Origin of the sequence: Acanthopleuribacter pedis (assembly GCF_017377855.1) — a bacterium.
In the GTDB taxonomy this organism is placed as follows: domain Bacteria; phylum Acidobacteriota; class Holophagae; order Acanthopleuribacterales; family Acanthopleuribacteraceae; genus Acanthopleuribacter; species Acanthopleuribacter pedis.
In genome coordinates, this window is sequence record NZ_JAFREP010000001.1 from 461,369 (window position 1) to 519,039 (window position 57,671).

The 57,671-nt window shown below is 55.9% G+C and carries 40 protein-coding genes (1 of these 40 cut by a window edge); 31 read left to right on the forward strand and 9 right to left on the reverse strand.

From position 1 onward, the window contains the following. The 10 genes from J3U88_RS01605 to J3U88_RS01650 all read left to right on the forward strand — a co-directional run. A protein-coding gene (locus tag J3U88_RS01605) for an ABC transporter permease family protein (RefSeq protein ID WP_207856368.1) crosses the window boundary here: on the forward strand, positions 1-689 show its 3' portion. The gene continues 184 nt to the left of window position 1, outside the view; only the last 689 of its 873 coding nucleotides appear in the window; the start codon falls outside the window, past its left edge; it ends in the stop codon at positions 687-689. Further along, positions 686-1,978 (forward strand): hypothetical protein, encoded by a 1,293-nt coding sequence (locus tag J3U88_RS01610; protein WP_207856369.1) that lies wholly within the window; start codon positions 686-688, stop codon positions 1,976-1,978. The genes J3U88_RS01605 and J3U88_RS01610 overlap by 4 nt, the downstream gene beginning before the upstream one ends. Further along, positions 1,975-3,117 carry a hypothetical protein gene (locus J3U88_RS01615; RefSeq protein ID WP_207856370.1) on the forward strand — a complete coding sequence of 381 codons (1,143 nt, stop codon included), beginning with the start codon at positions 1,975-1,977 and terminating at the stop codon, positions 3,115-3,117. Before J3U88_RS01610 ends, J3U88_RS01615 begins: the two co-directional genes overlap by 4 nt. Next, complete coding sequence (locus J3U88_RS01620; protein WP_207856371.1) at positions 3,117-5,141, forward strand: hypothetical protein; 2,025 nt, start codon at positions 3,117-3,119, stop codon at positions 5,139-5,141. Before J3U88_RS01615 ends, J3U88_RS01620 begins: the two co-directional genes overlap by 1 nt. After that, positions 5,142-6,917, forward strand: a complete 1,776-nt coding sequence (locus J3U88_RS01625; protein WP_207856372.1) for an ABC transporter ATP-binding protein — start codon at positions 5,142-5,144, stop codon at positions 6,915-6,917. Between the two features lie 787 nt (positions 6,918-7,704). Continuing rightward, positions 7,705-8,754 carry a hypothetical protein gene (locus tag J3U88_RS01630; protein ID WP_207856373.1) on the forward strand — a complete coding sequence of 350 codons (1,050 nt, stop codon included), beginning with the start codon at positions 7,705-7,707 and terminating at the stop codon, positions 8,752-8,754. A gap of 44 nt (positions 8,755-8,798) precedes the next feature. Further along, a complete protein-coding gene (locus J3U88_RS01635) occupies positions 8,799-9,506 on the forward strand; it encodes a hypothetical protein (RefSeq protein WP_207856374.1) in 708 nt (235 codons plus the stop codon). Further along, on the forward strand, positions 9,493-10,329 hold the full coding sequence (locus J3U88_RS01640; RefSeq protein ID WP_207856375.1) for a hypothetical protein: 837 nt from the start codon (positions 9,493-9,495) through the stop codon (positions 10,327-10,329). Before J3U88_RS01635 ends, J3U88_RS01640 begins: the two co-directional genes overlap by 14 nt. A gap of 6 nt (positions 10,330-10,335) precedes the next feature. Continuing rightward, complete coding sequence (locus tag J3U88_RS01645; protein WP_207856376.1) at positions 10,336-15,267, forward strand: BACON domain-containing protein; 4,932 nt, start codon at positions 10,336-10,338, stop codon at positions 15,265-15,267. A 261-nt stretch (positions 15,268-15,528) separates the two neighbouring features. Then, on the forward strand, positions 15,529-16,920 hold the full coding sequence (locus tag J3U88_RS01650; RefSeq protein WP_207856377.1) for a TolC family protein: 1,392 nt from the start codon (positions 15,529-15,531) through the stop codon (positions 16,918-16,920). Positions 16,921-17,276: 356 nt separating this feature from the next. On the opposite strand, the gene J3U88_RS01655 is transcribed toward J3U88_RS01650, so the two are convergent. Further along, positions 17,277-18,632: a DUF1501 domain-containing protein gene (locus J3U88_RS01655; protein ID WP_207856378.1), complete on the reverse strand. Its 1,356-nt coding sequence runs from the start codon at positions 18,630-18,632 to the stop codon at positions 17,277-17,279. A gap of 10 nt (positions 18,633-18,642) precedes the next feature. Then, positions 18,643-20,478 carry a DUF1549 domain-containing protein gene (locus J3U88_RS01660; RefSeq protein ID WP_207856379.1) on the reverse strand — a complete coding sequence of 612 codons (1,836 nt, stop codon included), beginning with the start codon at positions 20,476-20,478 and terminating at the stop codon, positions 18,643-18,645. 366 nt (positions 20,479-20,844) lie between these two features. On the opposite strand from J3U88_RS01660, the gene J3U88_RS01665 reads away from it, so the two are divergent. The 3 genes from J3U88_RS01665 to J3U88_RS01675 all read left to right on the forward strand — a co-directional run bounded on the left by J3U88_RS01665 (position 20,845) and on the right by J3U88_RS01675 (position 26,121). Continuing rightward, entirely contained in the window at positions 20,845-21,579 is a 735-nt protein-coding gene (locus tag J3U88_RS01665; RefSeq protein WP_207856380.1) for a TerC family protein, read from the forward strand. A 384-nt stretch (positions 21,580-21,963) separates the two neighbouring features. Then, positions 21,964-22,224 (forward strand): hypothetical protein, encoded by a 261-nt coding sequence (locus J3U88_RS01670; RefSeq protein ID WP_207856381.1) that lies wholly within the window; start codon positions 21,964-21,966, stop codon positions 22,222-22,224. A gap of 90 nt (positions 22,225-22,314) precedes the next feature. Further along, positions 22,315-26,121 (forward strand): S8 family serine peptidase, encoded by a 3,807-nt coding sequence (locus J3U88_RS01675; protein ID WP_207856382.1) that lies wholly within the window; start codon positions 22,315-22,317, stop codon positions 26,119-26,121. Positions 26,122-26,136: 15 nt separating this feature from the next. On the opposite strand, the gene J3U88_RS01680 is transcribed toward J3U88_RS01675, so the two are convergent. From J3U88_RS01680 to J3U88_RS01690, 3 genes are all read right to left on the reverse strand, one after another. Then, positions 26,137-27,429, reverse strand: coding sequence for a TlpA disulfide reductase family protein (locus J3U88_RS01680; RefSeq protein ID WP_207856383.1), 1,293 nt, complete (start codon positions 27,427-27,429; stop codon positions 26,137-26,139). A gap of 90 nt (positions 27,430-27,519) precedes the next feature. Further along, complete coding sequence (locus J3U88_RS01685; protein ID WP_207856384.1) at positions 27,520-27,804, reverse strand: 4a-hydroxytetrahydrobiopterin dehydratase; 285 nt, start codon at positions 27,802-27,804, stop codon at positions 27,520-27,522. Positions 27,805-28,363: 559 nt separating this feature from the next. Beyond that, positions 28,364-29,197 carry a beta/alpha barrel domain-containing protein gene (locus tag J3U88_RS01690; protein WP_207856385.1) on the reverse strand — a complete coding sequence of 278 codons (834 nt, stop codon included), beginning with the start codon at positions 29,195-29,197 and terminating at the stop codon, positions 28,364-28,366. Positions 29,198-29,575: 378 nt separating this feature from the next. On the opposite strand from J3U88_RS01690, the gene J3U88_RS01695 reads away from it, so the two are divergent. The 3 genes from J3U88_RS01695 to J3U88_RS01705 all read left to right on the forward strand — a co-directional run bounded on the left by J3U88_RS01695 (position 29,576) and on the right by J3U88_RS01705 (position 35,682). Next, on the forward strand, positions 29,576-31,126 hold the full coding sequence (locus J3U88_RS01695) for an acyl-CoA carboxylase subunit beta (protein WP_207856386.1): 1,551 nt from the start codon (positions 29,576-29,578) through the stop codon (positions 31,124-31,126). A 358-nt stretch (positions 31,127-31,484) separates the two neighbouring features. Further along, complete coding sequence (locus tag J3U88_RS01700; RefSeq protein ID WP_207856387.1) at positions 31,485-34,247, forward strand: ATP-binding protein; 2,763 nt, start codon at positions 31,485-31,487, stop codon at positions 34,245-34,247. Positions 34,248-34,305: 58 nt separating this feature from the next. Continuing rightward, positions 34,306-35,682 (forward strand): sigma-54-dependent transcriptional regulator, encoded by a 1,377-nt coding sequence (locus tag J3U88_RS01705; protein ID WP_207856388.1) that lies wholly within the window; start codon positions 34,306-34,308, stop codon positions 35,680-35,682. Positions 35,683-35,742: 60 nt separating this feature from the next. Here the strand turns inward: J3U88_RS01705 and J3U88_RS01710 are convergent, their stop codons facing one another. Beyond that, complete coding sequence (locus tag J3U88_RS01710; protein WP_207856389.1) at positions 35,743-36,132, reverse strand: hypothetical protein; 390 nt, start codon at positions 36,130-36,132, stop codon at positions 35,743-35,745. 138 nt (positions 36,133-36,270) lie between these two features. Between J3U88_RS01710 and J3U88_RS01715 the strand changes: the two genes are divergently transcribed. The 10 genes from J3U88_RS01715 to J3U88_RS01760 all read left to right on the forward strand — a co-directional run bounded on the left by J3U88_RS01715 (position 36,271) and on the right by J3U88_RS01760 (position 45,394). Next, positions 36,271-36,966, forward strand: a complete 696-nt coding sequence (locus J3U88_RS01715; protein ID WP_341535169.1) for a metallophosphoesterase — start codon at positions 36,271-36,273, stop codon at positions 36,964-36,966. 289 nt (positions 36,967-37,255) lie between these two features. Further along, positions 37,256-37,714 (forward strand): F0F1 ATP synthase subunit B family protein, encoded by a 459-nt coding sequence (locus tag J3U88_RS01720; protein WP_207856391.1) that lies wholly within the window; start codon positions 37,256-37,258, stop codon positions 37,712-37,714. A 178-nt stretch (positions 37,715-37,892) separates the two neighbouring features. Next, entirely contained in the window at positions 37,893-38,354 is a 462-nt protein-coding gene (gene atpF / locus J3U88_RS01725) for a F0F1 ATP synthase subunit B (protein WP_207856392.1), read from the forward strand. Beyond that, complete coding sequence (gene atpH / locus J3U88_RS01730; protein WP_207856393.1) at positions 38,351-38,884, forward strand: ATP synthase F1 subunit delta; 534 nt, start codon at positions 38,351-38,353, stop codon at positions 38,882-38,884. The genes atpF and atpH overlap by 4 nt, the downstream gene beginning before the upstream one ends. Positions 38,885-38,892: 8 nt before the next feature. Further along, entirely contained in the window at positions 38,893-40,413 is a 1,521-nt protein-coding gene (gene atpA / locus J3U88_RS01735; RefSeq protein WP_207856394.1) for a F0F1 ATP synthase subunit alpha, read from the forward strand. A 2-nt stretch (positions 40,414-40,415) separates the two neighbouring features. Then, the gene (atpG, locus tag J3U88_RS01740) at positions 40,416-41,270 is read left to right on the forward strand and encodes an ATP synthase F1 subunit gamma (protein WP_207856395.1); all 855 of its coding nucleotides are present in this window, start codon (positions 40,416-40,418) and stop codon (positions 41,268-41,270) included. A gap of 44 nt (positions 41,271-41,314) precedes the next feature. Further along, a complete protein-coding gene (atpD, locus tag J3U88_RS01745) occupies positions 41,315-42,724 on the forward strand; it encodes a F0F1 ATP synthase subunit beta (protein WP_207856396.1) in 1,410 nt (469 codons plus the stop codon). Between the two features lie 23 nt (positions 42,725-42,747). After that, complete coding sequence (gene atpC / locus J3U88_RS01750) at positions 42,748-43,140, forward strand: ATP synthase F1 subunit epsilon (protein ID WP_207856397.1); 393 nt, start codon at positions 42,748-42,750, stop codon at positions 43,138-43,140. Positions 43,141-43,209: 69 nt separating this feature from the next. Further along, complete coding sequence (locus tag J3U88_RS01755) at positions 43,210-43,902, forward strand: tRNA1(Val) (adenine(37)-N6)-methyltransferase (RefSeq protein ID WP_207856398.1); 693 nt, start codon at positions 43,210-43,212, stop codon at positions 43,900-43,902. Positions 43,903-44,218: 316 nt separating this feature from the next. Beyond that, positions 44,219-45,394, forward strand: a complete 1,176-nt coding sequence (locus J3U88_RS01760) for an ABC transporter substrate-binding protein (protein WP_207856399.1) — start codon at positions 44,219-44,221, stop codon at positions 45,392-45,394. Between the two features lie 183 nt (positions 45,395-45,577). Here J3U88_RS01760 and J3U88_RS01765 read toward each other — a convergent pair whose 3' ends face one another. Next, a complete protein-coding gene (locus J3U88_RS01765; protein WP_207856400.1) occupies positions 45,578-45,916 on the reverse strand; it encodes an STAS domain-containing protein in 339 nt (112 codons plus the stop codon). Positions 45,917-46,135: 219 nt separating this feature from the next. Between J3U88_RS01765 and ruvA the strand changes: the two genes are divergently transcribed. The 4 genes from ruvA to J3U88_RS01785 all read left to right on the forward strand — a co-directional run bounded on the left by ruvA (position 46,136) and on the right by J3U88_RS01785 (position 51,371). Next, positions 46,136-46,741, forward strand: coding sequence for a Holliday junction branch migration protein RuvA (gene ruvA / locus J3U88_RS01770; RefSeq protein ID WP_207856401.1), 606 nt, complete (start codon positions 46,136-46,138; stop codon positions 46,739-46,741). Then, on the forward strand, positions 46,735-47,748 hold the full coding sequence (gene ruvB, locus J3U88_RS01775) for a Holliday junction branch migration DNA helicase RuvB (protein WP_207856402.1): 1,014 nt from the start codon (positions 46,735-46,737) through the stop codon (positions 47,746-47,748). Before ruvA ends, ruvB begins: the two co-directional genes overlap by 7 nt. Beyond that, positions 47,738-49,417, forward strand: a complete 1,680-nt coding sequence (locus J3U88_RS01780; protein WP_207856403.1) for a sigma-54 interaction domain-containing protein — start codon at positions 47,738-47,740, stop codon at positions 49,415-49,417. The genes ruvB and J3U88_RS01780 overlap by 11 nt, the downstream gene beginning before the upstream one ends. A gap of 376 nt (positions 49,418-49,793) precedes the next feature. Next, positions 49,794-51,371 (forward strand): hypothetical protein, encoded by a 1,578-nt coding sequence (locus tag J3U88_RS01785; protein ID WP_207856404.1) that lies wholly within the window; start codon positions 49,794-49,796, stop codon positions 51,369-51,371. Here J3U88_RS01785 and J3U88_RS01790 read toward each other — a convergent pair whose 3' ends face one another. Continuing rightward, positions 51,372-52,784: an AAA family ATPase gene (locus tag J3U88_RS01790; protein ID WP_207856405.1), complete on the reverse strand. Its 1,413-nt coding sequence runs from the start codon at positions 52,782-52,784 to the stop codon at positions 51,372-51,374. Further along, positions 52,781-54,916, reverse strand: coding sequence for an ATP-binding protein (locus J3U88_RS01795; protein WP_207856406.1), 2,136 nt, complete (start codon positions 54,914-54,916; stop codon positions 52,781-52,783). Before J3U88_RS01795 ends, J3U88_RS01790 begins: the two co-directional genes overlap by 4 nt. Before the next feature lie 422 nt (positions 54,917-55,338). Here J3U88_RS01795 and J3U88_RS01800 point away from each other — a divergent pair, with 422 nt between their 5' ends. Further along, positions 55,339-57,519, forward strand: a complete 2,181-nt coding sequence (locus tag J3U88_RS01800; RefSeq protein ID WP_207856407.1) for a hypothetical protein — start codon at positions 55,339-55,341, stop codon at positions 57,517-57,519. Positions 57,520-57,671: the final 152 nt, after the last annotated feature.

Consider the following 57,671-nt stretch of genomic DNA (forward strand, 5'->3'; position numbering starts at 1 on the left):
ACGATCTTTCGCGAGACCTGTGGATCGCGAGTTTGAACAGCCTTAAGATTGTGGCCTTCATCTACAGTGGGACCTTGCTCCTGTGCTGTAGCATGGGGATCTGGTTGCATGCCCAAAAGTTAGCGCCGCGGTCCATGTTGCGGCTGGTTACGGTGTTGAGCACCTTAACCCTGTTGCCTTCGTTTGCGGTTTATTACCTGGCCTTGAAGTGGGACTTGATGTCCTTCACCATGTTGGGGAGCGGTGGTCACGTTGCGTTGGTGTTTTGGGATTGGTGGGCTCCGGTGTTGATCTTTGCGGTGTTCAACAGTTATTTCATCGCCAACTCGGTGGCCGTCAAAGACGCCTTGGACGAGGTGTTCTCTCAGCTTTTCATCCGCTTCTACCAAGCGAAAGGCGCGCGCTTCAGCGAAACCTTGGTCATGATCAAGGTCAATTGGTTGCTGCCGATGTTGCGTGTCTTCCTGTACTTCCTCCCCTTCGTGGTGGCCGAATCAATCATCTTCGAATTCGTTTTTCGTATTACCGGGTTGGGCAGCCTGCTGTGGTATGCCTCGACCTACGATTTCAGCCTTGAAGCGGTTCGCGTGTTCACGCCCAAGCTCATGGCGCTCACGCTGATCTTTTCACTTATCGTGCATGTGACCAATGGTCTCTCCGCACTCCTGGCGAGGATGATGTCCCGATGAAAGCGTTTTCCGCGGTGTTACTCGCGTTGCTTTGCTGCCTTACGCCCGTGTTCGGCCAGAAAGACAACCCTTTCCACGCGTTGCAGGAAAGCCAAGAGCTGGATAATGCGCGTCGGTTTTGGTTCGTTTTTTACCAAGTGAATCAAAGTGGCGGCCGGACCTGGTCAGAGCGCATGACCGAATCCTTCACCGCCGAGGATGTGCCGCAAACCATGGCTTACCTTGCCGACCAACCGACGAGCGAGGTTTTGCGCCTTTACCGTTTCCTTGAAGGGATGGCGGATGAAGCCGACGAATTATTGCTCAGCGGCGAGGAGATGGCCTTTGAGTTAAGCGAAACCTTTGAATGGGAGCCGGATCCCTTGTTGGTTGACTGGCTGGAGCGCTTCGGCCCGCTGACCGTGGGCGTGTTCGTCAAGTTGATTTCGCCCGGCCAATACTCGCCCTCGTTTAAAAACGCGGTGATCCTGTCCTATCGCTTGCCGTTCCACAGTTTGTCACCTGTATGGATCTTGGGCTCGGTCCCCCCGTCGGTCACCCTTGACCAGGGTGGGATGGTGCCGTTCGCCCCGTACTTGCTGCGTTCGGTCGTGCCGTACCTTTCTTCCTTTCTGTGGTACATCCTGCCCGCGATTTTCATCGGCGTGCTGTTGGGGATTTGCCAGGGATACGGCGTCGGCTGGTGGGGTAGGGGCAAGCCCACCGGTTTGTGGATGGGCATGCTGTTTCGCATTCTGCAGGGAAGCATCAACGCCTTGCCTCGCTTCCTACTGATCATTCTGTTCATTTTGCTGTTCCGCGAATTCCGCAAGCCGATCGCCTTCTGGATGATCGCTTTACCGCTGGGCATCAGCTGTGTGCCCCTGGTGATGACGCGGGTTTCCGATCAAATCAAGGCCGCGATTGGATCCGACGCGATTCCTTTGCGACGCAGTCAGGGTTTTTCTCATTGGCAGATCTTAAAGGAGTTATGGCGTTTTCGCTTGTTTGTAATTCCCTTGCAAGAAGTGTTTAGTCAGATGGTAGCCTTTATTTATGCCGAAACCCTGATACAGTTTATGGTGAAGATGAGCGAAGGCGCGATGGCCGGCATTGGCAATCAGAATTCATTGGGTTACATTTTGGTTCAGGTCAGTTACGGCATATCGATGGCGCGGCACCAGGCTTTGTCGCCGGCTTTCGAGCGTTTCGACTTATGGTATCCCTTATTAATGGTACTCACCCTTTTTACCTTGCTCACCTTGGGAGCACTGGTACTCAGACAACGGATTGAAAGAGGCTTCTCATGAACATGTCTTTGTCTCAACCGACACGTATTTTATGTTACTTCCTGGCAATGTGCGCTTGGCTACCGGCGCAAACGCTGATCAACGTCCGGCCCTGTCCCGAGGGCGACGCCCAGCAGGCCATGACCGCGCTGCAATATTATCTTGCGGCGGAGGTGAGTTTGGCAGGCGCGAAGGCCTGGGTCAAAGAGAACCCGACCAAACACGACGATTATTACACCGGCGCGGTCAACCCCGCGGCGGCCAAAGGACTGGGGGCGCACGCCGCCAAAGCCTTCCGCGGCGAGGCCCAGCACGGCTCACTGAACAATTACCTGTTGCATGCCAAATGGTCCGGCGGTTCCACCGCCGATGAAAAGAATTGGCGTCGTTTTTTGAGTGAATCCTCGGTTGGCGCCAAGTTGGACGCCCTGAGCAAGGTGGATGTCGGTAAGTTGCGTCTCCACAAAAAAGAAAAAACGCCCTTGGAGCCTTGGTTGTACGCGGTGCTGAAACGCGAAGCCGCCGCCATGATCCAAGCCTCGGCCAAAAAGGTTGCAGCCGACGCACCTTACGGCCGCAGCGTCAAAGTCGCCGACATGTTCGTACGCGGCACCCTCAAAACGGAGGGACCGGCCTTGGTCAAAGGGCAGCAAGCGCTGAAAGGCCTGGCGGGACAACCCGGGATGGTCGAGGTGGTCCTTAAGCTGTTGAGCTTGGACAGGCTGCCCGAGGAACCGCTGAGCCTGTTCCTCGTTAAACAAGGACAGGTTGACTACAACTTGCTCAAAGGTGAGGCGCCCAAAGCACAGCGTCCCAGTGGTTTATCCCGCGATCAGATGGTTGCCTGGCGCAAGAACGAGGCCCATCCCCACCGGATGATGGTGGACTTTCTGGTGGAAACCGCGGCGCTGAAGATGATCAGCCTCGGTGAGTTTGCGACGGCCAAACGTTTGGTCCTACACAACGAGATGGCCAACCCCCGCGCCCGTTGCTCCTACGATCCCGGTACCACCCTGGCGCTCCTCCGCTACGGTGCCGACGTGTTGCGTCCCCAAGGCCACTTCGAAGAACGCAATTACCTGAACGATAAGAAGTTCAGCGCGTACCAATTCTTGTTCCAGCTGGAGATTGAACCCACCTCGGGAGGCGTTAAATTCTAATGTTTATCCTCAACCTACTTTTTATATGTTCCGCCGCCCAAACGGGCGGCACCGTCCCTACCGTATATCCCAGTGAATTGATTCGCTGGTCTCCCGACTTGCCCGTGTTCGCCTACTCCGGTTTTCAGCGTGATCGCAAAGCCGCGTGTAAAGTGCGCAGCCTCTTCATCTACCCCGATCAGAACAATCCCGCGGTGCTTTCGGTTCACGAACCCTTTGAGGTGATTCGCGATCCCGACGGTCTGCTCGACGACGAGTACATCTGCTACGACATCATGGCCTTTGGCTGGGGTGAGAACGGCCTGTTTTACTACGTCTTGCGCGAGCTTGAGAGCAACAGGGCCCACTTCATTCTCAACCGCTACGAAAACAACCAACTTAAAGAACTGAAACGTTTTGAGGTGCCCGTTTTCCGTTGGCAAAATCTCTACGCCGTGCGCGTCATGTTTGGTGGTTCCCATCTCCTATTTTGTCTCAACACCGATGATCGCAATACCATCGGTTATGTCGACCTGACCGGAAGTTCTTTCGAAATCGAAACGCTTCGGCTAAACCAAGAGTTCTACAACATCCGCAGCATGACCACCCGGCTGATTCCCGGTTCCACGCGGGTGGTGTTTTCCGCCAAAACCCACGAGCAATCACGCTACAAGCTCTACGGTTTCAACATTACCAGTCCGTTTGAATTGAAACGGGTTCTGTCACCGGGCCGTTTGACCCGCGGTGAAGAAGCGGTGAACGAGCATTTCCCCAAGCTGGATGTGTCCGGGCAGCGTTTGATCTACTATGGGATTGAAGGCACCAACAATTACTCCGCGCTCTACACCTCCGCTTATCCCATGGGTGAGCCGCGTCGCGTTGACCAACTCAAGTCCGGCCAACAGCAGGGGTTGGTTGACACCAATGCCGAGGCGACTTATACCTGGTCGGCCGACGGCACGCGCATCTTTTACATCGTGCGCAATGATGAGAAAAACGATCCCATCATGTCGCGCCAATTCGACCTCGGTAAAGCTGAGACCCAACTGGACAGCAAGACCATCCACCGCTTGGTCGACATTTCGCCCGTGACCGGTCGCATGGCGGCCATGGTGTACGAGGTGATCGACGGCAAGGCGCAGGAGCGGCCCCTGGTTCGGGATCCCGGCATTCCCGCCAAACCCTATCCCACCTTCACCTTCAAAATCCCTGAAAACGTGATGCCTTTTGATATTAGTGTCGATGGAGCTGATGCGCGCCACTACGCCACTTTTGTCGAGAAAACCGAGGTCCAGTTGCGCCCCTCCACCAAGGAGACCATCAAAAACGGTCGCCCGCTGGACTTGAAGCTGCAGATCGGCGGTCATCGTTTCTGGATTTACAACACCGAAAAAACCCAATGGGATCTCAGCGAGGACTTGGCCGGTTATGTCAGCGTCAAATTGGACCTGACCAAGTTTGCCGATCTCGGTTATGACGCGCGCTCCGGGCGCATGATTGTCTCGCGCCGCAAGATGACCCGCGATCAGGTTTTCCAAGTTTTGGGCAACCCCGACCGCGCGCTTTCTTCCCTGGAAGCCACCGACGACGGCTTTTTGCTCAAGGCGGAAAACGACCTGCGTTTCCTCAACATCACCGCCGAGCGGCCTGCTTACGATTTGCGCGTGACGCTTGCCGGTCAAATCACACCCGCGCCTTCACCGTTGCCGCTCAAAAGCAAAAGCGTGCATCTCGAGTTCAAACCACTGGCGAGGCTTTTGAAAATCAATGCCGTGCCGGACGACAATCTGGACCCCGAAACCAAGGACATGATCCCGCAAATCTTGCGCAAGACGCGGGGCGATTTTGAAGGGATCGTCAGCCGTATCCGCACCTACAACAACGATTCCAGTATGGAGTTCCCCATTTTAGAAAACCTCTCCACCTCGCAGGACATCGTTGCCGCGATTGTGAAAGGTTTTCAAGATCGCGGGCGCCGCATTAGCGTTAACTGGAGCCTTGTCAAAAACGTGTACGTCATGAAGATTACCGTTAAGGGCGGCTAGATGAGCAAGACTCCGCTGATCGAGGTTCTCAATTGGAGCGTCTCCTTCGGCCGAAAACGTGAGGCGGCGACGCCCTGCATCCGACATATCGGCTTCTCGCTCACCGAGGGTGAAGTGCTGGGGATCGTCGGTGCCTCCGGGACCGGCAAGTCGGTGACGATTCAAAGCTTAATTGGTTTGTACGACTACCGTACCACCCATCTCGAAGGCGAACCCGCGGTCAAGATCCTCGGTGAATCGCCCTTTGCTGAGGGTGGTAATTACCGGAGCTACCAAAAGCGCTTAAAACCCCTGCTGCGCGGCCGCATCGGGATGGTGTTTCAAGATCACCGCGCTTTGATGAACCCCTTGAAGACCGTGGGCCAGCATTTCCGTGACGCCTCGCGTTTGGCCGGCATACGCTACAGCTCTGATCGCGTGCAGGAAGTGCTCGACCTTGCCGGTTGCGCGGTTCCCGATAAACGCGCCCTGGCCGGTTGGCTGGCGCGTTACCCGCGCAGCTTGAGCGGTGGTGAAGCGCAGCGGATTCAAATCGCCGTGAGTTTGATCAGTCCCGATCTGAAACTTTTGATTTGCGACGAGGTGACCAGCAACCTCGATACCCACAACCAATGGCGGGTCATCCGCCTGCTCCAGCGTTTGCACCGCGAGCAGGGGATTGCGATGCTGTTTGTCAGCCACCACTGGGATCAGATCCAAGAGCTAAGCCACCGAATTTTGGTATTGAAAAAAGACGAAATTAGCAACGTCGGCACACCCTACCGAATCCTCAGCCGCGAGGAGGCCCAGGATGAATTTACCTTGCGCAATGATGAGACCCTTGCCGGTTTGATCCCCGCCGCGGTGGAACACAACCGCCGCAAAACACGGGAAGAGGGCCGTCCCGTCATTCAAGCCAGGGGTTTGCGCAAATCCTTTGACGGTCGCGAGGTGCTGCACGGCGTTAACCTGACCGTGCAACCGGGTGAGCGCTATGCCTTGATCGGCGAATCCGGCAGCGGGAAATCAACCTTGGCGCGCCTGATCCTCGGTGTGGAACGCATGACGGAAACCGAGGGTGATTTGATGGTGATGGGCCGCTCACGCAAAAGTTGGGACGGTTACGACCCCCACATGCAGATGGTTTTTCAAAACTTTGCCGAGGCCGTTAACCCCCACATGACCTCCGACCAGCATCTTGACGCGGTTCTTACGGTCAACGCAAGGGCGGATCGCAGTCTGGCCAAGGCCTGGCTGCGGGATCTGGAAATTCAGCATTGTTTGCCGAAAACCACCCGTCAAATGAGCGGTGGTGAAAAACGGCGCCTTGGTTTGGTGGAAGCTTTTGCGGTACGACCGCGCCTGATCTTGGCCGATGAACCCACCGCCGGGTTGGATCGTGCCCGACAGACCTACTACCTCAAGCAGTTGGAGCGTTACCGCGAGGAAATGGGTGCCGAGACCGTTTCCGAGTTTATGATCAGCCACGATCTGCATTTGGTCGGGAGCTACGCCGAACGCATCGGCGTTTTGTATTCAGGTTGGTTGGTGCAGGAAGCTCAGACCGATGTGCTGTTGGCGGATGAGGCGCAATACCTTCACCCTTACACCGAACTGCTGCTGCGCGCCAAAGATCTCGAATTAGATGAACAGGATACGGAAGAAACCGGCGGGGAGGGCTGTGTTTATTACAGCGTTTGCCATCGCCGGAACCGGGTTGCCTGTGATTTTAAGGATAAGAAACCCGAGATCACCCATTACCCCGGTGGCTGGAGCTTGTGTCCCTACCCCGTATAAAGGCAATTTCGGCTGAGATGCGCGAAATCGTCTGAGCGGCTGTAACCTGGTACCTAAGAAGCGCGATAAGGTGTTTCAATCGACAACTCAGGTGGGTTAACCCTAAGTTGTCAGCCGGCGGGCGCCGGGTACCCCATGTCCGTCAATAAAGCAGTGCCTTGAAACATGCCGCTCTCTGACGTGTTCCTGAGGCTAAATGCCGACATGATAAGAGTTTGCGTTGGCTGAAATGTTGAATCGTGCGGTAAATTTGTTTTGTTTGCGCTAGATTTGATGTCGATCTTAATTGGTCCATACACCTCACATGCCCACTGTGTTATGGTGGAGGCGTCTTCGCCGCTCCGAACCCCTCACTATGAACCCGCATTTCTCACAAGGATTCGTCGCGAGAAGCAGAAAGTCTTGTGAGTACGAAGATTACGACCGAGAGACGGCACTGGCGTAGCAGCGCTACGGCGAAGGCGGCTCGACCAAGTAAGGCGGATGGCCGCCCCGCGGAAGGCCGCTCCCTCGTAATCGCATGGGTTTCGGCTTCGTAGCAGAATTCCTTGTGAGAAATGCGGGTTAAAGACCTAGCTTGCGGGCGATGGCGGGGCACCAAGAAGACCGACGGGCCGGTCGCGCCGTTTTATCTAGGAGCGAACGGCGGCGCTTGCCATTATCGTTATGACGTTTCCCGCGGCACATCCGCGCACAGCATCGCTCGTCTACGCCGTGTCGCGCTTAAGGGACAAGGAATAAGGTATACCAAGACACACGGCTTTGTATTTAATCGATGGAGGATCCATTGTTCAAAAAGTTAGCACTGATTGGGTTGTTGATGGGTTGTTTGGTGACGGCGCAAGACCCTTCCATTCGTATCATTGAACAGGACTGTACCTCAGGTACCGAGTTCGTGTTGCTTCAGGCACGTATTTACAACAGCGGCGGTAAACAGGTTCGAGTTGACTATCGCTATTCGTCCCAGCCGGATAAAGAAAATGTGCCCTTGACGCTGTTTGCCGACGAAGAAGACGACACCTTATTTTGGGCCTTTTTGCCCGAAACCCCCGAGATGAAGGGTGTTTCCAGCGGCATCCTGGAATACACCATTTCGGTTGAAAGTGGCTTTGGTGAGGTTTTTTCTGAATCAGGTGTGATGGAAGTTACGCCGCGCTGTTCCTTTAACCCCGAGTACAACAGCGGACAAGCCGGTGAAATGGCGAACCTCAAAAACCTTTTGGGCAAAGAAGAGCAAATTCGCTTACAAAAGCTGGCCTTACAGCGTACCCGTCGCAGCCGCAACGTGTGGGTCGGCGGCTCCCTGTTGGCCGGTGTCGGTGCGGCTTTGGTTCTGGGCAGTGATGACGGCGACGGCGACGCGCAAGTGGTTGTTTCAGTTGACCTTCAGCCGGTTGCAGGCGATGACTTAACCCTCAGTGTCAACGGGATTCAAGGGAATGGTTTTAACGATCAAATTCCCGCGAGCATCGGTGAAGCGGCGGTAACCCAAACCGGCGCCTTTGATATGTGTATCCGTGTGAGTGATACCTTTGATGTGACCCGTCGTGAGTCGCGTACCTTGGTACTGAATGGCAATATTACCGTCGATAATCAGGAGTTTGTCGCGGATCTTGTGTCTGTCTCTTCCACCAATCTGCCCTCTGAGTTAACATTGACGCAGGACGGAAATAACATTCAGGTTGTCATGAACCTGAGTAGCGTGTTGCAGTTGATTCAGGATCGCGCCCGTTTTGGGACCGGCCCCGACGTCAACTTCACCGACAACTTTGTTTGTGACAGCAACGTGGTTAGCGTCCGTGTCCAATTTACGCTTGAGATCAGAAAGAGAGGGTAACTCATTCATGCTTTTACCAGTGGTTGTAGGTCAGGGGAGTTGTTATGTCGCTTGTTAGTGTGATTCCTCTTATGCTTATGGCTTTTGAAAAACCGGCGATTGTTTTGCCACCCGACCCCATGGTTGTGGAAGACAGTGCCTTGGTTGTGAAGACCTTTAACCAATATCGCCAATTCCTTGCCGATTGGCAGTGTCTTCTGAACTATGAAGACATCCTCAAAACGGTTTCCGACTTAGAATGCGGCACCGTTGAAACCCCGCTCGAAGACATCAAAACCTGCTTGGAATCCAAGGGTTATCAGGTCACGCTCGTGAAAGCAGAATTTCGGCCGGAACGGCCTTACTTCTACACCGCGGATCGGCGTACCTTCGGGAAAACCGAAAGTTTCTTTGAGTTTCTGATTTCTTTGTACTGCAACGACGAGGCCCACGTTCAGGTTCCTGTGCCCAATCCGCAAGCACCGACGGTCTCCGCCACGCAAGCCGCGGACGTTAATTTCGATGCCTACCTCCTCGGCGGCCGCAACGGTCGTGCGGAAGACGGTTATCGCGTTCGTCTTGTTTTCAAACGGGACTCCTTTGATTTACTTGATGTCGATACCGAGGAACCCATTGAAATCTACATTGACGACGTCATTAAGGCGTCCGGTGAAAACCCATTTGAGTTGGTGACCCGTTCCGAGGTTTTGTACCTCAAGTTCCTGGACGGCAAAAACCAGGTGAAGAAGAGGCTCGAAAATGCAGTACGTTAAATCCCTACTTTGCGGTGGATTGTTGCTCGGCGGCTGCCTGTTCGGGCAGTCCTGGTACCTTCAGGAAGCGTCCAAGGTTAATTACAAAATCGAAGCCGATATTAGCGGCATTGATTTTTCCAAATCCAAACGGGACGAGTTTCGTACCGGGACCTGGCTGCAGAATTCGGCCGTGTCCGATCTCAAGCTCCGATTGCGCGATCAGTTCCGACGCCGGGTTCCCTTCGAGTTCGACCCGGAAAAGGCCGATATTTCGTTCAATGTTGTGGTGACCTGTGACCTTGTTGAAAAAGGCGTCGGGCTTAAATACGACAACCTCACCGTTTCCCTTCAAGTTGACTTTACCAATCCGCTTTTCCGTACCTTCAAAGCCCAGGAAGAAGCCAGACGGGTTGCCGCTTTGAACGAGGTCAGCAACGGAGAAGGCGCCACGCTTGACCAATTCAAATTCATGATCGTTTCCCAGGCGCAAAAATTGATCACCAAGGTCAACCATTTCGCCCTGGCCGCTTCCAAAGACAAAATTACCGTGCCGGGCCTCGCCTATAGCGAAACCTATCAGCCCGGCCAAATCGGCACCAGTGAACTCTATCTCGGCAATGATCAACTATTGATCTACCTAAACGGCAAAAAGATTCTCGACCACGAGAATACGGAAGTCCTTTTGGAGCCTTTGAAAGTGCCCCTTTTGGGTCCCAGTCCGCTGGTGAAACTCAAAAGTGGTGCGGCACCGACCTTTTACTTCAAGTTCATTGATCAGGTCGACATGGAAGAGGCGCGAAAGCGATGTGACTTGATTCGTACTTTTATTAAAACCAGGTGATCGACCATGAGACAACTTTGGTGTTTCCTCATCGCGGCAACTTTCGCGGTTGGTGGTGTTTATGCCCAAAACTGTGACGACAATGATTGTACAGACTCGGAGATTGTGCTCACCTCCTCGGAACTTTTGGTTTCCCACGAGGCCGGTGACGCCCAATTCACGGTGACCTTTTCCAACCCCGAGTGTCGTTTTATCGTTCGGAATTTGGTGTCGTGGATTGAGGCAGTCGACGGCAATCCCGGCGAAAGTTTCTTCACCTGTACACCCGCTTCTGGAAACACCATCACCTTTACGGTCTCCGTCGCCGAGAACCCGAACCTTGCCGAACGCGTAGGTTTGTTGCGCGTCGGCGGTCGTTCGCTGACGGTCCGTCAGGCCGCGCGTCCTTGCGAGTACGAATTCACCACGCCGCCGTTGGTGACCGATATTTCCGATGAAGGCGATATCGGTGTGTTAGATGCAACCGCCAGTGCCGGCTGTACCGCGGATTTCGACATCGTCTACCTCGAGCCGGACAACACCGGCTGGCTGACCTTGGATCGGTTGAGCACCAACGAGCCCGGGGATGCACCCGCGGCGTACCAGTTACAGTATACGGTTGCGCTCAGTGAAGATGCTTTTGAACGCAACGCGCAGATCCGCATTTTGGACGGACCGGACGGCAACCCGACCGGCGTGTTTTATGCCATCAGCCAAGAGGCGGCGATTTGTAAGTACACCTTCAATACCAACGATTTCACCTATGATGCCGAGGGTGGTAGCGGTGCCGTCACCATCGATACGGAAACCGGCTGTCGCTGGAACTTGGTGGGGGTTCCCGATTGGTTGACCCTGAGCCAAACGACCGGCAGTGAGGTTGCCAACCTGACCTTCGAAGTTGCGCCGGCCACCGACAACCAAGCCGAATCCGCGACCATTTCGGTGGTGGGCCCGGATGATACCGAGTTCGAAGGCGACAGTTTCACCATTTCCCGCGGCGGCTGTACCTTTTCGCTGAGCCAAACCGACATTACTTTTGACAGCGGCCCCGGTCAGGGCGCATTTGAGGTCATCACCGAAAGTGCCTGTGGTTATGAGATCGCCGGTTTGACGCCTTGGATTGAAATTAACGCGGGTCCCTTCGCCGGTCCCCGTGAAATTACCTATTCCATCCAGCCCAACACCTCCACTGAATCGCGCATTGCCAAGCTTGAAATAAACGGTGCCTTCCACAACATTACCCAAGAGGGCTGTACCTACGAAGTGTCACCCACCCAAATGAGTTTTAACGGTGAAGGCCAGGGTGAGGTCAATCAGATCGAGGTCGAGACCGGGGATTCTTGTAACTGGTCGTTTCGATCCGATGTGGATTGGATTACCGCCAACGTGCAACAGGAACAATCGGGGTCCGGTTCCTTTCGAATTAACGTGGCGCCCAACCGCGGCAACACGGTGCGCACCGGTTTCATTTTTATCGGTAACGCCAGTGTGCAAGTCACCCAGGATACGGGTTCCGTATTTGTGTTTGAAAGCGCGCAATACAACGCTTGGGAACGCGAGGAATCCATTTCCGTGGCCATGTTGCGCACCGGCCTGAACAACGAGGCGGTGAGTGTTTCCCTGCGCGTCGAAGCGGGTAGCGCTGAAGAAGGTGCGGATTTTCCGGCCTTTACCACCCGCGTCACCTTTCCACCGGGATCGATCCGCGAAATCGTCGAGATCCCGATTATTGAAGATGCTCTGCCCGAGGATAACGAAACCTTCCGCGCGATTTTGTTTAATCCCGACGACAACGCCACGCTCGGCAGTCTCATTGAAACCGAGTTGGAAATTCTTGACTTACAAGCGCCCACGATCAATCGCGTCACCTTCGAGCACGCCTTTTACGGTGAGCGGGGTGAAGGGGCCCACTTTGCGCAAGGCGACGAAACCGCGATTGTGGTGGATGCGCAAGACAGCGACAGCGATGGCACCACCATCGTGGACCGTTTCGTGAACGGTGCCCAATTGGGCGACGGTCCGCTGTTGATTCCCACCCAAAACCTGGGTGAACGGACCTTGGAAGTGTTGGTCCGCGATATTGAAAACAATACGACCGAGACGACCGTGTCTTACCAGGTCGTGCCAAGACCGGAACGGCCTGAACTGGCGGATACCGCTTGGACGGCACGTCGCGGCGAACCTTTTACCCTAGATCTCGACGACGCCTTTTTCTACGATTTCAACGCCTTTGGTCACCGCGGCCAATTCGGCGATGCGCCGGTGCCTTTGGTTTTCAACCAGGGTCGTTTTCCAGTGGATGTGTACCGTGTGGGCGGCGACGCCGCCCGACCCGAAACCCTGGTTGTATCGGCACCGCGGGTCGTAGAGCTGACGGTTAGCGACAACCCGGAAGATCCCTTGCGGTTCAAGTCCATGGTGCCCTGGTTTTCCCATCGCTTGAGCGGTGGCTCGCTTCTAGCCGGCGACTACGCCTTTACCTCGGTGTTGGCGCTCAACAATACCGGTCCCCGTCGTGCCCGGATTCGCATCAGTGTGCGGCGCGCCGGGGTTGGTGAGGGGGATCGTTCGGCGATGCGTCGCGCCACCCTTTTCGAACTGGATCCGGGTGAGCAACGGGTGCTTGATGCTGAAAGCGAAGCCTTTATCAGCGATTTGGTCAACGACCATTTTAACCAGCAAGCCGTGTGGTCGGCGGACGGTGAGGGGATCGCCCTGCTGATCGAAAGCGACAGTTCCTACGTAACCGCCGGCTATGCTACTTATTCGGGTGCCAACGGGGACAAAGCGTCGACGGCTTCGCCCGCGCGTGCCGAACTGTTTAATCTTTCCGCTGCATCCAACACGCTCATTTTTAATAACTTGTCAGGCGGTTCCGGTGAGAATGCGGCCTTGGTTGTGGTGAATACGAGCGCGACACCGACCTCCCTGCAACTTCGCTTTTACGACGATAACGGTTTTGTTTCCAGCCGCCAAACCGAGGCCGTTGCGCCTTGGTCGCCGCTGGCCCTGCCGTTGGGTGGCGGCGACTTGGCTCGTTCCGGTTTTGCGGTGGTGACCGCGGACGCCGAAGCCGCGACTTTGGTCGGCGGTGCCTTTTTCTTTAACGCCCAGCGCGAGCCCGCCATGGCGTTGGCGACGCCGCTGCCGGAAGCGGAGGGACCGAGGCAGTTTTTTATGCCGTGGGTGTCTTACAACCTCAACGGTGGAAGTGGGTTGGATGGTGATTATGCCTTCCGTTCGCAAATCGTCGTCAACAATTTAAGCGAAACCGATGCGGCGACCTTAACCTTCTCCGCGCGCCGCGGCGGTGGTGAGACCTTTTCCGCCGCGAGGACCTTGGCGCCGTTGCGACAAGGTGTTTACGACGTGGCCGAGTTATTTGGTTTGGCCTCCGGTTCCGGTTTGGCGGTAACCCTGGTGTCCAACCATGCTTTGGTGGGTGTGAACCAGGCAACCCTGGGTGGCCGTCGCAATTTACCCGACAAAGGTGTGGTTTCTTCTCCCGCGCAGGTTAACGCCGCGACCTTCTTGGATGCCGGCCGTGACCTGGTATTTGGGTTGGTGAACGATGCGCGTCGGCCCGAGATTCAACCGGCCGCCATTATCATGAACCTGGGTTCCGAACCGGTGACCCCGCTGCTGCGGGTATTTAACGAAAACGGTGTTTTGGACGAACGGCAACTCGCGTCCGAGATTCCGCCGGGTGCGCCCTTTGTGTTGTTGTTCAATGAGGCCGGTGGAGAACCGATTCCGGGCCAACTCGCTTACGTGCCGGTATCCCGTGATCAGGATTTCTCTTTGTCGGTGGAAGGCGACCAGTTCATGACCGGCGCCCTCTTTTTGAACGCCCCGCAATACTTGGAGACCGCCATGGCTTTGGCGCCCTCGACGACCAAGGTGAAACGGGCTGTTTTTAGCAAAGAGCCGCGCCTGATCCAAGGCGACTCTTTTGACGTCCATGTCGATTGCTCCCCTTGTGACGCGCTCCAGTTCTCGGTGGCGGGGCAAGTGTTGGCGCCGGAGGATTTGGGAGGCGGTAATTTCCGTTTCGATTCCAACGCCGCCGGTTTACTTGATCGTCAGCGGGACCAACGCGGCACCGGCAGTCCCGGCCTTTACGATATTGAGGTGCGGCCCGTGTTGGACGGCCAGGCTTTGAACGAGGTTACCCTGATCTCGCTCCAAGTGGATATTCGCCTCTTCTTCCCCGACGAGAATTTCTACCAGGCCTTGGGTACGCCGATTACCCGTGAGGACTTGGTTTCGAAGTTTATTGTTGAAATTGCGGACCAACCGGTTGACCTTACTGGAATCAGCGAGTTACCCAACTTGTTCTCGCTGAAGCTGGAGAACGTGGAACGGGTGGGTGATCAATCACTGGATTTGGACTTTTCCCAGCTCGAGATTTTGCAAGAAGTCACTCTCAGGGTCGACGACAACGCCGTCAATCGCAATGCCGGCATTCGCTCCATCATTTTGCCCCAGCAGCCTTTGCTGCGGACCGTGAACGTGGAGGGTGCCGACGACTTGGAGTCGATTCGTTTCGGGCCTCGCATTGGTGAGGATCGTTTGATTACCGATTTCGAGGCGATTTTTATCAAAAACTGCGCCGCCTTCCACACTCTGGACCTGCGCCACGCCGAATTCGCGGCAACCCCCTTGATTCAGGGCGAGAGCTGCCCGGCATTTAAATGTTTGGCGATGCCGAACCTGCGTACGGCTATGGTGGACGGGGTGGCTGAGCCGGTGGCCTTGTTCCTCGATCTTAGTGATTCGGGTTTTACCCGCTTTGACAATGCCGGTTGCGAATTGCCGAACTCCCTGATGGAGGGCGGGATCGCCAACGATTTTGTCATTATCAATACCCTAAACGGCGAGGGCTGCGATCAAATCGACGTCCTTGAAGACCGCGATATTTTTATTCTGCAAAACGACGATAGCGCTTGCCCGGAATAATGGTTTCAACCTAAGAAGCGCTGAAGCGAGGGATTTTGGCTAAAGATCTGGAGCGAAATGGTTTGGAAAAAGCGAGCCGGGGTCGCGTCCGACCGCACCCATTGGCCCTGAGCATTTTGCAGGCCGTTGCAGCCCAGAGGTTTAGCCAAAATCGCCGCGAGTTATCGGGTTTCTTAGGTTTCACCGCGCGCGGGGTTTCCGCCCACGGGCGGGCGACCGCCGCGTGATTGTTTTTCGAGGCCGCGTACACGAGGAGTGACCGTGTTGTCCTTAACTTCTTGGTGTCTGCTCGGCTGTTTGTGGCTGCAAACGCCCGAGCCTGAAATGACCCTGCAGCATGCCATTGAAACCGCCCTGCAACAAAACCGCGATCTACAGCGGGCCCATCTCGATTTGCAGAATGCACAATCGCGGGTTCTGTTGGCCAAGGACAGCTTTCGCTGGCAATTCAGTAGCGGTGTTTCCTATTCAAAAACCGATGAAACCGACGCCGGCGGCGTTTTTTCCGTCGATGCTTCCAAAAAGTTGCGGACCGGCACCGAGCTCGACATCGCCACCGACATCGACCTGAGCGAAGCATCCGAGGACCGTTTCGATACAGATTATTCGGTGACCCTGACCCAGCCGTTGCTGCAACGTGGGGGGCGGGCGTTCCACGAACGCGATCTGCGTTTTGCCGAGCGGGGCTTGGCGACCAGCGAAGATTCGTTGCGGCGTCGTGCGCAGAACACGGTTTTGGCCGTGGTCCGTGCCTACTTTGACGTACGGTTTCAGGAACAGACCATAATCCACACCCGCAAGAGTTTGGAGCGGTTGGAGAAGATTTTGGACGCCACCGAAATCAAACTCAACATTGGTCGCGTGTCCCAGGTCGACCTGTACCGCGTGCGACTTTCCAAAAACCGTACCGAACTGAACTTAAACCGCAACGCCACCGATTTGGAATTTCAGTACCGCCGTTTTAGCGATTTACTCGGGTTGTCGACCTCGGCCCGCTTCCAGCTAGCCCCCGTCGATTTGCCCATGCCCGAGGTGGTTTCTGTCGACCCGCTGCCCCTGTTGGAACGGCGCCGTGTGCAAATCACCCATCGCCGTTTGGAACGGGATTACCACCAAGCACGGCTCGACCTCAAACTGTCGAAACAAGCGACCCTCCCCGATCTCAACCTGGTAGGTCGTTACTTCGTTTCCGATATTCAGGACGTGGCCGCGTTCGACGGGGAAACCGACCACGGCTCCACGATTTCCCTCAGCAACCGCTATTCTTTTAATCAGCGCCGCAATCGTGTCAATGTCCGCCTGGCTAAAAACCGCCTGCGCCAAATCGAGCTGGACCTAACCGACTTCCAAATGCAGTACGAACGCGAGGTGTTGGATCGCCTGCGCAGTCTCGCATTTTTAGAAAAAGAAGTGGACCTTAGCGAGCAGAACCTGCTTTTCTCCCGGCAACAACTGGAAGTGGCCGAGATCCGCTTCGAACGCGGCATCATCGACAGCTTCGACGTCATTGAGGCGGAGGAAAACGTGCTGAACGCGGCCAACACGGTTGACCGCGCCAAACGCGACCTCATCCTGGCCTGGCTTAGCCTGAAAATTTTCACCAACCAACTCGACCCCGACAGCGTCAACGTGGATCAACTGTTGGCGATGTAGTTGTCCGGTCTGGTTTTGGTGCCTGCCAAACACGCCCTTGGCTTGTGTCGCTTGCTTTGCTCGCGGTTACCGCGAGGCATTGGCCCGCATTGCTCACAAGGATTCGTAGCGAGAAGCTGAAGGCCTTGTGCGTGCGAAAATGACGACCAAGCCACGGGGCAGGGGTCCGACCTTCCGTGGGGCCGACCATTCGGCGTAGCAGCTGAGGCGAAGGCGGTTCGACCGGGTAAGTCGGAAGGCAAACCCGCGTAATCGCATGGGTTGCCCCGCGGCAGATTGCCTTCTGAGAAATGCGGGTTAGCTGAAGAAGGGGCACGCGCGAACGGCGGTGGTGACCACCGCCGCCAAAGCCGTCGCTACCCGAACATTTCCACAATGTCCTTGTAATATGCCGCGTCGCCGTCGACCTTGGGCAGGTACTCAAAGGCGCGACCCGAGGGGGTGTCCGTGATTTCCTTGGTCCAATCGATCCCCATCGAGGAATAGATCGTCGCGATCAGGTCGTGGATGCTGATATCGCGGTTCTGCGACCAAAAACGGTCGGTAACGTACCAGCCCTCGCTGTCCGTTGCGCCGAAGGCTTGGTTGGGCACGATGCCGCCGCCCGCAACCAATGCCGCGTAAGCGTAGGGATAATGATCGCGGCCCGCGTTGCGGGTTAACGCGCCCGGTGTCCGGCCAAATTCGCCGGTGACCACCACCATGGTTTCGTCCAATAAGCTGCCACCGCGTTTGCCCGGCGTGGCCGCCAAATCCTCGAACATCGCCGCCAGCGCTTGATCCAAGGGATTGCACAAATCGTAAATGCTTGCCTGACCTTGGCCGCCGGTGTAAATGTCGTAGTGGGAATCCCAACCGTTAGAGGTGATATTGACCACCCGGGTGCCGCGATCCTTGGCCAGGAGTTTCACCGCCACCCCGCAGCCGATACCCAGATTGTTTTCGCCGTAACGGGCCAGTTCCGCCTCACTCATGGTGAACGCATCTTCCACGTCGGCTTGGTACATCATGCCTTCGCCCAGTTGGTAGAAGTTGTGGTAATCGTTGATCGCGTGCCCGCTTGCCGCCGCCGTCCGGTTGGCGCCGTCCGTGCGCATCAGGCTCTCGTAACGTTGGCGGAACAGGGCTTCGCCGTCGGGATGTTCTAAGCCGGGCACGCCGATTTCCGCCGAATAACCAAAGGCCGCGTAGGTGCTGGGCAACATGCCGGGGCCCTGGACCAGGCTGTTGACCGCCACAAAAGGTGGCAGAATATCGCTCTCTCGACGGGATCCTGCCAATTCGTAACCGATCAAGCTGCCGATGTGTGGTTGCTCCTTGGAAAAGACCGGGTTAAAAGTATGGGCTGTCTCGGTCAGGTAGGAAGCGCGGGCGTGGACCGCCTCGTTGTGGCTCAAACAGCGCAGCAGCGAGAATTTGTCGGTTTGTTGGCTGAGGTTGGGGAACAGGCCCGCCGGCAGGAAGAGGTTGCCAAAGGTGCCCGCGCCGAAATCGCTCGGCGTCCAGGAGCCGGTTTTGAGGTCGAAGGTGTCGACGTGGCTGGGGCCGCCTTGCAGGAACACCATGATCAGGTTTTCGGCCGAGCCACGTGGGGTGACCGTGTTTTTTCGGGAAGCCGGCGGGGTTTTGGTTTGCAGGCGACCCGCCATGGCCAAACCGGCCAGACCCAAACCGCCGCCGCTAAGGCACTTCAAAAAGTTTCTGCGTTGCATGATCGCCCTCCTAGTAGATAAAGGTAAATTCGACGCGGTTGATGAGTAACCACATCAGGGTCGCGGCTTGATCGCGGGTGTTGGTGTAGGTTGCCAGTTCTTGTTTGAGCGCGGTGCGCTCGCTTTCCGTCGCGGGTCGTGCGTAGATGTCGAGGAACAAATCGTTGATCAAGGTGTCCACGTCCGAAACACCGCGGTTGAGGTAGTTCATCAACCGTCCTTCCGGTGCCAAAAGGCGGTCGTGGATCACCGGCGAGTTCATCAGCAGCATGGCCTGGGAGATGTTGCCGCTGTTCACCCGCGGCTGGTCGACGCGGTTGCCGCGGCCGAAGGCGTTCAGGAAAATGGTGTCGTTGAGGCCGCGGTTGGCGCGTGGTTGACTGGGATCGGGGAGTTGGTGGGCCCATTCGAGGACCGAACGGGTGTCCGTGTTGCGGTCAAAGACAATCAATCCCGTGTGGACCCCGGTGGCAACTTGCAGCGCGTCGTAGGCCTGTTCGGCGGTCATCCGGTGGGTGGGGTAGCGGGTGTAATAAGGCGTGTACTGGTCTTGCCAGGAGCCTACTTCGAAGGTTGAGGCCATTTGGAAGGTTGCCGAGTTGAGCACGTAGCGCAGGTAGTCGCGCAGGTCGAAATCGCGCTCGATCAAAGCGTCGGTAATGTGTTCCAACAGGTTCAAATCGTTGGCTTGGTAGTCCCAACCCTCGGGCAACGGCCGATTGGGATCGATGCGATACATGTCGAAGCTGTCCATCGGTTCGACCGGGGCCAGTCCGAACACGTGACCCCACAGGCGGTTGGCCCAATGGCGTGCGAATTGACGATCTTCCACGACCTGGTCGGCGAAGGCCTGGCGCCAGTTGTTACCTTGGGGAACCGCGCCCGTGGTCAAAAAGGCGGGGGTGATGATGCCGCCGGTTCGCTCGGGTCGGTCGCCCTCCTCGGTGTCGGCGTTGTAGCCCGCGCCGTTAAAGTCGCTAATATCAAAGGACTCGATCATCATGCGATCACGATCAACGTTGGCCCGGAAGCGGGTGGCAGAGAAGTAAGCCGCCATTTTCCACAGATCCTCGCGCTTGCGTTCCGCCAGATACAAATTGACTGTTTCCAGGTGGTAGGCGCCGTCGTGGCAGGAGATACACTCGGCTGGAATGCCCATAAACTTGGTGGTTGCCGCGATGGCGATGTTGTCCAATTGGTCTTGGGGAAGGCGGGCGCGGTTGGTGGAGCGAATCAGGAAATTGAGTTGGCCGCTTTCCAGGTTGTTGCCCGTGGCCGCGATCATCTCCCGTGCCATGGTGTCGAGTGTTTTGTTGGTGCTGACCGCCTCACTGAAATAGGTGTTGTAGGGCAGCAGGCCGCCGAAGAGAACTTGGCCCGCGGATTCGAAAAACTCCTGGAAATAAAAGGCCCAGTGAATGTTGAAGGCTTCACTTTGCAGGAGTTCGTCGATGTATTCGGCACGTTTGTCCGGGTTGGTGTCGCTCAAAAAAGAACGGGTCCGTGCCGGGTCGGGCAAACGCCCCGTCAAAATCAATGCGGTGCGGCGGATAAAGGTCGAATCGTCGCAGAGGTCGTTGATGGGCACGCCGTCCGCCTGCATTTTGGCAAAGGTGTGGTTGTCGATTTCGTTGAGGGCCGCCGGGTTGGTTTCCTTATCTTGGTCAGCCAAGCAATTGCCGTCTTTGTGGCGGGTCGCCGTCGTTTGGAAATGCTGATTGAGGCGGGTCAGTTTCTCGGCGCGGGCGTCGTCGCCCATCGCCCGGTCCGGCCATGGGAATGACGGCATGCTGCATACCAGCAGCACCGCGAGGGTTTTGATGGACATAGAGACAGAGGCGTTCATCAGGTCACCATCCAAAGCGTAATTGCTATAGCTGGTTGGGCTGACAGGGCGGGGTTGGATTTGGTTTAAAATTGAGGGGAAAAAGTTGCGTTACTTGGTAAAAAAGTGGTCTGTGTCACAGGTTGCCCAGGGGCGGGCAGGGTGCGGAGGGCGCCGGGTTTTCGGGGTAAATTACGGTAAAAAGGCCGGTTGTGTTAAGAAATCGTGAGTTTCGCTTGTCCATGACCCCGTTTAACTTGAATTCACGCCCACGGACATGGTTTTTTTGAAGCCAAGGTGTTTTCCAGATCGGACATGGGTTGTCGACCTTGGGTCGGATGGCTGAATTTTTTATGTGTACATTCAAATGTAAGGGAGGTTCCCTCAATGGATTTTTCGTTTGCATGGTTGGCTGATCCACAGGCGTGGATTGCTCTGGGGACCTTGACGGTTCTTGAAATCGTTTTAGGTATTGACAACATTATCTTCATTTCGATCTTGGCGGGTAAGTTGCCGGCCGAGCAGCAGGCCAAGGCGCGCCAGATCGGTTTGGTGCTCGCGTTGGTGACCCGCATCCTGTTGTTGTTTTCACTGAGTATCCTGGCCCAGTTAACCGATCCGCTGTTTACCATCATGGAACACGGTGTTTCCGGTCGCGACCTGATCCTGGGACTCGGGGGTTTGTTCCTGCTGGGCAAAGCGACCGTCGAGATTCACGAAAAAATTGAGGGTGGTGGGCACAAACCCGGCGAGGGCGGCAAAGCCGGCGTCAGCTTTAACAGCGTGCTCGTTCAAATTATGCTGCTCGATATTGTGTTCTCCATCGATTCGGTGATTACCGCCGTGGGTATGGTGAAACAACTGGAAATTATGGTGATTGCCGTTGTGATCGCGGTGATTGTGATGTTGGTGTTTGTGAACGCCATCAGTGAATTCGTCGACCGTCACCCCACCGTCAAAGTTCTGGCGCTGAGTTTCTTGTTGATGATCGGTTTGACCTTGATTGGTGAATCGCTGCACTTCCACATTCCCAAGGGTTACATCTACTTCGCGATGGCCTTCTCAGTCATGGTTGAAATGATCAACCTGCGCGTGAAAGCCAACGCCAAAAAATCGGCGTAAGTCCGGTTTTAACTCAGACCGAAGCGGCACGACTCATCGCGCTTCTTCGGTTGAACCGAAGAGGTGCGATAAGAGTGAGGGTTTTTTGCTAAAAATCTGGAGCGAAAGGGTTTGGAAAAAGCGGGCCGGGGTCGCGCACCACATGCACCCGCTGGGTGCGGTGAGCATTTTTACGGGCCGTTGCAGCTCAGAGGTTTAGCTAAAATCACCGCGAGTTATCGCGCTTCTTCGGTTGAAGCCAACCCGGCCGTGACCTATTTTATGTTGCGGCCGGTGTGTGCTTTTTTCCCCGTCACCAGGCATGACGACAGGCGTTGCTTTTGTCGATGCCGTGCATCGGGTATACTGAGGTGTTACATAGAGCACCCAAACAAGGAGGCGGCCGTGGCCGACGCGACTCCCCCCGAACCCAAAATCAACAAAGAAGAAGCACTGAGAATTGCCTCGGAAGAGCCGATTGTGCAGACCTTTATGGGTGATATCGATAATTTGCGCCAGGTCGTTTTAGAGAACCTCCATTTTTGGTCCGTGATTTATCGGGCACGCGATGTGGAGGCCCAGCACGGTTTCCAACTCGAGGTGAAGGTTTGCAAAAAAACCGGGCGGGTCACCGAAACCCACGCGCACCCCGTTAACCTGCGTTAGTCTCCCTTTTTTCGCGTATCTCCCAACGGGTGTGCCCGGGGCCTTCGGTTTGGCCGTGAATGTGCAACGGATCTCCTTGGGAGGCGTTTTATGCTGTTGTGCCGCGTCATCTTGCTAGCTGGGTTTTGGCTCGTGCTCGGCTCGTGCTTGAGCCTTTGGGCGCGTTTCCCCTGGGGGGACGGCGTTTCGCGGGCGCCTTATGCTTATCCCGACACCCTCTATTGGGCGGCCGGTCAGCCCGCCCCCGCCAACTATTCCCCGGATCGCGATTGGTGGCTGAGTGGTCGACGCGACCCGCGCCCGGAATTGGCCTTTTCGCCCCAAGAACTTTACGGTGTGCGCGGCATGTCCTTGCCGGCGGCTTGGCGGGTCAGTACCGGCCGACCCGATGTGGTGATCGCCGTGATGGATTCCGGCATCCGTTGGGCGCAACGCCGTTACTGTGAACTGGTGCGCAAGATTTACCTCAACGCGGGCGAGTTGCCTTTGCCGGCCGATACCGCCAACCCCGCCGATACCCGATTCGGCGGCTACGACGCCAACGGCGACGGCGTGTTTAATGTGGTCGACTATTGGGAGGATCCCCGCGTGGTCGATATCAACGGCAACGGCTGGGTCGATCCCGAGGATTTGATTCTGACCTTTAGTGACGGTCGCGACGACGATCAAAACGGGTTCACCGACGATATTTCCGGTTGGGACTTTTTCGAAAACGACAACAACGCCCGCGACGATGTCGACTTTGGGCACGGCACCAACCAGGCGCGATATGCCGCTGCTGAGGCGTTTGAGCCCGGTGAAAGCTGTGCGCTTGAGGCGGGTTTGCCCAATGACGCAACCCCCGGTACCTGCCCCAACTGCATGGTTCTTCCGTTGCGCGTCGGCGATTCCTTTGTGGTGGATGTGAACCACTACGCTCAGGCGGTGGTGTATGCCGTCGATCTCGGCGTTGCGGTGATTGAGAGCGCACTCGGCAGCCTGAACCAAACCTCTTATGCCGCGGCCGCCGACGCCTATGCTTATCACGCCGGGGTGGTGATTAACGCCTCCGCCGCGGATGAGGCGTCCGATCACCATAACTGGCCCGGTGCTTACGAACACACCCTGGTTCACAATTCACTGAAGCCGCCGGAAGAGCCCGGAACCTTTCCCGAAAGTTATTTGTTTCTCAATGGATGCACCAACTTTGGCGGCAACATCCATGTGGCCGTTCCCTCCGAGCGCTGTTCTTCGCAAGCCGCGGGTCTGGCCGCGGGTCTGTCCGGCCTGCTGATTTCCGCCGCCGCCAACGCGGTCGAGCGCGGCACCATGACCCCTTACCGAGACGACGCGGGTCGGCTTCAGAGCTACCCGCTATCCCCCGCCGAGGTGCGCCAGTTATGGCGGCTCGCCGCTGATGACATCGATTTCGCCACCCCTTATCCTGATCACGCCTTTTCCGACGCCGCGCCCTTTCCCTGGTCCTGGCGCTGGTTCCTGCAGCAGCGCGGCTTGTGGGAAAACTACGCCGTGGTTGCCGCGACAGCAACGGAACGCTATCACACCGGGCCCGGCTGGGATTACTACACCGGCTACGGGCGTATCAACGCCGGCCGTTTGTTGGCGTTCATTGGCCGTGAGGAGGGGTCGGATCGCGAGCCGTGGCTGCTCCACGCCGAGGACCGCATTCCCCCCGAGGCCGAAATCAAGGATCCCACCTGGTTCCGCGATTTCAACATCGCCGACGGCCGCGCCCAGGCACCCGCGGACCCAAGCGATCCCGAGATGCTGGTGATCAACGGGCGTGCCGCCGCCAACCGGGTGACTGCCGCCGGCGGACGTTTTGGCTATGTGCTCGAATGGGCGCCCGGCGTGCAGGGACGGGGGCGCACCGCGTTGCCGGCCGGTTTTCGCGGGGTTCGATCCCCGGGGCCTTGGCACGACATCAGCCGGGTCGAGGGCCTCACCGCGGCCTTTCGCGGCGAGCTGGGTCGCGTCCCATTCCGGGAAATCTTGGCCGTTTTGCAAGATCCCGCCTATACCCAGGTTGATCCCCGCTACGGTTCGCCTTATGCCGTGCGCCTGCGCTTAACCGTCACCGCCGACCCCGCCAATCCCTATGATCGCGTCAACAACCAGGCCGTGTTCCAGAAACAGATTTTTGTTCGTCCCGCCGAAACCCTAACCGTGCTGTCCGGGCTGGGTTTCGCGGGGGGCGAAAGCGGGGGGTGTGCCTCGCCCGTGTTCGCTGATCTCGACGGCGACGGGGGCGACGAACTTTTGGTGGCGACCGACGACGGCTTGCTCCATGCCTTGACAGGGTTGCAACCCGCGCAAAATTTGCCCGGCTGGCCCGTGCGCACGCGGCCGCTGTCCAGCTGGTCCGCGCCGGGTCTGCCCGAGCAGATTTTGGGTGGTTTTTTATTTGGCGCCCCGGCCGTGGCCGATTTGGACGGGGACGGCATGCTTTATGTGTTGCTGGGCGACCAGGAGGGGCGGCTGTATGCGTGGGATCGCAACGGTCGCTTGAAGGACGGATTCCCCGTCGGCGTAGACCCTAATTTGTCCCGCGAAACACCCTGTACGGCACCCTTGTTGCCGGATTGCGATGATTTGGGGCCTGTCGACCTGCGCAATGAACAGAACCAGCGCGATCACGCCTTTTTTGCCGCGCCCGCCGTGGGTGACTTGGATCCCCTTTATCCCGGTCTTGAAATCGTCATCGGCGCGGCCGACAGCCACGTCTACGCCTTCCACGCCGATGGAAGCCCGGTTCCCGGTTGGCCCGTCCTGCTGCGGGATCCCGCCAAGGTCGCGGCCGTGGACGCGGCGACCCGGATCTACACCATCCGCGAGGACGGTGATTTTCGGCCGGGTAGCAAAATCATCACCACTCCCAGCTTGGCTGATTTGGACAACGATGGTGATTTAGAAGTCATCACTCTGGTCAATGAGCAGTACCAAGAGTTCCCACGCGCCGCTTTTGGCGGATCCTTCATCGAACTGTTGTTGCTCGCGGCCGAGCAGGTTGGCAACACGCGCGTCTACGTCCTTGAACATTCCGGCTCGCTCACGCCGCCCTCGGTGGGGGCCCTGCTCAGTGTTCATCCCCACGATCAGGCCTACCGCGACGGTTGGCCGGTGGCGATTACCCTGGCCGGGGTCGATTTGGTACCGGTCGCGGGCCAAGGTGGGACGGCCCAAGTCGCGGTCGCGGACTTGGACGGGGACGGCCGCGGCGAAATCGTCACCGCCGGCCATTGGGGACCTGCCACCGTGCTCAACGACGACGGCTCTAGTTTCTACGGGCGCTCCGGTCTGGGAATGCGCACCCTGGCGCGCGACGGTTTTGGCGACAACAGCCCGGTTCGCGACGATCCAAGTTTTGCCGCCCTTGGCGGGATGGCCGTGGGCTCCTTGGACGGCGGTGCCTCCTTGTCCCTGATCGCACCCGCCGCTTCGGTGCGGCGTTTGCTCGATATCGCCCTGGTCGGCCGGCAGTTGGAAGGGGAAGACCAGCTCGCGGTTTGGCGGGCCTCAACCGGTGAATTTGAACCTTTTGCGCCAACCCTTGCCGGGGATTTGGCGTTTTTTAACGCGCCGACCGTCGTTGATTGTGACGGGGACAACCGCGCCGAAATTTTGGCCGCCACCTCGGGGGGTGATTTGCAAATCATCGGTTTAACCGACGCCGGCGCGCGCACCATTCGTCGTCGGGTGATTCACAGCGGTGGTTGGTTAATGAATGCCGCGGCGGTGGGTCGCCTCCGTGTGGGTGAGGATTTTCGCGCTGTTCTGGTGACCTATTCCCGCGAGGGTCGTCTGCGGGTGTACCCTCTGCCGGATTACGACCCGGGCAGCGCCGTTCAGTGGCCGCGACCGGGTCGCGACCACCACAACAGCGGTTGGTACCGGTAAACCCTCGAAATCTGGTTACAGCAGCTTTTCGATTTCGCGGCGCAGGTCTTTGACCAGCTTTTCGTGGTGTACCCCGGTGCCGGGTCCGTTGAAGCCGGTGTGAATGCGCACCACCTTGCCCTCGCGGTTGATCAGCAGACTGGTGGGGTACGCCAAAACGCTGTCGAGGTCGGGCAACATTTTGCCCGCGCCTGCTTTGTCCTTGGTGCCGGCCAGCAGGATCGGGTAATCGAGTTTGTGGCGTTTGGCAAAGCGCTTGAGCGCCCGTGTGTCGCGGGCCGTGTCGCCTGTTGCTTCAAAGGCCAAGCCGATCACCGCGAGACCCTTTTTGCTGTAGTCCTGCTTGAGTTGCTGCAGCAGGGGGGCTTCGTCGTTGCAGTTGGGACACCAGCTTCCGAAGATCGAAACCAAACGCACCTTGCCTTGCAGCGCGGCGTCGTCGTGGCTGACCGTCTCACCGTTCAGGTTGGGGAAGCTAAAGCGAAACAGGCCTTCGTCGTTGGTAATGCGGTTTTGGTTGGTGGCCTCGGGCAGGGTGGCGTCGGCGTCGCGTTTGGCCGTCCAGCGCTCGTACCATTTGTCCGAGGACCAAAATTCGCCGCTCAAGGTCCCGTCTTCGCCCAGTTCGGCGTGAAACAGAAAGGCGTGGCCGCCGTCGTAACAGCTTAGTTTCAGTTGGTTGCCGTCCATCAAACCTTCCAGGAAGCGGTAGTCCCCGGTGGGCGTGCGGAAGGTACCGGTCACTTTTTGATCGGTCTGGCGAAAGTCGGCGACCGCTTCGCCCGAGGGTTCGCCGTCTTGGGTAAAGGCGACGGCCCAGGTGCCGGCCACATTAGAGCCGGCCTTATTATTCGGGACAAACCGCATCGCATCGCCGTGGTTGGCGGTGAAGGGGAGCTTGGCGGTGCGGGTGTGGTCCACCAACTTGGTCCATTCTCCAGAGATCTCGGTTCCGGTTTCATCGAGCGTTCCGGTGAACTGCGATTCGTAATGGTCGATGGACAGGGTGACTTGGTTGCCGGAAACCGTGACCGTGTCGAAGGGGAGCACCTCGGTATCGTTGTGAGCGCCGGCTTTATAGCCGCCGTCGTGCTCGAGGATCGTGACCGTGAAGGGCAGTGGGCCGCCCGGTGAAGTCATCTCAAACCGCCAGGTACCGGTTTGCAAAGCCATGTTTTCCGTGGGGGTTGTTTCGGTGTTGGCGGGTGCCGGTTCGTTTGATTGGGGCTGGGAACATGCGCCGGCGAGCAAAAGCAGCGCGGCCATGAATGAACCGCGCGCAAGGGCGGTGGTGTGTTGCTTGATCATGATGGAGAAACCTTTCAGGGATGGGTGGCGCGGCCGACGAACAAAGTCGTTGCCGACCGCGGTAAAACGTCGGGTCAAAGAATCGGGGCGTTAAACGAGTTTGTTGACGGCCTCCGCCAGTTTCAGATCGCGTTTTGAGAGGCCGCCGGCGTCATGGGTGGTGAGTTCAATTTTGACGCGGTTGTAGACGTTGAACCATTCGGGGTGATGGTCCATTTTTTCCGCGATTAGGGCGACGTGGGTCATGAAGGCGAAAGCGGCCTGGAAGGTGTCAAAGGTCAGGTTGCGTTCCAGTTTTCCCGCGTCGTTGACGGTCCATCCTGGAATGGTGGTGAGTCCTTGTTGCAGTTCTTCGTTGGTCAGTTGCTTGATCAATGGAATGCCTCCGGGTTGGGTAAAGGGGACCGTGAACCATGGGTTCCGTAAAAGCGCCGAAGTTAAGAAGGATTTGGGCGCGGCGGTTCAGGCCGTGGGGATCCACCTAAGTCTAGCGTTCATTGTGCCTGCTTGGAATCCCGTCGAACCTTTCGGCTGGGATCGCCTGCCTGATTGCATTGCGCCGACCTGGCTGACGGCTTGTTGTTTGGGGCGGCGGTTGCTGAAAAGCGCGTGGTTGAACATACCGGGGCAATCGGCTGATGACGCACGGCGCATCAGCATCTGGTAAAAAGCCGGCTTTTGTTTTGTCATGAAAGCGGGAAGGATGCTGGTCTTTACTTGTGGGCGATTTCGACGACAGACGAGGTCCTCGTTTGCTGCCCGGCACGGTGAAAACGGAGGGCCGGCTCCCACGGAGCGATCCGGTGAAACGGGGTGGGCCACCGGTGGTGGGCATGAACGAAGCCGAAACCCGCCGGCCGTGGCTCCAAGCCTAATCCAGACCCTTGGAAGCGTGCGAAAAACCGCTGCCGCGCGGCCGTCGCGCCGGCGCGGCTTAGGGGTGAGAAGCCTGAACCGATTTCCCGGAGTGCATGCTTTGGGGTAAACCGATGAGCAGCGTTTTTTTGAGCAGTTTTACCGCGGTATCCGGCGGAACCGGTCCACCCAGCGAGAGCATGAGGGTCTGGGGTGAGCAGCCGAAGCGCGGGGTTTGTTCGGGATCGGGCGAGGAGGGATAGGCGATGAGATCGCCCCCGGCCTCAAGGAACAGCCGGCTGTATTTCTCGAGGTGCTGTCCCTCGTTCGGGAGACGCAAGGCGAGGGCCGCCCCTTCCGGGTTGTTCGCAACCACCGCCTCGAAGATTTCGGTGACCAGGCTTTCGTGGTCCTCGTGGATTAACTGGTGGAGCAGGAGGAACTGATCGGCGGCCAGTTCAATGTAGCGATAACCAACCTCGCCGGTTCGTTTACAGGCGTTGCTGTAGGCCGTCACCAGTTTTTCCGCTTCAAAGTCGGGGAGACGGTTTGGGAAGTCGCTAAGCCCTTGTTCCAATACGTTTGCGTCGGTTTCGCCGAGGTGCGCAAGTTGGATGCCCGGTGTTCCCCCGTTGGAACCAATGATTTTTGTGAGCGCGCGCAGGCCGTTCATGTACTTGGGTTGGTCGGCGCGGAGCAGGCTGTATTTGCGTGATTGGGGCGGCGTAATCGTGGCGGGCCCGGTGATGACCAGCGCGGCTTCGGTTTGCGTCAGCGACTTGTAATGCATCAGCAATTGCGGGGTCACGCGACCGGTGGGATACACGAGTTCGGTATGGGCGGGTAAAACGGCAAAAGGGTTTTTAAAAAAGACCGTTTTGACCTGTCGCACTGACTGGAGATGGGTGTTCATGCGCAGCCTTTTGCGTCGTTTGATTCTCATTGTTTCGGCATTCCTGCAAAAAGGTTGAGTGATAATGTGGGCCGCGCGATGGTCGCGACGCGGTTGAATCACCGGTTTTCGGGGGTTTTCGCAAGTGGGTGGTTGCGTGATGAAACCCTCTTCTTAAAGGAGGGGGTGAAATGGCGCAACCCGGGGACACCGCGATGGTTTTTTCTCCCGCCCCGGTGGGCGTGAATGTGGATGGAGGGTCGCACCCATGCTCGGATCAGGTTAAAATGGGCCGCTTATACGCATCGAAACAATGGGTTGCTGGTGCCATCCGAAGCGGTTTAAAGGCGGCGTCGCCGCCCCGGGACCGAGAAACATTCATCCTCAGGGGGAACATCCATGAAGTACGAGTCGCGTTTTAAAGAGTTGGTAGAGCGGGAACGCAAGGCGCTGCTTGGCGGTGGCGAGGCCCGCATCGCGCGTCAGCACCAGGTTGGCAAGCTGACGGCGCGTGAGCGGATCGATCTTTTGCTCGACCCGAACAGCTTTCAGGAGCTGGACAAATTGGTGGTTTCCAAGCGCAACGATTTCGGGGTGGAAACGGAACCCCCGGTAGGCGACGGGGTGGTATCCGGGTTCGGAACCGTGGACGGCCGGACCGTGTATGTTTTTGCCCAGGACTTCACCGTTTCCGGTGGTTCCTTGTCGGCGGCCAATGCGCGGAAAATTGTCAAAATCATGGATTTGGCCATGAAGGTCGGTGCACCGATCATCAGCCTCAACGATTCAGGCGGCGCCCGAATTCAGGAAGGTGTGCGTTCGCTCGGCGGCTACGCCGACATTTTCCTTCGCAACACCTTGGCTTCCGGGGTGGTTCCGCAGATTTCCGCGATCATGGGCCCCTGTGCCGGCGGCGCCGTGTATTCGCCCGCCTTGACCGACTTCATATTCATGGTCCAAGACACCGCTTACATGTTTGTTACCGGTCCCGACGTCATTAAAGCCGTCACCCACGAGGTGGTGTCCAAGGAAGAATTGGGTGGGGCGATGACCCACAATAAAACCTCGGGTGTGGCACACTTCGCCGCCCAGGACGACCGCGCCTGTATCGCCATGATTCGGCAGTTGTTGGGGTATATTCCCAGCAACAACTTAAGCGATGCACCCTACCAGGCATGTGACGATCCCGAGGATCGCGAAACGACCGGGATTCAAACCTTGTTGCCGGAGAACCCCAACCAGCCTTACGACGTGAAGAAGGTGATCGCCGAGGTCGCCGACAAGGGGCGTTTCTTTGAGGTTCAACCGCATTTCGGCAAATCCATCGTGGTGGGTTTCTGTCGTTTGGGTGGGCGTTCCGTGGGGGTTGTTGCCAACCAGCCGGCCCACCTCGCCGGTGCGCTGGACATTAACTCTTCCACCAAAGGTGCCCGCTTCGTGCGTTTCTGCGACGCCTTCAATATTCCGCTGATTACCTTTGAGGACGTGCCCGGTTTTCTCCCCGGCACGCAGCAAGAGTACGGCGGCATCATTCGCCACGGCGCCAAATTGTTGTACGCCTTCTCCGAGGCGACCGTTCCCAAAATCACCGTGATCCTGCGCAAAGCTTACGGCGGTGCCTACTGCGTCATGGCTTCCAAGCACCTGCGCACCGACATCAATTTTGCCTACCCCACCGCCGAGATCGCCGTCATGGGCAGCGAAGGTGCCGTCAACATCCTGTTCCGGCGCGAGTTGGCCGAGGCCGAGGATGCGGATAAACGGCGTCGCGAGCTGACCGACGATTACCAAGAGCGCTTTGCTTCGCCGTTTATCGCCGCCGAGGAAGGTTATATCGACGAGGTGATCGAACCCAAGGACACGCGCTTCAAGCTGATTCGCGCGTTAAAAATGCTCAACGAGAAACGCGAGGAGATGCCGCCCAAGAAACACGGCAACATTCCTTTATAAGATCATGCATGGCTCGGTGCGCGCTTCCGGGCGCGCCGGACCCTGCCCCCGCGCGCCATTCCCGCGCCACCATCCTCTTGCCCGCACTGCTTACCAGAACGCGTCGCGGGTCGATGAAGTTTCTGCGAGTAAAGAGGTTATGGTTAAAGAAGGAGGTGGCGGGGCCGACCATCGGGCACGGCGGCGCACCCTTGTGGCCGCCCCACCAATGAATTGCCACGGTATGACCAAGTAACCGAAGTAATCGCAGCGATTTCAACCTCGCTGCAGAACGTCTGGTAAACAATGCGGGCCGGCCTTGTCTCGCCCGCGCGACTTCCTTATGCTTGGATGAGACACCATCCACAATGAGGACCCCGTGCTGGAATCGCTGAAAAAACGATGGCTCGAGCAAGCCGACCGATTGGGTTATCTCGGCTTAACCTTGCTCATTGTGTTCGGCTTGATGAACGTCATCCACAACCTCACCTACCGACAACCCTCCGACGGGGCCTCCCTCACCATGGAGAACGGTGCCTTGGTGGTGGTCGACAGCGATTTTTCCGCCGATACCAGCCTTCAGATCGGCGACGTTCTGATCGGCATCGATGATCGCGATATCCTGACCGAGGATGACTATCAGGATTTTCTTCACGAGGTCACCGTGGGTTCCCGCCACCTTTATCAGGTGATGCGCGGCGGTACCCGTTACGAATATTGGGTTGAAATTAAAGGGCTTAAGAATCCCGAACTCTTGGTGTATACCGCCTATACCCTGTCTGGGTTTATCTATATTTTGTTCCTGTTTTTGGTGCTAAGCCAAAACCTCAGTCTCTACATTCACAGCCGCCTGATTATGTTTTGCCTCTGCGTCTACCTGGCTTTTGTGTTTCAGGATACGCCGAAACTGTCGCCCCTCGACTGGATCAGTTACCACCTCTCGCAATTGGGTACCCTGTTGTTGCCCTCCGCGCTTTTTTCCATGGCCCTCAAGCAAACCCTGCGCGACAACCGCTGGTTGGCGTTTCTGCAAGTGGTTCATTGGGTGCCGACCCTTGCCGGTGCGTTCTTAACGCTGATCCTGCCGCCTCTGCTCCTTTCCTTTAATGAAGAAGGCATGGGACCTCGTGTGTTTTCAGATATTTTGCGCATGCAGGGTTTCTGGGGCGGCGCGTTGGTGTTCCTCGCCGTTTTGTTGCCGACCCTGCTCGCGGAAATTCGCAGGTCGGAACGCAACCTCTCGCTCTTTTGGGCCGTGAGTTGGTTGCCCTACGGGTTGACACTCTGGAAGCTGGAATACCCTTTTTCTTCCGCTATTTCGGGGCTCGCGCCGATTTTTTTGCCGCTTGCGATGGTGTTTCGCTGGAGTCGCGAGGGCCGTTTGTACCTGGGTTCACTAGGGAAAAAAGGGTTTGTTTACCTCGTGGTGACCCTGTTCCTGATTTTGGGGTACTTTCTGTTTGTCGGCTCGTTCCAGGTTCTGCTGGGTTCCTCCATCGGCCCCGACGGCCTGTCGATTGTCTCCGGGCTCGGCATTATGTTCGCCGCGGTTTCCTACACCGCCCTGCGCCATTATGTGACCGACGCCTTGGATCGTTTGATTTACGGTGAGCGCTTCGAGCCCCTGAAGGAGTTGCTCGACTTTTCCGCCATCAACCGTGCCGATATGGAGATCGAAGCTTTTTTGACCACCATCTGTGCCCGCATCCGACACGCCTTCGGGGTCAATCAGGCGCTCGCCTATGTGCGTGGCTGGGATGGAAATAGTTTTTGGTTGGTGGGCGACGCCGATCAACCGCGTTTGGTGTTTGAAACCCTGCCGCCCGCGTTGCTTCAGGGCGGCTTGTTGCGTGGTGCCCAGGTTACCGCCGGTCCGAGTGCCGAGGATGAAGAACCGCTGTTTGCGGGGGATGATGTGTTGGCGCCGATTCGGGTGTCCGGGCAATTGGCGGCGTTAATCGTGTTTGTGCCGCGCGAGGGACGGGGTTTGCCGCCCGAGGAAGACCGCATGTTGAAATCCTTGTTGGAGCAGTGCGGCGTGTTGATGGAGAACATGGAGCTGTACGAGAACATCAACCAAAAAGCGCAAAGCATCATGCAGCTTAAGGAATACAATGAAAACATCATCGAGTCGTCGCGGATCGGTATCTTAACCACCGATGAAATGGAGCGTGCCGTTTCCTGTAATAGCGCCTTTGCCGACATTGTCGGCGCACCGCGCGATGCGCTCGCGGGCCAGAAATTTCCCGAATGGTTTATGGAATACGAGGAAACCGACCGATCCGCGATGAAGTTCGGCATGAATTACGAGGTGGCCGTGGTGAACCGGCGCGGGCGCGAGATGGCGCTGGACATTCGCAAAACCCCGCTAAAGACCAAGGACAATGTCGTCTACGGGACCTTGTATTTGGTTGAGGATATTAGTGAAAAGAAACGTATTAGCCAACAAATGATGCAACAGGAGAAGCTGGCGTCGATTGGGATGTTGGCCGCCGGGGTCGCCCACGAAATCAATACACCCTTAACCGGTATCGTCAGCTACGCTCAGTTTCTCATTCAGGACCCCGCCGTCGGCGAGGAGCAACGCGAGCTGTTGGACTTAATGCTCAACCAAAGCGAGCGGGCCACCCATATCGTGGCCTCTTTGTTGAACTTTAGCCGCAAGGAAAGTCAGCCCAAGGGGCCTGTCGATGTGATTGCCGTGTTGGAGCAAACCCTGAAATTTTTGCACCACCAGCTTCAAAAGAACGGCGTTAATGTGGTCTGCCTTTTTCCCGAGGAGGCGGCCTACCTCGAAGGGTTGAGCAACCAAATCCAGCAGGTTTTTGTGAACCTCATTGTGAATGCCAAAGACGCCATGCCCGAGGGTGGCGAACTTAAAATCGAAATTCGTATGCGTGACGCCTTCATTGATTTACGCTTTATTGATGCGGGGACAGGGATGGATTGGCAAACCCAGAAGCACATTTTCGACCCGTTTTTTACCACCAAGGAAGTGGGGAAGGGGACGGGATTGGGTTTGTCGGTCGTTTACAACATTGTGCAGGAGCACGGTGGTCACATTGAGGTCGAGAGTAAAGTAGGGCGCGGTTCCATTTTTTCCCTGCGCTTTCCACGCTTACGGCAGCCCGTTCCCGCTTAACCAAAGCGCGGTTGTTCGGTTATGATGGTTACGAACGCGTTTAAAAGGTGAAAGTTCCATGGATGGTAAGGTCAAGATCTTATTGGTTGAAGACGAGCCCGTTGTTCAAGATGTTTTGAAACGCTTGTTCCGGCCCCGGGGTTACAAGGTGAAAACCGCGGATCGCGGGGATACCGCCCTGGTCGAACTCGAAGCGCAATCGGATTTTGATCTGATCATTACCGACCTCAATTTGCCCGGCGTGTCGGGTATTGAAGTGATCACCAAGGCCAAAACCTTGTATCCCGAGGTTCCAGTGGTGTTGATTACCGCTTTTGCCACGATCGACTCCGCCGTGGCCGCCATGAAAGCCGGCGCTTTTGACTACCTTCCCAAGCCGTTTAACAACGAGCAGGTGTTAATGGTCGTGGATAAAGCATTGGCACAAAAACGGTTGCTCCAGGAGAACCGGCGTTTGCGCGAGGCGCTGGACGACCGCTATGGCTTTGAAAGTTTGGTGGGCCGCTCCGACGCCATGATCGAGGTGTTTGAGCTCATTCGTCAGGCCGCGCCCTCCACCGCAACCATTTTGATTCGCGGAGAAAGCGGTACCGGCAAGGAACTGATTGCCCGTGCCGTGCACCACAACAGCCCGCGCGCCGGTAAACCCTTTGTGGCGCTCAACGCCGGGTCGATTCCCACCGACCTGTTGGAATCCCAGCTTTTCGGCCATGTGAAGGGCGCTTTTACCGGGGCGCTTGCCGACAAAAAAGGTCTGTTTGAGCTTGCCCATCAGGGCACCTTTTTTCTCGACGAGGTGGGCAACATCAGTCTGGAAATTCAGGCCAAGCTGTTGCGCGTGCTGCAAGAAAAGGCGTTTATGCCGGTTGGCTCCACCGAAACCGTCGAGGTGGATGTCCGCTTGGTGTGCGCGACCAACGCCGATTTGGAAAAAATGATTGAAGACGGCTCCTTCCGTGAGGATTTGTATTACCGTCTCAATGTGATTGAGGTTCATATCCCCGCGTTGCGGGAGCGCGGTGGCGATTTGCCGCTGCTGATCGATTATTTTGTGGACAAATACGAAACCGCCAACAGCAAAAAAATCGTCAAAATCGAGCCTGATTTTATCGCGGCCTTGGAGAAGTATGCCTGGCCGGGAAATGTTCGCGAATTGGAGAACCTGATCGAACGGGCGGTGGTTTTGGCGCGCGACGGCATTGTCGACAGCAGCTTGCTCCCGCCCTCCTTTCGACAAAAGTCGGAACGTGGTCGGGACATCCTGCCCAGTTTGGATACCGGTGTGAACTTTCAGGAGCAAATCCAAGCTTACGAGCGCGCGCTGATCCTACAGGCCTTGGAAAAAAGCGGTAACGTCCAAAAAGCGGCGGCGGCCTTGCTGGGCCTGAAAACCACCACCTTTAGTGAAATGCTGAAACGCCATAAATTGCGCTAACCTGAGTTACACGACCGGGTTGCTTGAACGAAGCCCTTGAATGTCGCGGGTTAAGCCTGCTTACCAGGCGATAACGGTTACCTTCTCGGCAATCGGTAGCGAAACATCTTCCTGGGTGACCAGGAAATCGATGGTGAAGGGAATATCGATCCAATAGTCGACCACGATGTTGAAGTTTTCATCGCGGGTAATGGTGAGGTCGATGTTTTCTTCGGAAATATCCAGGTCCATAGCGCGGGCTTCGTCCAAGATCTTTTTGATGAGCTGGCCGGGTTCTTTTTCGTGCTGGACACGGGCCATGGCCTGGACGCGTTTTTCAAATTCGCTGCGTTTTTCCAATGCGTCGTAGTTGATGTAGAAGGTGTAGCAAAAGATGCCCAGCAGGAATAACCCGAAAGAGCAACCGAGGAGACCTTTTGTCTTGGATTCTTCTTGACCCCAACGTGTCATATTCGCCCTCTTTTGAACTTTTTAAAGACGCGACCGAGTCGCGGATCTGGTGTAAAGTGAATGGTCGTGTGTCTTATGTGTAGTATACCGATCGGCAATCAGTCGATTCAAGCGAATGGGGTTGGATTCTTGATTTTTGTGACTGATGCGCATGTCGCGCCGCAACTTGGGAATGTCGAACCTTTTTTCGCCATGTTGGATCATCTGGCCAAGAGTGATGAAGATCTTGTTTTTATGGGAGATATCTTCGATTTGTGGATTGGTCACGCCCGATACGAAGGTGCGGAACACCGTCGTTTCCTCGCTTGGTGCCGCGACCAGAAGCAACGGCGCCGCATTGGTTTTGTGGAGGGGAATCACGAGTTTTACGTCGTACGGCGTCACCGTGAATGCTTCACTTGGAGCGATGAGGCCGCCCTGGCGCGGCGCGACCTGGGTTTGTTGATTGTTCACGGCGATTTGATCAATCGCGCCGACACCCAGTACTTGCGCTGGCGTAAGTTGAGCAAAAGCTGGGGAATGCGTTGGTTTATTCGGTTACTTCCCTTCGGAGGAAGGCTGGTTCAGCGCCTCAAAAAGAACCTCAAAAACACCAATAAAGAATTCCGGCTGGGCTTGCCGAAAGAAGCCTTGGCCGCCTACGCGGACGAGCAGCTTGACGGCAAGGTGCGGCGCATTGTCGTGGGTCACTTTCACGCGGCCCATCGGGTGCAGGTCGGCGAGGGCGTGCTGGATGTGTTGCCGGACTGGTATGCAACCGGGCAAATCGCCGTTTTTCGACCGGAGGAACAGGTGCTGAAAACCATCCCCTGGTCCGAATATGCCGCGCCGTGACGTGGGGTGCGTGGACTTCAACACAAGCATTCGTCCCCAAAACTGGGAAAAAGCGCTATGATGTGGATCTTTTGTCACCTCGTCGAGGTGGCCTCGAGCGTTCCCCGGGGCGACGCCGAGTGGGCCTGTCGCCGTCTGGCGTGACACCGGGAAAATCCCCGCTTGTCTACCGGCCTTAATTGCCCTGATTCGTTTGACACCCAAGAGCCGGTGTGGTACTTTTCCAGCGTTTTTGGGTGTTTGAGCCGGTTCATGAAAAATCAAAGAAAAGTGAACGGGAAGTTTTTTTATGGAAGAGATTTTAAAGAGTTTGCCCGGTCCCATGCAGATCAACGAAACGCTATTCGTGATCGTGGTTCTCTTTCTGGTGTTGTTGGTCATTCTCAACAACCTGATCTTCAAGCCGATCGTTGCCAAGCTTGAAGAACGTGCTCGTCGCATTGATGAAGGTGCCGAGGCCGAAGCGCATTCTTTGAAAACCGTTGAAGAGAGCATGGCCACCTTGAAGAAGAAGCGGATTGAGGCGCGCGCCGATGCGCAGAATCAAACCCACGCCATCCTCAAGGCCTCCGAGACCGAAGGAAACCAAATCATTGCCGCGTCGCGCGAGAAGGCTCAGAACCTCGTGAAAGCGACCGCCAAAGAAGTGGAAGACCAGGTAGAAAAGGCCAAGGCTGCATTGCAGAAAGATACCAAAAGTCTGGCGGACCAAATTGTCGCCACGGTGCTTTCTCGCTCCGCGTCCTAACCCCCGACAGGCGCCGGGCCCACCGGCCGCCTTTCGAATAGCGTGAAACCCGTTTGGGAAAAATTGGGGACATACTTTAATGAAAACAAAAACCTTAAATCGAATAGTCTTTTTCTGTTTGGTTTCCTGTCTTCCGCTCCTCGCGGGAGAAGATGGGCTTACTTTCTGGGAAGAGTTCATGGCGCGGTCCTTCAACGTCGCCTTGTTCTTCGGCGTGTTGGGGTACCTGATCCACAAACCCGTCGGCGAGTTTTTTGTCAACCGGCGCAAGGGGATTCAAGAAGCCTTGGCCCTCGCGGAAGAGAGCAACAAAAAAGCCAAACAACGCTTGGACGAAATTAGCAAAACCATGGACGGCCTCGACGACGAAGTCGCGCGCATCCTTGAAGATGCACGCCGTCAAGCTGAAGAAGAAAAAGCCAACATTGCCAAAAAAGCCGAAGCCGAAGCCGAGCAAATCGTCGCCCAAGCCAAGGAAGATGTTGAGAGCATGCGCCGCGAGGCCGCCCACACGCTGAAAGTCTTCATCACCGATTTGGCCATGTCCGAGGCTGAGAAGGTTATCCAAACGAGCATGACCGACGCCGATCGCAACACATTGTTCGTTGAATTTTCCGAGCGATTGGAGGCCAAATCATGAGTCGCGTTTCCGTACGCTACGCCAAGGCTTTCGTCGAGGCGCTCTCCGAGAAAAAACGCCTGAGTGACGCCGATGCGTTCTTGGGTTTTTGTGATGTCGTTACCGCCAATCGAGGCCTCCGTCTTTTGTTGTCGAACTACGCCATCTCCCCTCGTATCAAATCCAACGTCATTAACGGCTTGGCACAACGCCTCGCCCTCCCTGAGTTGGTCGTTCGTTTCCTCTCCGTGCTCGTCAAGGCTCGTCGGATTGACTTGCTTGCGGAGCTTCGCGGCGCTGTTGTTGATCAAATGAACCTGGTGCTTAACATTAAGCCCGTTCAAGTAACGACCGCGAGCGCACCCAGCCGTGAAGAGCTCGATGCGATTTCTAATAGCATGGAAGCTCACCTTGGTTGCAAAGTTCAAGTTCACACCCAGATTGATGCGTCGATTTTGGGTGGTGTGGTCGCTCAGGTCGGCAGCATTGTTTATGACGGCAGCGTGCGCGGTCGTCTGGCCAGACTGCGTGAGGAATTAGTTAAGGAGTAGTTGTCGAAATGGATATCAGAGCGGAAGAGATCAGCAAGATTATTCGAGAGCAGATCACCGGCTACGAAGCTGACGTCGATACTGCCGAAATTGGTACCGTTGTCGCGGTAGGTGACGGTATTGCCCGCGTTTACGGGCTCGATAAAGCCATGTCCGGTGAGCTTCTGGACTTTCCCCACGACGTGGTCGGCATGGTACTGAACCTCGAAGAAGACAACGTGGGTGTTGTTTTGTTCGGCGGTGGTAGCAAAATTCGTGAAGGGGACACCGTTAAACGGACCGGTCGCCTGGCTTCAGTTCCCGTTGGGAAAGCCATGGTGGGTCGCGTTGTGAACCCCTTGGGTCTTCCCATCGATGGCAAAGGCCCCATCAAAAACGACGGTTTCAACCCTGTTGAGCGCATCGCGCCCGGCATCATTGCACGTAAGTCGGTTCACGAGCCCATGCAAACCGGTCTCAAGGCCGTTGACGCCATGATCCCCATCGGTCGCGGTCAGCGTGAGTTGATCATTGGTGACCGCCAAACCGGTAAAACCGCCGTCGCCCTCGACACCATCATCAACCAAAAAGATACCGGCGTGATTTGTATCTACGTCGCCATCGGTCAGAAACGTTCGACCGTTGCCCAAGTTGTCGCCAAGCTCGAGCAATACGGCGCCATGGATCACACCATCGTTGTTTCCGCGACTGCCTCAGAGCCTTCGCCGCTCCTGTTCTTGGCGCCCTACTCCGGTTGCGCCATGGGCGAGTACTTCCGCGACCGCGGCGGTCACGTCCTGATCGTATACGATGATTTGTCCAAGCAAGCCGCTGCATACCGCGAACTTTCGCTGCTGTTGCGCCGTCCCCCGGGCCGTGAGGCTTTCCCCGGTGACGTTTTCTACCTGCACTCCCGCCTTTTGGAACGTGCCGCCAAGCTGAACGACGACGAAGGCGGCGGTTCGATGACCGCGCTGCCCATCATCGAAACCCAGGCCGGTGACGTTTCCGCCTACATCCCAACCAACGTTATTTCGATCACCGACGGTCAGATCTACCTTGAGGCCGACCTGTTTAACTCCGGTCAGCGTCCCGCCGTAAACGTGGGTATCTCCGTTTCCCGTGTTGGTGGTGCCGCCCAGACCAAAGGTGTGAAGAAGCTGTCCGGTACCCTGCGTCTCGATTTGGCCCAGTACCGTGAATTGGCCGCCTTCGCCCAGTTCGGTTCCGACTTGGACAAAGCGACCCAGGCTCAGTTGAACCGTGGTCAGCGCATGACCGAACTGCTCAAGCAGGATCAGTACGTGCCCCTGGTTGTTGAAAAAATGATCTGCATCCTCTACGTGGGTGCCAAAGGCCACTTGGACGACATTCCTGTCGAAGCCATCGGGGCCTTTGAGAGCAAGTTCTACGACTTTATGGACGCCCACCATAGCGACCTGCTCAAGACCCTCAAAGAGAAACCCGCGTTGAACGACGACGTCGAGAAAAGCCTTACCTCCGCGATTAACGCTTTCAAGGAGCAGTTCCGGGCGGATATGGGAGTTTAACCATGCCAAACCTACTCGATATACGTCGCCGTATTAAGAGTACGAAAAACACGCAGCAGATCACCAAAGCCATGAAAATGGTTTCTGCTTCGCGTTTGCGCCGCACCTCGGAGCGCGCCATGGGCGCGCGTCCTTATGCCGAGCGGATTGAAGCGGTTCATGCTTCCATTCTGGCGCGTCTCCCCGAGGCCGACTCCGAGTACTACCGTCAAAAAGAAGGCAAAACCTTGATCGTGGCGCTGGCCGGCGACAAAGGTCTTTGCGGTGCGTTTAACGCCAACATCTTTAAGCAAGCCGAGAAGATGTTGGCCCAACGCGGCGTTGAGAACTGTCTGTTGATGACCATCGGTAAAAAACCGACCGTGCATTTCCGTCGTCACGACGCCATGTTTGAATCCTTCAGTGATGTCTTCCGCGATGTGAGCTTCGCCCTGGCCGAAAACATCAGCCAGGTGTTGATCAAGTCCTTTGCGAGCGGTGAATGTGCCCGGGTTGTGCTGCTGTACAACAAGTTCAAAAACGTTTTGGTTCAAGAAGTGACCGAGCAGCCCCTGTTGCCGCTCGAGCCGAAGACCCAAAGCGACGCCGTCAACCAGGGCGGTGTTGAACACCTTGCCGAGCCCTCGCTTCAAGAGATCCTCGAAGATTTGGCGCCGCGCGTGGTAACTACTCAGGTTTACCAAGCGCTGCTGGAATCCTGCGCGTCGGAACACGCCGCTCGGATGACCGCGATGGACGCGGCGACCAATAACGCGAAAGACATGATCGAGAAATTAACACTGGAAATGAACAAAGCACGTCAAGCCGCGATCACCACCGAGCTGATTGAGGTCGTAAGTGGTGCTGCCGCACTCTAGCCGGACCCGGCTAGCGTGGCTTATCGTCTCAAGGAGTAGTTTCAATGAATAAAGGGAAAGTCGTTCAGATTGTCGGGCCCGTGCTTGACATTGCTTTCGAAGAGCAACTTCCAGAAATTTTGAACGCCGTCACCATCGATTACAAACCCGAAGGCAGCACCGAAGACGCGGTGAAAATCACCGCCGAAGTTGCCCAACACTTGGGTGAGAACAAGGTTCGTTGTATTTCGATGCAGCCGACCGAGGGGATGGTTCGCGGTGTTGAAGCCGTCGATACCGGCAAACCCATCTCCGTTCCCGTGGGTGAAGCCGTTTTGGGCCGTATCCTGAATGTTGTCGGTGATCCGGTTGATGAAGCCGGCCCCGTTAACGCCAAAGAACACTGGCCGATTCACCGTGAAGCGCCCGCTTATGAAGAACAATCCGTTAAATTGGAAATGTTCGAAACCGGCATTAAGGTTATCGATTTGCTCGAGCCTTACATGAAGGGTGGTAAAACCGGTCTCTTCGGTGGTGCCGGTGTTGGTAAAACCGTTCTGATCATGGAACTGATCAACAACATCGCCAAAGCCCACAGTGGTTACTCCGTGTTCGCCGGTGTTGGTGAGCGTACCCGTGAAGGGAACGACCTCTACCACGAAATGAAAGATTCAGGCGTTTTGAACCAAACCGCGCTGATCTACGGTCAGATGACCGAACCCCCCGGCGCCCGTGCCCGGGTTGCATTGTCCGGTTTGACCGCCGCCGAGTATTTCCGTGACACCGAAGGAAAAGACGTCCTGTTGTTCGTTGACAACATCTTCCGTTTCACACAGGCCGGTTCCGAGGTATCCGCGCTCCTGGGTCGTATGCCTTCCGCGGTTGGTTACCAGCCCACCTTGGCCACGGAAATGGGTGAATTGCAGGAACGCATTACCTCGACCAAAAAAGGTTCGATCACCTCGGTACAGGCCATCTACGTTCCCGCCGATGACTACACCGACCCCGCGCCTGCGACCACCTTCGCTCACTTGGACGCCACCACCAACTTGTCCCGTCAGATCGCCGAACTCGGCATCTACCCGGCTGTTGATCCCCTGGCTTCCAGTTCGCGGATCCTTGACCCCCACGTATTGGGTGACGAGCACTACAACACCGCCCGTCAGGTTAAGCAGATCTTGCAGAAATACAAAGACTTGCAGGACATCATCGCGATCCTCGGTATCGAAGAATTGTCTGAAGACGACAAGCTGACCGTTGCCCGCGCCCGTAAAATCCAGCGTTTCCTCTCGCAGCCGTTCCACGTTGCCGAGGTATTCACCGGTATGAAAGGTAAATACGTCAAGCTCGAAGACACCATCCGTGGTTTCAAAGCCATTGTTGCCGGCGAGCACGACGATCTGCCCGAGGCCGCCTTCTACATGGTCGGCACCATCGAAGAAGCGATTGAAAAAGCCAAGAAATTGGCTGAGTAATCCGGCCCGAGAGGTAGGTTTCCATGCAACTACAAGTCTTGACGCCTGAAGCAGAAGCGCTCTGTACCGACGTTTCCTCGGTGAACCTCCAGGGTTGCCGCGGCCGGTTGGGCATTCTGGAATCCCACACCAACTTCATCAGTAAGCTGGATTTCGGTGTCCTTGAGTACACCGAGGCCGGCAAGCATTATGAAATGCTGTGTGGTTCCGGGATTGTGGAAGTCAACAACAACCAGGTCACCGTCCTGGTTCGCAGCGCCGAGCGCAACGACGATGTCAATATCGACCGTGCCAAGGAAGCGCTGCAACGTGCCAAGTCCCGTTTGGGCTCCAACGACAAAGAAGTCAATTTGGAGCGCGCACAGGACGCCCAGGCGCGTGCCGCCCAACGCCTGCGTTTCGTCGGCAAACTTTAATTTAATCCAAGGCCCGCGTTGTTTCTGCAACGCGGGCCTTGGTGTATCCAGCCGTTGCTCGGAGGCTGAATGGGCGACTGGAAACCCTTGCCCCTGGCGCAACCCCGGCGCGGATACCGCTATTCAGTCGACGCCTTGCTTTTGGCCGGCTTTACGCTTGCGTTTTCACCCCGTCGTTGGCTGGACATCGGTACCGGCTGCGGGGTGATTGCTTTTTATTTGGGGCGCTGTTTGCCCGCGTCACGGGGGGTTGCCGTGGAGCGACAGCCCCAATTGGCCGCTTTTGCGCGGCAGAACCTAGCCGACCGTTCTGTTTTGGTCGTTCAGGGTGATGCGCGAACCTTTCCCTGGCGCGCCCACGCTTTTGATCTCTTGGTGTGTAACCCGCCTTTTTACCTGCCGGGACACGGCAAAATCAAAAAAGATCCCGTTGCGGCCCATGCGCGCCACGCCTTTTTCGGTACCTTTGATGATTTTTTAACCGCGCTTCAGCCCGCATTAACGCCCGCGGGTCGGGTGTGTGGGGTTTTGCCCGCCGATGTTTATGCGCGCTTATCGCCGGGATGGGAACAAGCCGGTTGGTTTCCCGACGCTGTTTTGCGGGTCGCTTCCTTCGCGGATCGGCCCGCCGGTTTGGTTTGTTTTTCACTGGTTCGCGGCCAACCGGTCACGCCCGCGTCTCGCGATCTGGTTCTTTATCGGGCCCATCGTGTTTATACCGACGCCGCAACCGCATTTTTTGCACGATTAACCCGCGATTAGTCGGCTTCTCGGTTTCGTCTTGCTCGCAATCATTGTTAGAATGTCAGTTAGCCCGCATTTCTCACAAGGATTCGTCGCGAGAAACTGAAAGCCTTATGCGTACGAAGATTACGACGGAGAGACGGCACAGGCGTAGCAGCGCTACGGCGAAGGCGGCTCGACCGAGTAATGCGGAAGGCCGCCCCCTCGTAATCGCATGGGTTTCGGCTTCGTAGCAGAATTCCTTGTGAGAAATGCGGGTTCGTTAATTCAAAAGATTCGCGGGCTCATGGGGCACATCCGTGACATCCGAACTTTATGCTTGAGGAGCAGTTATATGAATGGTTTGAGGTGGCGTTTTATTTCCACCCTGACGGCAGTGCTGTTTTTGTTGACTTCCTGTGGTGGCGATAAGATCAAAATCGGGGTCATCATTCCGCAGGAAGGGACGCTCGGGGACTACGGGTACCAAATCCGTTCCGGTATTGAACTGGCTTATAAAAATCTCGATACATCGGACAAGCGTCGTGAGTACGAGCTGATCTGGGAGATTGAGGAATCAGATCTCGACAAGGTCGAAGAAGCCTTCGAGCGGCTGCGCAAAGCCGGCGTTCAGGCGATCATCGGCGCGGCCTCTTCCGCTGCGACCATGCGGCTTGCACCCTTGGCGAACAAACACAAAATCATTTTGCTGAGCCCGGCGAGTTCTTCGCCCGAAATCAACGAGGGTTCCGGCGATTTCATTTTCCGTAACCACCCTTCGGATACCCTGGAAGCACAGAAGCTGAGCAATGTGATTTTCCAAAAAGCACGTCTCCAGAAAGTATTGATGGTTCGTGCCCAAGACGCCTACAGTGAAGGTATTACCTTTGAACTGCTGAAGTTTGCGCGTCAGAACAGCGACCGTCTCCCCAACGAGGTGGTTAAGTTCAGCCATAACCCGGCCGACGTCGATTGGACCTCCGTGGTTGATCGAATTGTCGAAATCAAACCCCAGGGCGTGTTCCTGGCCGCTTACCACGATGCCTTGGTTCCGCTTTTGAAAGAGATCCGTGCACGTGAAGCATTGAACAAAACCTACATTTTCACTTCTTCCTCCCTGATCGTTGACGAAGCCGTTAAAGAGCTTGGTCCCGAGGGGCTCGAAGGCATCATTTTTACCGGTTACCACTGGGATCCTATGGAAAACAAGCCTGAGATTCTTGAGTTTACCGAGAAGTTTAAGGCCGATCACCACGCCGATCCAACCTTGTTCGCCGCCACCGGTTACGACGCGTTTAACATCCTCGTGACTGTGTTCGAAGAAACCGATCACGTCATTCCCGATGATCTGCGCGCGCGGTTTAACAAAGAGCCGTTCAAAGGTATTTTGGGTGAGACCGACTTCAGTAAGCGGGGCGACATCACCCGGATTCCGGTTGTGTACACCGTTGAAGACGGTTCCAAGGTTGAATTACGGGCCGAGGTTATCGACAAAATCAAAGACGATATCCTGACGCGTTTGGAAGACTAGCCCATATGCGTGCGCGGGCGTTGTCCCGCGCATGGTGCGCCAAGCCCGTGATCCGATCACGGGTACAACCTTGCTCTAAAAAATAAAAAGCCCGTGATCCGATCACGGGTACAACCTTAGCTCTAAAAACATAGAAGCCCGTGATCCGATCACGGGCTTTTTTCATGGGCGATTTGGGCCGGGTTAGCGGAAGGATTGAACCGCGTCTTCGACGGAATCGTAAATGTGGAAAACGGTGATAAGGGCGGTGAGCTGTAACAAGCTGTAAATTTTGCTCGCCAGGTTGCAAATGTGTAACTGGCCGCCGCGATTGTTAATCGTCATGTGACAGGAAACGAGTTCACCGATGCCGGAACTGTCGATGTACTTGAGGCCGCCCAAATCGAGAACGATTTTTTTCGTCCCGCCTTCGACCACTTGATTGATGATCTCGCGTAGTTTGACGTCACCTTCGCCAATCGTAACTTTTCCTGATATTTCAATGATTTTAATTTCACCGCGGTCTTCAATCTTACTCTTCATGGTATGGCTCCCTTTGTCAATGTTGGCGGTTGGTATATTATACCTGAACAAATTGAAACCGGGTGGGGAACGTCCGTGTTAACAATGACTTTGCCGGCAACAAGGGGTTCGTCCGAAGGCGTTTTCGGGTGAATGGGTTGCTTGGATCAATGCTTGCGAGGGGTTTCGTTTTGACGCAGCAACCCTTGACCGCAATGCAGCGTAAGCCGGGAGGCTGTTGTGATTGGATATTTGAAAGGACGCTTAAAAGCGGCCGAGGACGGCCATCTGTTGCTTGAGGTGGCCGGGGTTGGTTACGAGGTGTTTGTCGGCGTGGTGGATCCTTATATGCCGCGTTTGGGCGCGGCGTGCGAATTGTGGATTCATACCCATGTTCGCGAGGATCAACTGGCGTTGTTTGGTTTTGCGGACGCCGCCGCCAAAAAAATTTTTTTGTTGTTGTTGGGGGTTTCGGGGGTCGGCCCCAAGTTGGCGATGGCCGTCGTTGCCACGCTTTCAGCGCGAGAGCTGTTTGACGCCGTGCATTTGGGGAACCTTAAGGCTTTGACCGCCGTGCCCGGTGTAGGCAAAAAGGTGGCCGAACGGCTGACCCTTGAATTAAAGGATAAAATGATGCCGGTCATGCAACAGGGCGGCGCGCTTCAGGCTGGTTTGCCGCAAGAGGGCCGTGAATGGCACGATCTCATGGACGCCTTGTCCGGTCTGGGCTTTTCTGACCAGAAGATTCGGAACGTGCTAAAATTGGCGCGCGCCGAGTTCGCTGGTCAATCTGTTGAGATCAACCAACTTCTCAAATATTCGCTTCAAAAGATTAAACAGTGCTAGAACCCCGAGAAACCGAAAAAGAGTTCGATGTCGGCCTGCGGCCGCGCGCCTTAGCTGATTACATCGGCCAGTCGGCGATGAAGGAAAACCTGTCTATTTTTATTCGTGCGGCGCGGAAACGACAGGCTCCCCTCGATCACGTCTTGCTCTACGGCCCGCCGGGCTTGGGGAAAACCACCATGGCCAACATTATCGCCACCGAAATGGGCGGCTCTTTCCAGTCGACCTCAGGACCCGCGATTGAGCGTGCCGGCGATTTGGCCTCCATTCTGACCAACTTAAGCGCCTTCGATGTTTTGTTTATCGACGAGATCCACCGGCTTCCCTCCGTGGTAGAAGAAGTGCTTTATCCCGCCATGGAAGATTTTCAACTGGACATCGTGATCGGCCAAGGGCCGGGGGCGCGTTCCGTAAAGATTGATTTACCACCTTTTACCCTGGTGGGGGCGACCACCCGAGCGGGTTTGTTGTCCACCCCTTTGTTTGACCGATTCGGGGTCGTCCATCGGCTTGAGTTTTACACCACGAACGAGTTGGTGCAGATTCTCAAGCGCAGCGCCCAACTTCTCAACATCGGTATCGATGACGACGGTGCCGCCACCATTGCCCGTCGTGCCCGCGGTACCCCTCGGGTCGCCAACCGTTTGCTGCGTCGCTGTCGTGATTTTGCCGAGGTGGTCGGTGAGGGTTTTATCGATCACAAGGGCGCCCTGTACGCGCTTGATTCGCTAGGGGTTGACCAGTTGGGTCTCGAAGAAAGCCACCGTAGTTTGTTAAATTGTATTGCCCGTAAGTTCTCCGGGGGGCCGGTGGGTTTGTCCACGCTTTCGGCGGCTTTGGGTGAAGAGAAAGATTCTATCGAAGATGTCCAGGAACCCTACTTGATTCAGCAGGGTTTGTTAGAGCGAACCCCGCGTGGTCGTAAAATTACGCCGGCCGGCATGGTCCACATCGGTCTTAAAGATGCGGTCCCTTACCAGCCAAAGTTGTTTGAGGATGATGTCTGATCAGCACACACAATCGGTAAAATTATTTTTTCGCACCTTCGAAAACCATTTATCGCGCATTCGGGACGACGGCAAAGATGCCAACCAGGCTTATCGCGCGCAGGTTTTGCTGAGCCAAATCGCCCTGTTTGAAAAAGCGATTTTGGAAGACGGCGGCGGCGGCGGTGCGACCGGCGACATTCAGAGCTTTGTTGAACTGATCGACATTGAAGCCTTTGGGGACCTAGCCGCTTGGGCGGTTGACCAGACCGCGGTGACCGGTATCCGCGCGGTTCACTTCCTCGACCAAAGCGGCGAATGGCATTGTCTGGCCGGCGAGGGCATTTTGCCCATGCGCTTGCGCGCGGGAGAATGGTTGCGCTCCGGCTTGGTTGCCCAGTTGCAGCAAGCCAAAAACATGTTCATCACCTACCTCTTTGGCCAGCCCCGTTTGGTGCTGCAATTTGAGGAAGGTGAGACCGCCGTGGATCGCGGTAAAATGGCGTTGTTTTTTGCGCGGTTGCTCCCGATTTTTGTAACTGATCGGATTGGTGAGACCAATACCTACGCCGCCGACCGGGCCGTTATTGCCAAAGATCCTCATTTTTGTGACCTGCTCGGTTTAATTGAAAAAGCTGCCAATAAAGATGTCAGCATTTTGCTTGAAGGCGAGAGTGGGACCGGTAAAGAAGTGATTGCCAACTTCATCCATCGTCATTCGCCCCGTGCCGGCAAACCCATTGTGGCCGTGAACTGCGCCGCGATTCCCGCCGGTTTGATTGAAAGTGAACTTTTTGGTCACGAAAAAGGCGCCTTTACCAACGCCTACAACCGCCAAATCGGACGGGTGGAAGAGGCTGACGGCGGCACTTTGTTCCTGGATGAAATCGGTGAGATGCCCTTTGCGATGCAGGCCAAATTGCTGCGTTTCCTGCAGCTTCACGAGTTCCACCGCGTTGGTGGTAAAAATAAGATCTCGGTTGATGTGCGCATTGTAGCCGCGACCAATCGCCATCTTAAAGATCAGGTTGCCAAAGGGGAATTCCGCGAGGATTTGTACTACCGCCTGTCCGTGATGCCTTTTGTGATTCCGCCTTTGCGGGAGCGCATCGATGATATTGCCGCCTTGTCCGAATTCTTTTTCGATAAATACGGACGTGCTTTTGGGTTTGCCCCCTTAAAAATTGATCCCGCCATTTACCAGCATTTGGTTGCTTATGCGTTTCCCGGCAACGTGCGCGAACTGGAGAACCTGATTCAAAACATCTTGGTGATCGCCCAGGGTGGTAATTTGAGTGTGGCCCATTTGCCGCCGAACATTCGTGAACTGACCCCGGTCAACCTGCCGGAGCGGGCCGTGGGCAGTCCCAAGCGGGTGTGGCGCCCGCGCTCCAGTTACGGTCGTAATTTTAAGTGGCGACGTGGGCGTTCTACCGCCGCTGCCGCGGCCGGCAACCCCGAGCTTGAACGTCTGTTGTCGCAGACCCCGAAAAACAATGACGAGTTGAAATTACTCAAGCAGGAAATTCAAAATTACGCCTCGGACTTAACCCTTCTCGTTGAACACCGCTTCCTGAAAGATTTGTTGGACCGTGCCGAGGGCTCCATGCCCAAGGCCAGCACCTTGGGGAATATCAACCGCACCCTGCTTTACAAAATGATCGACCGAACCAAACATCTGGATGACTAACCGGTGCCCATTTTGTCGTTTGTTGAGAGACGCCGTTTTCGCCGCGAGAGACAGTTGTAACGACCGGGGCGGTGACCCTTTTTCGGCTTGCTAACTTTCCTGAAAAGCGACGGAACATCAGGAATAAAAGAGGTTGTGGCGCCACCAAAACGGTGGGGCGGGGTAGCCTGGTAGCTTGTTGGGAGGCACTGGCCGGCAAGGGTTCGGCGTCTAGGGAGCGCCGCCACAACCCCGTGTCGCGTCGGTGTTGGTGCGAGGGGCGGGGTTTGTATCCGTCGGCGGGGGTTGTAACTGGCAGGGGATTTGCAAAGTGTGTCGGCGGAGCTTATATTGTCATTCAGGCAATAAGGCCAAACCCCGCAACACGGTGTAAGCCATGAAATACGCAACAACTCTAACCGCCTTTTTTTTCCTGTCGCTGATGATGGCGCAGGAAGCCATTTCTTTCCGGTATCTCGTGCCTTTGCCGGTGACCAAACACGTGTCAACCCGTAATTGGTCTTACCGCCTCGAGTTACTACCGGAGGAAAAAGGTGCGTATGCGTTGACCGTTACGCAAAACGATGTTCGCGGGGAACGTCTTGATCGTGACGAACTGACCATGGCTTCCGGTTCGTTATTTGTATGGGATTCTCCGGTTGACGCGGTGAACAATCGTGTTCGTTCCCTTGAAATCACCGCATCGGTTCCCATGCGCGGCTTATTGTGGATGTGGAACGAGAGCCACGGCCAACTCAATGCCGTCACCGTTTTGGCACCAATCGCCAATTCACTGGTGGTTCCCTATCTGCCCGACGCCGGCGCCCTGAGTACTTCTTTCACGCTGCAAGGGCGTTCCGATGCCGTTACCGACAGTCATATTGTTTTCGATTACTTTAACACCGACCGCATCGCCGGTGCCGCCACCGTGGTCCGTCAGGACTTGCCGGAATTTGGTCATCTCACCTTGACGCCCGGCAGCAATCTCCTGCTAGGGAGTATTGAGCAGGGTGATCAGGCCGCCTGGGGTCGCATCAGCGCCTCCGACGAGGGTTTTCTGATTTCCGGTTTTCAAACCATCACCGATGAGGCCGTTTTTGGTAACCCCGACTTTTCGCAGACCAGCGCCCTTGAGATGGTGCCTTCTGGTCGTTCCGACGGTTGGGTGACTTTTGCCGCCGGGCCCTTGGTTCCCGACCACCGCGCGCTTTTCCGTGATCGTTTTGTCCTGACCAACGATTTGCCCAATTCGGTTTCCGTCGCTTTCGACTTACACACCCTGGTGGACGTTATCGACGAGGCGTCTGGGGAAACAACCACGACCGTCGCGATCCACCGCGAACAAATCGATTTGTTGCCTTTCCAGCAGTTGACCCCTGTATTGGGCGAAGACCTTTTTAACGAATACCCCGGTGCGCCCATCCGGTTACATTTCAGTGCCACTCAAGTGCTTGAAGAAACCGTTGCCGCCGCGCCGATCCACGTCTTGCGTTTTCAGGAAGGCCGCGACTTGCCCATGGCCGGCAGTCACTTCTTTTCATCCGCCGGCAATGAAATGCGTGCTTGGTTGGTGCTCAACTCACCTTTCTCCTCGCGACTCGACATCACCAGTCTGTCACAGATTTTGACTTTACCGCCTCAAGAAGAAGGTGATGAGCCCATCGTTATTCACGAGACCTCGCAAATCCAAGTTCAATTGTTTGATGCCGAGCGTCTTTTGTTCTCCCAAAACTTCACCTTGGGGCCCGGCACGGTAAACTCTTTGTTTACCACCAAGCGGATCGCCGATCTGATGGCCGAGAAGTTCCCGGAAGAAACCATTGAGTTGGTTCGCGTTCACGTTTCCGTGATTGATGGGCGGCCCATCACCGGCACCCTCGTTTCCGAATGGGAAAACGATATTGCTCTGGTTAACCCACGCATTTTTACCCGTACCCTGGTTGAGCCGCTGCCCGAAGATGGTGCCGTGAAGTAATTACTTCAAACCGGCCTCTTCCGAAATGAGCATCATGAGATCCAGAAAGTCGGACTCATTGTGCTGATCCAGTTCTTGCTCTACCAGTTGAAACAGTCGGAACAGGGTCCAACTCCGTTCTTCCTGCTGAAAGCCGCGTAAGAAATCGGCTAGATCCGTGAGCGCGCTCTGCCAGGGGAGTAGGTTCTGGTTGCGTTGGGCGAGTTGGAGTCGGGTGCGATCCGGGTAGATGCTCTGGTCAATCGCTGAGACTTTGAATATTTCCGGGCTGTTGAGGCAGCGAAAGCCGTCTTGACCGATTTCCAGGAAGAACTTGTACAGGGTCAAGATTTGTTGGAGGGTTAGGTGGAACTGGCCTGCGTCGACAATGGGGTCGGACTTCTGCGGGGCGTGGAAGCTCGGGCTGGCGTCGAACTTCGCGCTCAACCATTGGGTGTGGAAATAGGAGCCGATTTGGAGTTGGTTTTCCGTGGCCAGTGAGAGGAAGCCGAGTTGCAAGAGTTTGGAAACCATGATTTTTTCGCTGGGCGCCTCGAACTCGGCCAGGTGGTTCTTGCCGCAGAAAACGTCCTTGACCACATCCTGCTCTTCCTCGCTGAGAAGGTCAAAATTAACTTCAATTACCTGAATCAAAGAAGGATTGGCTTCTAATTGCGGTAAAACCTCTTCCAAGTCGGGGTTTTCGAAAAAGTGTTTGGCGAAAAGCTGGGTTTCGTATGGGTTCCCGTTGGTGCGTACGATGATTTCATGGATCGCTTGTTCATCCGTGAGCCCGGAGCGCAGCAGTTCCGACGCCGCCTCTTGGTTGAAGTGGCCAAGGTAATTGGCATTGAATCCATGGAGGAACGGGGACGTATCGATGACCACTTCTTTGTGAATTTGTTCCAGCCGCGGGGTTGAGGTGATAATGGTGCGTACCCGTTGGTTGTTTTGAAAAAATTTGCGTAACTTACCCAAAAATACCGGGTTCTTTTTGCCGATGGTGATGAATTCCTCGGCCTCGTCAATGAGCAACACCAAGTTGAATTGATTGCGCTGGAAGCGACGCATCAGCTTTTTGAGGATTTGGTAACAGGGGGCGTCTTCTTCCACGTCCGTTTCGCCGACCGCTTCCCAGCGGTCCGGGTACTGATCCTGGCTGTCCTCGAGCGCGTCGATCAGGCTATCGGTCAGGCCTTCTTCGTCATAGCTGCCTTGGATGTCCCAGAACAGGGCGAATTTGTCACCGGGTTCCTGGTTAAACCGGCGTTCGATCTCGCGGAGGAGTGATGTTTTGCCGACGCGGCGTTTGCCGATGACCCATTCACAGTTTTCGTTGGAGTGAACTAGCTGGTCGATCATGGTTTTGCGACCGAAAAAGTGGGGGCCGACCACCCAGCTCCCGGCTGAGAAGGGGTTACGATGAACGTTCATAAGCCTTTTTCAACCTCGTGTCGGATTTCTGTGTAAACGAAAAGAACATCTTGCGTGGTGATTTTTTTCCGATTTTGGTTCAAAACATGGGCCACAAGGTTAACACACATTTTCTGAATCAAATACGGCTTGCGGCGGGTCAAATCGAGAATCTTGTCGATGGCCTCGGCGTTGTAGCTGTAGATACCGCGCACGGGATCGGTTACGAGGGTTCGTGCTTGATCTTCGCTAAATGGTTTTAATTCAAGCTGTTCGAAGAAGTTGTACCAGGGACTGCCTTCGCTTTTCCAGGTGGTGTTGATGTTGATGCCGGCCATGACCGCGACAAGGTGCTTGGCAAAGCCTTTCATGAAGATGGCGCGCAACTGCTGGTTGGTGTGTTCCGAAAAACTGTTCAGCAGGTCCACTTCATCCAACAGCAAAACCAGTTTGGGCGAGCGTTCGCAGTGGCTTTTGAGTTGATTAATGGTTTTGCGCAGACGTTGCGTGAGTTGTCGGCCGCTGAGTAGGCCTTCGACCGGTTCCATCTCGAGCTGGAAGGGTTCCAAGGTTTGTTGGATCTCGTGGTCCAGCGTGGTGAAGAATTCTTCTTCCGCCACGCCTTGGAGATCGATGAAAACGGGTATGAACTGATATTGGGGATCATCGATGGTTGGCAGCAGGGCGTAGAGTTGGTGGAGGAAGCTGGTTTTGCCGATGCGCCGCTCGCCATAAATCATGATGGAGTTGTTATGCAGGGTGTTGAGCAGTTGTTTCAACATGGGTTTGCGCCCGTAAAACATGTCGGCATTGAGGACCGGGGCGCCCGCGATATAGGGATTAAAACGGTTGCGGAAGGCTTGGCTTTTGCGTCGTTTGCGAACAAAGAAAATACCTAACAGTAATAAAGCGAGTGGAATGAAAATGAACTGTAGGAACGGCGGGCGGTTTTTTACCGGTGGTGGGGTTGGGAAGGAGTAGGGGTAAACTGCCTGGTGGACTTTGTTGCGACTGTCGCGCATCACCAGTTTGAGCTCGTTGCGGAAACGGTCAAAGGTGAAGTTGCTGATGGTGGGCAAGTCGAATTGTTGTTGGTTGTAGAGATCCCATGCCGTGTGGAGTTGGCCGTTGATGTAGAGTTTGGCGGTTTTCATCGGGGTGTCGCTTGAAATTTGGGCATTGATGTTGGCAGCTTTGGTCGCGGTTGAAATTGGAACCAGGTTCCAGGAGACGGAAACCTCGGCCGGCGGGGGGTCGGCTTGTGATGCGCGTGCCTTTTCCAGGTCCGAAAGAAGTCGGGTGTTGGCGTTTTGGAGGACGGCCTGTTTTTGAAGCGTGTTTTGGAGGCGTTTCTCGGTTTCTTCCGCCAATTGAAGCGCGTCGTTTTGTGCTTGTTCGATTTCTAGGGCTGTTTTTCCTTGGGCTTCCATGAGGCCGCGCAGGCGTTCAATGGCTTGGCGAATATCGGGTTGGCCGGGTTTTAGCCGGTTAACCGCGAGGTAATAAGCCAGGGCTTGTGGGGTATTGCCGTTTTCTTCCTCACGTTGCGCGTCACCGAGGAGGCGTTGCTCCGTTTGTTGGGTCGCTTTTTCGAATTCAAGCAGTTCGTTGTCGTTGGCAACCAATAAATTAAGGATGAGGTCAATGCCTTTGAGTTCGTCGTTGTCGGGATATTGTTGTTGTAGATCTTGGAGGACCGACATCGCGGCCGTGTATTTTTTCAGGCTGACCAATTCCCAGAACGGGCCGGTGTCGGGGCGTTTTGGCGTGGGATCGGGATCGGTTACCACGGTCGGGTTCTCGGGTAAGCGGTTGAGCACCGTGCGAAACAATTTCATGCGTTCGGCGGTGCGTGCGTCCTCATCTTCATTCCAGCGGTCGGCGAGTTCGAGGTACCTGGCCGCCGCGGCGCGGTTGTTGGTCCAGAGGTGGGCCTCGGCCAATTGGTGATAGGGATAATATTGAATGAACTGGACGCCGTAGGTTTTGGCCTGCCGTTTGGATTTGGGTTGATCGGCAATCGCGTTTTCAAAATGGGTGACCGCTTTTTCGTATTGTTCCGCCTCCATGGCCTCGCGACCGAGCTGGTAGTGTTCGTACCAGGGCATATCTTGTAGAAAGGCGAGTTGGAAGAGGAGTGAAACAACAAGCATAAAAGGGGTTCCTTGATGGGCGGCGCGGGTTGGGGCCGGAGTCACTCAAATTCTACCGCCAAGGCGCGCTGAATGCAGTACCGGGTGGCGAGAAAAGTGCAGAAGGAACTTGGGTTCGGGGTGGGGCGGCGTTTGGGGCGGAGAGACAGGGTGCGAGACGGCGGAAAAAGGGCGAATGTCTCTCCAATAGAAACATGTTTCTGAGTGGGTGAAAAAAACGGCTCCAAGTGAGAAGCGTTGGTAGACAACGGGTTTGGGGGTGTGTGAGTTGGCGCGGTACCTGCTTTGAGTAGGGTGCCCGTTTGTGAAAGGTTCAGATCAGTTAATCAAGGGATCGAAGCTGACACAACAGTTGTGCCGAACTTCTAGGGATGCTCCAGAATCACACATTGATTCGAAATTCAATGGAGGAACTAACCGTTATGAATTTGAAAAAATTGCTTTTTGTGGCGCTTTTTGCTGCAGGTAGCATGGTGTTCGCTGATGTGGACCTGTCTACCACGATCCGCGACGTCTACATCCGTGGCACCTGCGAGCAGGCCGGTGTTATTAACATGACCGTAGACGGCGACGATTTCGCCGACGCCAGCTCCACTACCCCCGTTTACATCCGTCTCCGTCTGGACCACGGTGGTTTGTTGTGCCGTACCCTCGTTTGGGACCACCCCAACAACCCCGTAACTTTCACCCGCAGTGAGATTTACGTTCCCATGCGTTTGGAAGAGGGCGAAGGTAACTTCTTGGACTCTTTGGCCGTTAACCCCGACGCTCTGGCGATCGTTCGCTGGAAAGCCGGTGAGCCTGAAATCTGGTTGCGTGTAACCCAGTCTTCTTCTACTTGGATCGAAGACAACGCGCCTCAAACTTCTAACGCGCCTAACCCTGACCGTCGTGTTTCTTGGTCAATCGGTATCTCCGCTAGCCGTTCCTCTTTGGACAACCAAGAGTTGTTCTTGGGTGGTACTGCTAACGCCGGTTCTCCTCCTGCACGTCGTGCCAGCTTGCCTTTCGCAATGCGCGAAGACTTGTACGCCACTTCCGTTATCAACGGTTGGGATCCTACTACCAGCGATCCTGCTTCTCTCGAGATCGACGAAGCGGTTTCTACCCTCCTTTGTGTAGACCTCTCTTCTTCTAACTTGGAAGCATTGCCCGCGCCTCAGGAAGATTCTGCACTTAACTTTGACCCTATCTCTTTCGACGACCAAACGCGTAACGTTGAAACCGGTGCTTCTTTCACGAACATCACCTTGGGTCAGTTGACTTCAGTAGCCTTCTCTGATGACCGTATCATCGCTCGTGGTTTCGACTTCGGTTGTACCGGCGCTGTTGCCAAATTCAACCCTGTGTCTGCTCCTCTCTGCTTGATCGCTGGTCAACAGCAGGGTGCTGCTGACGAAGGTTTGGTATGTGTACCCAACACCTTGGCCGTTGCAGTTGGTTGCGGCAGCCAGTGGGGCTTCCACGTTGGTTCTCGCGTAGAACTGCAGACCCCTTCTTCTGCCAACTACGGCTTCTTGTTCCGTGTTGACAACAACGGTCGTTACTTCGATGTTAACGGCGCTGTTGTAACCGGCGGCACTTTGCCTGCTTGGATGCAGTTGGACACCACTGCACTCGCCGTAACCGCTAACGTTGGTACCTTCCCCTTGAACTCTCAAGGTTCTACCTCTACCACCATCGATGCCGGTGGCAACCTGTTGACCCGCTACGCTCGTGCGATCTACAGCGGCAACACCACTCTGAACCCTCCTGCCGGTGTATCCGACAGCATCACTCTGAGCATCACTGCTACCGTATGTCAGTGGTACCAAGAAGATCCTACCGATATCGTTATCGACATGGACTTCTACGCTACCAACCGTGACAGCGTACTCGACGACGAGCCTGGCTTCGACGGTCGTTTGGACGACAGCACGGGTCTCGACCAGGAAGCTTTCTGCGATCCTTCCGCTCGCTTGGCTTTCGAATACGAGTGGGCCTTCGGTTCCTTCACTGCTTGTGAATCTACCGCTTGTGCCGACATCTTCTTCCAATATGTTCCCAAAACCATCAATGCTGACGGTTCTGCTACCGGTTTCTGGTCCGGCGTATCTTACGTCAACCACGGCCGTGCCGACCTCGACACTGTAATTGGTAACATCTACGAAGCTGATGGTACTCACTGGCAAGTAACCTTCCCTGAACTGCCCATCCGCAACCAGAAAACCTGGTTGATGGACTTCGACGAAGCTGCTCAAGCGGTTGTATTCGCTGACGCTGCCGACCTCGAAAACGGCGACAAGCTGACTCCTGAAGTTCAAACTGACGGTGTTCTGCGCGACTTCGGTACCCTGCGTTCTTCCATGTTCATCAACGCTTGCGGCACTGAAGGCGACTTGAGCCTCCAAGGCGTTCAGGCCGACCTCGACGGCTACCTCCTGATTGGTAAAGACGACGTCATCAACGGTGCTTACGCTGCGCGTAACACTGACGACGGCGCCGGCGCCCAATCTGGTGACCTGCCTGTCTTGAACAGCAAGAAAGAGTGGGAATTCCCTGGCGTAATCGACGACTACCGTAACCACTACGGTGTTCGTATCGCTCCTTCTATCATGAAGTAATCGCTAACTGATGAGGCCCCAGTCCCCGGACTGGGGCCTTATTGTCTCTACTGAAAACTTTTTCACCCTCATAGAGGTACCGCTTCTATGAGGGTGAAAAACTTTTCACGCCACGCGTTTCCCCGCGAATAAAACGCAATGCCCAGGTGTTT

Excerpts from the sequence above, each read along its gene's own strand:
- J3U88_RS01620 (WP_207856371.1), top strand. The coding sequence starts at position 3,117 with ATGTTTATCCTCAACCTACTTTTTATATGTTCCGCCGCCCAAACGGGC.
- J3U88_RS01780 (WP_207856403.1), top strand. The coding sequence starts at position 47,738 with ATGATGTCTGATCAGCACACACAATCGGTAAAATTATTTTTTCGCACC.
- atpA (WP_207856394.1), top strand. The coding sequence starts at position 38,893 with ATGGATATCAGAGCGGAAGAGATCAGCAAGATTATTCGAGAGCAGATC.
- J3U88_RS01705 (WP_207856388.1), top strand. The coding sequence starts at position 34,306 with ATGGATGGTAAGGTCAAGATCTTATTGGTTGAAGACGAGCCCGTTGTT.
- J3U88_RS01655 (WP_207856378.1), bottom strand. The coding sequence starts at position 18,632 with ATGCAACGCAGAAACTTTTTGAAGTGCCTTAGCGGCGGCGGTTTGGGT.
- J3U88_RS01635 (WP_207856374.1), top strand. The coding sequence starts at position 8,799 with ATGTCGCTTGTTAGTGTGATTCCTCTTATGCTTATGGCTTTTGAAAAA.
- J3U88_RS01625 (WP_207856372.1), top strand. The coding sequence starts at position 5,142 with ATGAGCAAGACTCCGCTGATCGAGGTTCTCAATTGGAGCGTCTCCTTC.
- J3U88_RS01660 (WP_207856379.1), bottom strand. The coding sequence starts at position 20,478 with ATGAACGCCTCTGTCTCTATGTCCATCAAAACCCTCGCGGTGCTGCTG.
- J3U88_RS01720 (WP_207856391.1), top strand. The coding sequence starts at position 37,256 with ATGGAAGAGATTTTAAAGAGTTTGCCCGGTCCCATGCAGATCAACGAA.
- J3U88_RS01765 (WP_207856400.1), bottom strand. The coding sequence starts at position 45,916 with ATGAAGAGTAAGATTGAAGACCGCGGTGAAATTAAAATCATTGAAATA.
- J3U88_RS01615 (WP_207856370.1), top strand. The coding sequence starts at position 1,975 with ATGAACATGTCTTTGTCTCAACCGACACGTATTTTATGTTACTTCCTG.
- J3U88_RS01800 (WP_207856407.1), top strand. The coding sequence starts at position 55,339 with ATGAATTTGAAAAAATTGCTTTTTGTGGCGCTTTTTGCTGCAGGTAGC.
- J3U88_RS01695 (WP_207856386.1), top strand. The coding sequence starts at position 29,576 with ATGAAGTACGAGTCGCGTTTTAAAGAGTTGGTAGAGCGGGAACGCAAG.
- atpD (WP_207856396.1), top strand. The coding sequence starts at position 41,315 with ATGAATAAAGGGAAAGTCGTTCAGATTGTCGGGCCCGTGCTTGACATT.
- J3U88_RS01645 (WP_207856376.1), top strand. The coding sequence starts at position 10,336 with ATGAGACAACTTTGGTGTTTCCTCATCGCGGCAACTTTCGCGGTTGGT.
- J3U88_RS01640 (WP_207856375.1), top strand. The coding sequence starts at position 9,493 with ATGCAGTACGTTAAATCCCTACTTTGCGGTGGATTGTTGCTCGGCGGC.
- atpH (WP_207856393.1), top strand. The coding sequence starts at position 38,351 with ATGAGTCGCGTTTCCGTACGCTACGCCAAGGCTTTCGTCGAGGCGCTC.
- atpF (WP_207856392.1), top strand. The coding sequence starts at position 37,893 with ATGGCGCGGTCCTTCAACGTCGCCTTGTTCTTCGGCGTGTTGGGGTAC.
- J3U88_RS01710 (WP_207856389.1), bottom strand. The coding sequence starts at position 36,132 with ATGACACGTTGGGGTCAAGAAGAATCCAAGACAAAAGGTCTCCTCGGT.
- J3U88_RS01790 (WP_207856405.1), bottom strand. The coding sequence starts at position 52,784 with ATGAACGTTCATCGTAACCCCTTCTCAGCCGGGAGCTGGGTGGTCGGC.
- atpC (WP_207856397.1), top strand. The coding sequence starts at position 42,748 with ATGCAACTACAAGTCTTGACGCCTGAAGCAGAAGCGCTCTGTACCGAC.
- J3U88_RS01690 (WP_207856385.1), bottom strand. The coding sequence starts at position 29,197 with ATGAACACCCATCTCCAGTCAGTGCGACAGGTCAAAACGGTCTTTTTT.
- atpG (WP_207856395.1), top strand. The coding sequence starts at position 40,416 with ATGCCAAACCTACTCGATATACGTCGCCGTATTAAGAGTACGAAAAAC.
- J3U88_RS01665 (WP_207856380.1), top strand. The coding sequence starts at position 20,845 with ATGGATTTTTCGTTTGCATGGTTGGCTGATCCACAGGCGTGGATTGCT.
- J3U88_RS01785 (WP_207856404.1), top strand. The coding sequence starts at position 49,794 with ATGAAATACGCAACAACTCTAACCGCCTTTTTTTTCCTGTCGCTGATG.
- J3U88_RS01760 (WP_207856399.1), top strand. The coding sequence starts at position 44,219 with ATGAATGGTTTGAGGTGGCGTTTTATTTCCACCCTGACGGCAGTGCTG.
- J3U88_RS01795 (WP_207856406.1), bottom strand. The coding sequence starts at position 54,916 with ATGCTTGTTGTTTCACTCCTCTTCCAACTCGCCTTTCTACAAGATATG.
- J3U88_RS01675 (WP_207856382.1), top strand. The coding sequence starts at position 22,315 with ATGCTGTTGTGCCGCGTCATCTTGCTAGCTGGGTTTTGGCTCGTGCTC.
- J3U88_RS01755 (WP_207856398.1), top strand. The coding sequence starts at position 43,210 with ATGGGCGACTGGAAACCCTTGCCCCTGGCGCAACCCCGGCGCGGATAC.
- J3U88_RS01610 (WP_207856369.1), top strand. The coding sequence starts at position 686 with ATGAAAGCGTTTTCCGCGGTGTTACTCGCGTTGCTTTGCTGCCTTACG.
- J3U88_RS01680 (WP_207856383.1), bottom strand. The coding sequence starts at position 27,429 with ATGATCAAGCAACACACCACCGCCCTTGCGCGCGGTTCATTCATGGCC.